Raw genomic sequence first — 48,941 nt, forward strand, 5'->3', positions numbered from 1 at the left:
AAACCGAGGTTTTTGCGAATTGCCTCTGTATCGTCTGAACGATATTTTTTCCCGCTTTTAGCAACAATCGCGGTTTAGAAAGTATGCAATATGGTTATGCGAGAGTGTCAACTTTTGACCAGAATTTAGAATTACAACTGGAGGCGCTCAGGCGTTCAGGATGTGACCGGATTTTTGAAGATAAAATATCCGGTGCTAAATCAAAACGACCTGGACTTGATAAGCTACTGAAGGTGTTACGGCCGGGCGATACGGTTATTGTCTGGAAGCTGGACCGAATGGGGCGTTCTCTGATTCATCTTGTTGATTTACTTAACCATTTTTTATCAAACGACATTGAGTTTATTTCGATTACGGAAGGGATAAAAATTAGCACTTCAATTGGCCGCTTTGCCTACACGATGCTGAGTGCAGTCGCAGAGATGGAGCGGGAAAATATGATTGAAAGAACGCGTGCAGGATTGGCGGTGGCAAGGGCTAACGGCAGGATAGGAGGACGCCGCTCAAAACTGGCACCAGAGCAATGGGAACAGATCGGAAGGCTTATTGCGAATGGTGTTTCACGTAAGCGGATAGCGATTATCTTCGATGTTACCTTATCCACGCTTTACCGCAGGTTTCCGGCTGGGAATCATTGACTGGAGTTAGGCCAGTAGTATGATGCTCGCAAAACGAGATCCAATTTAGATCCTTTTACTGGTGGATTATCGTTCGATTAGTGAGAGACTTCGTGCATGACCGAAAGTGTTGTGGTAGAGTTCTCTTAAAACCACGTAACGTGGTTACGATTGTGGGTGTCTGGTTGGAAAACGACCAGATATGGAAACAAAAAGCCCGCAGATAAATCTGCGGGCTTCTTGCGACATCCACGGAAAAACCAACAAACATATCCATGGGCGCCTCGACAACTCCCATTATACGTTGGTTTTCCGTGGACGCAAGAGCGAACATATGGATAGACCAATGCCGTCTCTACGTTCAGCTTACGTTTGTAATTTGTCGCCGGAGTTCCAGCCTCCAAAGCACCATACGCACAAGCTGCCGCTGGTGTTATCTGATGCTTTACAGCGCATTAATGGTCGTGATCTTACGTGTGAGGTTGCGTTCTACGTTAATCAACCGTCAGAGCGGAAACGCCGGATAAACGAGCATCGTCGTCGGGCAATTAATGCTGTGATTGCTGCGATTTTGCACCATGTAAACATCATTTCTAAGCGGGTTCTGGCCAGTGCTGAGGCGTTGGCTGATTTTTGCGGCCTGTCTACCGTATCCGAAGCTGGGAACAAGTCTATAACGCGCTGTACAAGGGCGTTGTCGCAACTGAAAGAGTTAGGTTTTATTGATTATGAACGTCGCTGGGATCGGGTGAATAAACAGTATTGGCCAGCGAAAATCGAGATTCGTGATCAACTGCTGGAAACAGTTGGTATTACTGAACAAGCATGGAGACGTGCGGTTAGCCAGAAACTTAATTACTTCAATGCGAAGAATAGCGAACGGCTTAAAAAAGCGATAACGGAGGCTGATTATAAGCGTATTGTTATTCAGGAGCAGATGGAGAATGTATGGCGTCAGAGGAAGACGGCCAGAGAGATAAAGGCAAAACAGAAAGCAGCGGAGAGAGCTGCGCGTCTTGTTCAGGAAAAGGGAGAGGCCGAACTTCGTCACCAAATCACTAGAGAGGTTAGCCAGGAATTTGCTGATGGCATGTATCCTGGTGCTGACCTTGCATATTTACGCTCCCTCGTTGATCAGCGTTATAACAGGCTAAGAAAGACCTGGACATCACTCCAACATTAACCCACCTGAATGATGAATCCGGTTTTACCGGAGGATTATCCACGTCGCAATAAAATAGCTGTTCAAAAAACAAGCTAAATTAATTTTCTCTAAACCTGAACACAGCGAAAATATCGTCTTTACAGGCATCAGCTAATCAAGTTATTCACAGTTTTGATATGTATATGCAAATGGTTTTTTATAATAGATGCACTAAACAAATAAATGCAAAATCACTTTCTTTTATTAAAACTTTCTTTATTTAACTTACGCAGGCTTTGCCTGTGAATATGTTCGCCCTTGCAGCGAGCTAAAGCTCGCGCCGGTTCGAGTCGCTACGCTCAAATATACCTCCTCCGGCACTTGCCGGAGGCATGGAGCAGCCTGATCATCCTTTTCGAAACGGCGCGTTTCGAACTATACAAAATCAATTTATATAAGGCCGAAATAAGGCCTACGGCCGGGCTTTGCAGGAGGAAGGGGCGAGCCTTATCAATAAACGTCGATAAATACGCACACAGTAGCCATCAGAACGCGATAAAACGTAAGAAACATCATTTCCTATTAGACATAGAAAACTTGTCTTATACGCAATGTAGTAAATTTCTATTGCCACATAGGAAAAGATTTCCTACCATCGTAGATATAATAAATGGAGATGGTTATGGATAAAGATACTGTTTTAAAAATGTTGAATCCGGCTTGTTTAAAAAAAGCGGATGAATGGGAATCTCCTACATGTGGAGAAGTTCGGGCAGTCATTGGCCTGACCGGAATGAGCGGCTCGCAGTTGGCCAAAAAACTAGGCTTAAAAGATAGTCGCAATGTTCGCAACTGGCAGATGTTAAAGGAGTCCACATCCAGATCCAGCATTCCGTATGCAGCCTGGGCGCTGCTGTGTTACTTCGCTGGGTTAGGGTTAATCTTCATTGATAACAAAACAGATGTTTGAAACATGCAAATATGAGGTTTGTTATGGAACTTGTACGCAAAACACGCAAAGAGTTCTTGGACCTGTATCGCATGGGAGCTTTCACTTGTGTTGTGGCTACCCAGGACGAAGTGACAAAAAGCTGGCGGCTTTTTGCTCTCAATAAAAAAGGGATTGCCGTTTTCATTGAAAAAGCCCGTGGTGGTATCCGCGAATGGGCGGGATTGAATTATGTGGCTGATTTTTGCGCAGCTATGGGGATTCGTCGCTGGGAAGTCCATATGCCAGGAGTAAAGTCACAAAAATAGGGCTTTCGCGTCGAAAATGAGGCGAAACTGAAAACGAGATTTCATTAACAAATAAGCAACATAAAAAACGGTGGAAAACGCCCAGGAAAACATGATCTTTTGAGCGGATTTTTTAGATCCGACAATGAACGGTGATCCGGTGGTGCCGATAACGTCCATTATGTTAAATAGCCCCGTTTTTCTTGAAATTATAACTCACAGGTTATATAGTTAGTGATATAAACTACAGGTTATAGGATTGAGCATGTGGACGGTACTTTTTAGCCAGCGATTTGACGACTGGCTAAATGAGCAAGAAGACGCTCTTCAGGAAAAGGTTTTGGCTGATTTGAAAAAGCTACAGGTTTACGGACCTGAGTTACCCAGGCCATATGCCGATACCGTAAAAGGTTCTCGGTACAAAAATATGAAAGAGCTTCGCGTTCAGTTTTCTGGCCGTCCGATAAGAGCCTTTTATGCGTTCGATCCGATTCGCCGGGCCATCGTTCTTTGTGCAGGAGACAAAAGTAACGATAAGCGGTTTTATGAAAAACTGGTGCGTATAGCTGAGGATGAGTTTGCAGCACATCTGAACACACTGGAGAGCAAGTAATGAGAACATTAGATGAGGCGATTGCCAGCCGTTCACCGGAAAGCCAGGCGCGAATTAAAGAAATGGCAGATGAGATGATTCTTGAGGTCGGCTTGCAGATGATGCGTGAAGAACTCCAGTTATCACAAAAACAGGTTGCTGAGGCGATGGGTATAAGCCAGCCAGCAGTAACAAAGCTGGAGCAGCGCGGAAATGATTTAAAGCTGGCGACATTAAAGCGTTACGTTGAAGCTATGGGAGGCAAATTAAGCCTGGATGTTGAGCTTCCCACAGGAAAACGAATAGCGTTTAACATCTGATCAGAACGAATGATAAGCCCCTGTTGCAAAGGGGCTTTTTTGTGCTTATAGAATTATATAATTATAGATTTATATAAAAAGTGCTTTACAGGTGGGAAAAAATTTCCTATGGTTATACCCGAAACCGAGCGATACCCGCCCTGGTTAAACCGGAGATAACCCGATGAGCATGATTAAAATCCGCAAAAACGCTTTCCTTAAAATTCAAACTATCCTGGCTGGTTCTGTTGGCGTGATTTGCCGTTCTTCCTCAAGCCGCATCGATGACTGCTACGATGATGAGTATCGTGTGTCCTCATGCGATGAGGCTTTAACCTGGCTGAAGGAGAATCAGGAACGTGCCCAGGTATATCTGGAAACAGAGAACGGCAATCAGATGCTGCGTATTAGCGGTCGTTATGGATTTGAAACTACATTCATGGCCTATTTTAATCAGGCTTACTTTGACAAGGAGTTGGCCTGGTACACTGATCGCATGAGCAAAAGCGAGCCAGCCCCGATTACACCGCCGAACAATAAACCATTTTTATTCCTCGTTAAGTAAACACAATGTGCAAAGTGTCATTTTGACACTTTGCGAGTGTTAATATTGTGCGAGGAGGGTGCTATGACGGGTTATGAATTGAAATTATGGCGTCGTGGGATGAACTGGACGCAGGAGCGAGCCGCCGAAGAATTTGGGATATCGTTGGCTACATATAAGCGATATGAGAAGGGGGAGCCGCCGAGGGTCATTGAGATGGCCATTCGCGTTCTGTCGTTTGACGATATGGTGAAGGATCTTTCACACCTTGATAAAGACGCGATTCTGTTAAGGCTGCAAACCCTTGTATGGGAAAAGGTTAAAGTGTCGTCAGAATTGGAACAAGGGATCAAATGATCCTTTACGGATCGTTTTATGGTGGTGTAATGTAAGCGCCAGAAAGACAAAAACCGCCTTGCCGGGCGGTTTTCAGTCTGAAATTTAAATCTTGCTTGGTCGGCTGGATTTAAAAAGACACCTCTTGATTGGGGCGGCTTTCTTGCGTCTAAAGATAATCAAATCTTTTTGCGCCTGCAACCCCTTTTTTACTGGTGCCCATTTCAGACTCACGCTCGCGTCGTTGTCTTTGCCACTTCGTTGGGTTCGGTGTTTTTGGGCGAAGTGGTGCGCGGGTATGCGTACAAGGGGAAAGTGTGCTGACGCAAGCCAGGAACAGCGATCTAAACTAAGTCGAGTCTGAGAAAGGCAGGAGTGCGACAACTCGCCTGTGCTCTATGAGCAGAAGAAGGTATATCAGACGACCAATGGCATGATTGTGGGCCACAGGGCGCACACGGCGGCGAAGCATTGGAAACGATGTGGAGCTATCTGGTGGCATGAGTTCCGGTACTCGATCTCGAGCTTTTTTTGATGCTTTTGAGAAGGGGCCGGAACTCCGGTAAAGGGCACCCTGTATGGGGGGAGGGGGGGTTGTGTCTAAAGGAAGATCTAATACGATATTGCTTTACCCTTATATCTAAAAGGAGATTTCTATGGGGATGCTGGTGGCGTTTATTATTAGCCTGATTTTGTGTTTCTTCGTAGTTCGTGGCGCATATCGGAAACAATGTGCCTCGTCTTCTGGTAGTAAGTTCAAGGTTGTTTTAGTGAGTGGCTTTCTCGGGATTGCTACTTTTGTAGTTGTTAATACTTTTGCGGCTGTGACCTTGATCCCCGAAGACTCCAGCGCTACGGCTACTACCGGAGCTGCTTTTGATGGTGTGACCGTAGATAAGTTTAAGCAGTTATATAATGATGACCTTGAAGGCATCGCTACATCAGGAAAAGCCACCTCCACTATAAGAATTAAGTCTGTTAAACAAGGTAACAACACCGTTGAATTTGCCATCAACTCATCTGTTAACGGTCGAGCTAGAGTTGATAAGGATGGGAAGATTTCAGAGTTATTATGGCGAGTATCTAAGCCTAGCTCTGATTCCTTGCTTTCTATGGCCGTAGCTGTTGAAGTCTTGGATGCATCAAGTGATAGAGACACAGTGATCGCGCAGTTAGAGCAGATTGTTAAATCTGATACGCAGAAAGCTGAGTTTAAGACTAAGAGAGGCGAGTATTACGTTTCTCGTGACAAATCAGGGCACGTGTCGCTATTGATTACACCGAAATATTAAGAATTGAAGAAGCGCCCAAATCGGGCGCTTTGTTTTATGGTTTTGCACCTGCGGCCAGTTTATCCGCAGATATTTTTATCAGTTCCTGTAGTGTCCTGGCTGGCAGGTTTGCATCCAGAACGCTGAGTATGCTGTTGTGATCAGCCTGGTCGACTACTTTGCCTGTCGGTGGTAGTAGCTTGAGCTGAGGATTCAGGTTTTCGTCAAAGCTGATAAGTGCTCTGGCGTTTCTGAGCAGATCAAGAAGTAAGGCTGATATCACATCATCTTTAGTCATTGTTGGTAGATTTAGTGCCGCTTTAGTTTTCTCCGTCGCCTTGTCAAACTCTTTGATTAGTGTCTTGCGGTAGTTTGGTTCTGTTAATAGCCGATGATGTTCTGTTGCCGTTCGGATAATCTTTGTTTCCTGATACAGTCGGTTGTATAGCATTCGCTCGTATTCTGCCTTTAACACGCTGCTGATAGCGTTAAAGGCTTCAATGTAGGCCAGCTTGATATCCTTCACGCCTGGACCGTCGATACTTTCCATGAGCAAGGTAAATCCGTCTTTTGTCATGCGATAGATTGTTATTTCGCGGTCGCTTCCTTCCAGCGGTCGTTGCTCTTTAAAGAAATGACGCGCCGCAGCCGTGCGAGGAATGCGTAATGCATCGATGGCCATTACGATGGAATTGTTTGTGGTGCTGAATGCTTGGGCAACATCGGCTGAGGTTGTGAGTGGCTCGTTGTTGCACACCTTAATGTAATACATCGGTTTGGCATTGAGTGTATCGACAACCTCACGAGCATTGTTTGGCGAGACGGTTACGGTCGCGGCCGTTTGCGCGTTCTGGTTGAAGTAGCAGTCTTCCAGCCGTTCGAATACATCCCACGCCTGATCGGTTTCGAGCATTTTAGCGTGACGTGCAGCCCCGCGTTCGGTCCAGAGGATGAGTTTTCTAACGTTATTCGCGATGGTTTGAAAATCTCTTAAAGAGATTTTCAAACTTTGGAGATCTGTACCTTTTACAACTATGAAATGTTTTCCTTCTGTAAACCGGGACTTATTACGGTGGTGATTTCTGTGAAGACATTCGACGCTACAGCCATATAGTTTGGCAAGCAGCTCCGTGGTGATAACGGGGAGCTGGTTATGCAGGATAGGCTGTAGGGTGTTAACGGTCGGAAGCGTTTTCATTTTGCACCTCCCATAACTACTTTGGTTACGAGGGAGATTTTTGCGTCAGAAACAGCGTTATCGTTGCTGGCGATGCGCATAGCTTCGCGCTCGATGATTTCAGCCAGGCGGAATTTATCGGCGTATGAGGCTTTCTTGAGAAGGATCTTTACGAGGTTGACGTAATAGTCATGGGGTAGGTTTGTCATTGTGATGATTCCCTTAAAGGTTAAGGATACTCACCACCGTCAGGTTCCAATCATTGGGTGGTGAGACGTGCAGGGTTGGAACTACCGGACACAATGACGAACCGGCGAGTCTTACGACTCCCCCGCACGCCCCACCATAATTTGGGTGTAGCAGTGCTTTACGCATAAAAAAACCGCTAACGCGGTATGCGCCATTGTGTCTACGGGGTTCCAATCCCGACCGTAGATTTTGCTACGGCTCGGAAAGTGTCCACCAATGGCGCATTCATGTCAATACGGCGGGATTTTAACAGAGGCAACCACATAGCGTGGGTTTGAATGCAGGGCTTTTAATTTTCTTGATATGCTAAGAACGGGAATGTATAGTTCCTGTAAGGAACAAATCAGTCCTAAATTGTGATGTTTTGTTAAAGTTGGGAACAAGAAAAAAATTTATTATGGGGATAAAAAATGATTGAACCGTCAAAAAACTCATGTTTTTCAACCATTCACCTAATGATCATAAAAGAACTTAGGCTAGAAAGAGGTGTGCATCAAGGGATGCTAGCTCAAGCTGCTGGTAAAACACCGAACGCATGGACAAAGATAGAGAACGGGCAGTCTGTATTAACAGTTGACGCACTTTTTGGTGCTTTCACAGCCCTTAATATTACTCCAGTGAATTTCATGTCATTGGTAGAAAATCTTATTTCCGAATTTAACCGTTATGGTTACCACTTCCATCCAGGAACCATTCCTCTGGAAGAAGATAGTCTTTTGCCTCTGATGCTGCGTTACTTTAATAGCAAGGGGTTTGAAGCATTGAGAAATAGGCCATTCGAAAGAATTAGCATAAGCTCAATGGGGTTCTCATTTGGGGGGGGCATCCCTGTTACTCCAACTGCTGTAATGTATTGTTGCGATGAAGCATATAGAAATTGGGTCGATAACGGCGCTGATATGGATAATCGAGATTATCTGAAGCCATTAACAGGTCTTGGACGGTTTTAATGAGTGAAGAAACAAAAAAACCGCCCTATTGAGGACGGTTCTTTCGTGCTGATCGGATTCGCAGTCCTTTCAGCATAACGTCGTTGTATAAATACAACCACGCAAGCACAAACAGCGTTCTTATTCTTACCTAACTGAATAAAATTGTCCAAATAAATTTGGTTTATTAGAGCACAAAAGCAAGTGATATTTTGTAATATGCGGTTAAGTCAATGAAAAACAATATTTTTTTATCCCTTCATTATGAAGGGGCGGCGGCGTAACATTACGCGGGGCCTTTTCGCCGATTCGCACCCGGGCACCGACTTTCAGGAAAGGATTATCCAACCGCCGTACCACGCAGGCACAAACAGCGTGCTTGCTCTCGCGTCATTTTCGTCGGTGGAGATGCCGTGGAACGGCCTGCGAGGGCCAATACAATGAGGAAATACGTATGTATTTTGATCGTTGTTACTGGAGCTTTGTTTACGCCACATGGGGAGGGTTGGAAGATTACTGATAACGCTCTGAATGTGACGATAAACATTAGCAGCAAGTAGCGATTAGGCCCCTTCGGGGGCCTTTTTTATGGTTGAATTTAAACGCTGGAGCGCATTAAGCCTTTCAGAACTGCTTCACGTACCCATTCTGGCCTGGTGGATAGCAGGGCAAATAAGCGACCAGCTTGCAGCCGTTTGAGGTCGGTTAGACGAGTTTTCAGTAACCGTGTATATTGTTGCTCGGACATAACAAATTCCCCTTGTTGTGTCGCGACGGCCAACAGTTGGCGCTGGAGGCCGTCACCTTCTCTTACTTCTGGTTGTATTGAGCCTTGAGTAACTCAAAAGATTTTGTCAGCACTTCTTTCAATGACATATCCATTGAGCTGGCGAATGTTTTGTACTCACGTTTAAATTCAGGGTCGACGTTAAACGCCATTTGTGCTCCACCTGATTTGGTTCTGGTCGGCGTTTCAGTCGGGTCGAAAACCTGCGGTTGTTCGATTGATGGCGGTACGCCTTTGCTGTTCTTCTTTGGTGGTTTTGATGGTGCGGCCATGTGTATCCCCTCTTATATAAATCTATAAAACTATAATTATATATTACGCGGCAGTAGTCAGAGCCTCAAGCTGGTTGATAATCCCCTGAATAACGTCGTCTGCCTTTTTGCGTGGCGCAACGTATGAACACTCAATGAGGCTTAAGCCCTTATCCTGAGCTTTGCTCAGAGCTGGCTTGTGGGGAATGTACTTATCGACAACAAAGTATGGCGTATTAGCCAGGTACTCTTGGGCTTCGATGTAGTCAGCTTCGTTTTCAGCCGCGCCGGAAAACACCATGCAAATTTTCTTGATTGGTACACCCTTTTTAACGATGCCGTGAGCTGTGTTAACGGTGGTTTCCAGGTCATCGGTAGAGAATCTGGTTGGCAAAATAACCATATCCAGAAATTCAGAGAGCTTCGGTACTGATTCAGATGCGTAGGCACCGCCATCGACGATAACCAGGTCGTATACTTCTGATTCGATGATTTTCTGGACTTGTGATGGTGTGCCGCACGGCTGCGCCGCGATTGCTGGTTCGATATTGTTGGCCATTCTGCGTTGTACCCAACGCGTTACCGTTCCGTTAAGCACATCCATATCGATCAGGCATACATTCCAGCCAGCCTTTGCATAAGCAACTGCTAAAGCACGAGCAATGGTTGATTTGGTTACGCCGCCTTTTCCGTTGAAAATACCTACAGATATAGTCATTTGTCGAGACTCCATATGTTTGATTATATAATTCTATAAATCTATATTTATAGAATGAGGTAAGCATAACCAACTTTTTGGCGGATGAAAAGTGTTTTATATAATTATATAAATCTATAATCATATAAGCGGGCGTTAGCCCGCTTGCAGTCAGAGGTCAGCTATCGTTGATATCAGTTGATTTGCTAGCTGTCGCTGTTTACGTGAGAGGGTTAGAGCAGCTTCTGAGCGGTCGCTAAGAGGGGTGTTTTCATCGAGAATCATGAGGCATACAGAAATAATAGCCCTGTTATATGCCATCAATGGCTGGCACAGCTTCGATACCGCTGGCACATCGTATTGTAAGGCCGTTTTGAGGCAGACTTTTTGTTCTGATGCCAGATGAAGGATAGATTCTATCCAGTCGATATCTTTCTCATTATCAATGATTTGGCATAACATACACTCAATCGCTATGTTCAACGCTTGGATTTCGATTCCAGCAGTGATCAGAGTTTCGTTTTTATTGGCTGTATGTAATTCCATGCGTAGCCTCTTTTATACTTTTACATGTTGTCAAAACCACAAAATGTGGTTTTTTTGAGCGTAGAAATGCACGGCTTTCGCCGTGCTGTGTATCATAACCAGTTGACAACACTAACTACGCGGCCAAGAACTTTATAACGCTTAAATTCCTCGTTATTCAGATGCTTAGTGTTCATTTCAGCATCCCTTTCGGTTGACAGCATAACAGCATTGTCACCCGGTATGACTCTACAGTGCCTCAAAACAACCAGGCCATTTCTGTCTTCAAGGGCATAGATCCCCTCATGAATCTCTGTATCGTCTGTATTAATCAGGACTTGGGAGCCTGGGGATATTGTTGGTGACATTAACTCATCGTTGCTCTGGAGAACTGACAGAGACGATGGGTTGATGTTCTTGCTTCGTAGAATCTCCTGTTCTATCGCCAGCACTGGCTTTTCTCCGGCGTGCGATGCTATGTCATTTTTTATAGCTACAAGCCCAGGAATAACAGGAGCGTTAGTATTCTGGGGTGGGAACGGGTTATCTGTTAAGCACGCGATATAAGGCGCTGATGCTTTCAGGGCGTGCGCGATTTTCTTGATGGCAGGTATAGATGGTTGTCTTAATCCGGCCTCATAGTTCTGCAAGGTGCTTAAGCCTATTCCAGTGACTTGCTGGAGATCTCCGGCAGTCATGCCGGATTGTTTCCGTAGAGTCTGAATGCGCAGACCTATTTCTTTCTTGATGTTCTCGTCGTTGCTTTTCATGTCTCATCAATCGTGAATGGTGGGTTATTTATACATTACCACATTTAGTGGTTTTCACATGGTAAGACGAGAGGTGGACCACAAATAGAAGGTTATTTTTTGTTTCGCCCATTGAAAAACTCACGATATGTGGTTTTAATACCACATATCGTGGTTTTAACTGGAGTTCGTTAAATGACCTTTCAGGAGTGGGTTGACGAAAATGGAGGCCAAATTGGTGTTGCCAGAAAGTTTGGCTTTACGTCATCACTGATTGGTGCCTGGTATCGCTTCGAGAGATTCCCTCGTGCGGATAACCTGACGCTGCTGGTGGCGTATTCGGAAGGCCGGATTAACGTCCAGCAATGGGCGGCAGATTTTGCCGAACGTCAGCGCCAGCGTAGCGATGGCACATCGGTTCGGCAGAACAAGATCAAAGGGAATCTCCCTGTTAACTGCTTATCAAGGCTGAAAGCGGTTTTCTCTGAGCTGGGGATGCCTGCGGAGCGTTGCAATCTACGCGGTCCGCGATTCATTGCTCGCTGGAAACACTCACACGTAACCGTTTCAGAGGTTCGTGATGCGATTACCGTGCTGGAGCTTAAGAATAAAGATTCCAGCGATATCGAGCTGATTCATAAGGAGATTAGCAACGCCCGGCGTTCAGCACTTGGGAGGCTTGAGGAATGATGATTCTGGCCTTCTTTGGTGATAATCACCAGATTCAATCGCAGGTGGTGCACTACCTTGATCAAACGATTAAAGGATTTGTTATCGATCATATTGATAACGATAGCAAACATCTATCTGTAGATCAGAAAATTGGACGTGTGCAGCGACTGGTTGCCAGCCGTAACAGACGTGACACCGTAACAGTAGTCACGGGGATAACGGAGGTCATGGAGTACCAGATGTTGCTGCATCGTGGAGCTGTTTTCTGCGTTCTTCCTGGCATTCTGCCAGCAATTCTTGCTCGTGGTTTTGTCTCTATTGATGAGTCGTTTTTATATGTAACCCCAAGCCGTTCCCTTCTGGATACGGAGGCGAAGCGTCGCATTTATATGATGCCGGACGAGGCATTTTCTGAATGTTACCGCCGTGAAATGAGGTTGGGTAAACGAGAAGTGTCTGTTGTTCGTGATGGCAGGTTTTTAAGAAGCCGCACGGTGAAAAGCACCAGAAATGACGGGGGCCATCAATGAGTAGTTATGTTCGCGGTGCTGCGATGCATTGCCAGAATCCCCAATTCTGGCGCTTTCTGACCAGTAAAACAGGGAAGAACGTTTCAAACAGTTCTGAGGCCTCTGTGATTCTGCGTGAGTTTTGCGGGATCTCATCCCGTAAAGAGCTGGCAAAGAACTACGCGGCCAGAAGCATGTATGTCCAGTTAATCAACGAGTTCAACCTCTTTATCAATGGTAAGGGGCGCTGATGAACGGACGTACACCAACGAAGAAAGAGAAACTTTATATACAAGCGGTGCTCACTCACGTGGGTTGCATAGCTTGCATTATTGATGGCCGTGAAATTGAGAATCCAGAACTGTGGACGGAGCTGCATCACGATCCTGATTACGGCAGCGTTGATGAGAATTGCCACTTCCATAGCTTTGGGTTGTGCGCACCACATCATCGCGGTGTTGTGCCTGGTGGTGGGCGCGTGCCTCCGCATATTGCCGTTCGTCACCCTCCCCTGAGTAATTGTGCTCGCTTTGTTGAGCGTTATGGCACAGATGAATTTTTGTGTGCGCAGACGTGGGAGCTGTTGCCGCAGTCAGTTAAAGACGAAATTGGGTTTGATCTTAGTCTTGGTGAAGTACCAGGGGATACCAAATGAGATATACCGGCTTTCGCAAACCAGCGACCAGGAAAAGCAAATACGGCAATAAAAAAACTGTTGTCGATGACATCGCTTTTGATAGCAAAAAAGAGGCTGATTACTACTGCGAACTGAAGCTACTGAGAAAAGCTGGCCGCGTTGTGACGTTTCTTATGCAGGTGCCTTTTCATCTGCCTGGTGGTGTCGTTTATAAACTTGATTTCATGGTGTTTTATGACGATGGGACGATTGATTGTGTCGACACTAAAGGTGTGCGAACAGACGTCTACATCATGAAGAAAAAGCAGGTAGAGGCGCTTTATCCCGTCACGATACGGGAGATCTGAACAGTGAGACGCGATCTGGATAGCTTGTTTGAGCTATGGGCGCTGTGGGTGCGCAATGGCTGCAACGCCCGTAGCGGTTTCGCGTCGATGTTAGAAATGATGATGGTTACGCGCTGCCAGTTTACCGGAGGGGGCGGCGCACCAAATGACTCACTGGAAACCAGTATCGAGGGAGCGGTGACGGCCCTCACGGTAGTTGATGAGACTGCGGCGCTGGTTGTCCGAATTGAATACGGGGCGTGGGAGATTCGGGGCCTCGACATAAATGCACCGCATATTGATAAAGCCCACGCCCTTTCTCTTAGTCTCAGACAGTATCGCCGGAAGCTGGCAAAAGCCAGGACGTATGTTGTCGACTACTTGAAAAAGAGAAGAGAGTGAAAGTGTCATTTTGAGCTGTTTTGGTGATTTGTAGGCACCGGGAATATCGGAAATCTATAAATATATAATTATAGATTTATATAAAAAGTGCTTTACAGGTGGGAAAAAATTTCCTAAGGTTATACCCGAAACCGAGCGATACCCGCCCTGGTTAAACCGGAGAAATCTGATGAATAAACAAGTAATTATTTCTGACTGGATCAACAACCCTAACAGCCTGTTGAGCACTGATACTGGCTATAGATTACGTCATGTTAATGGCCGTATGGTCAAAAGCGATGAGCACGAAACCTTTTTCGTTGTTGAAGACGATGGACGTCTTTATGAGGATGGTCACTCTTATGAATCCCAAACAGGTTGTATCCCTGCGGAGTTGGTAGACGTAACAGAAAAGCTGCGCAAAGCATGGCTTGAACAGCAGCAGCGCGGAGATGATTACGTAAATACCTATCAGGAACGCCAGAACGCGCGTCTTGCCCGATATATTGCTCGTGCAGAAAAAGCTAGAAAAGAAGGTGCGGTGGCGCATAAGCGAGCGCATGAACTGTTGGATGTGATCCCGTTAGGCCAGCCGATTTTAGTTGACCATTATAGCGCGAAAGGCCATCGCCGCCGTTTGTCTAAAGCTGATGCGTTATTCAGAAAATCGTTTGTTGAGTGTGAAAGCAGAGCATCGTACTACGAAAGCAAAGCCGCAGGTGTCGGCCGTAATGGAGTTTCGTCTGATGATCCTGATGCGCTATTTAAGTTGCTTCGTAAGCTGCAAGGCTGCATGAAGTCACACATCAAAATGAAGGCCGCAAATAAGGCTATTCGCAAATACAAAAAAGACCAATTACAGCAGCTTTCCGCATTAATTGACCTTGAGTTTACTGAAAGCGAAGCCAAAGAGTTACTCGCCGGAGATTTCTGTGGGCACATTGGCTTTCCTTCATACTCACTGAGTAACAATAACGCCGAAATCAAACGCCTACAGAGCCGTATTAAAGAGCTTGAATCGGTCAAGTCTGTAACAGGATCACAGCGCGAAGAATACGACGGCTTTTCTATGGAGGTAGATCCAGAGGATAACCGCATCCTGTTTTATTTCCCTGGCAAACCAGAGGCAAACATTCGTTCGCTGCTTAAATCACGCGCCTTTAAGTGGAGTCCAACCCGTAATGCATGGGTTCGCAAGATTACTCCAAACGCCCTGGCTGATGCCCGATATCTGAAAGAATCGCTATTGAAAGCCTGACAGTAAGCCTACGGCGGGATGTCTCCCGCCGTATATAGAATTATATATTTATATAAATGTATAAGGACGCCTCGACAATGAAACGCAAAATTATTAACCCCCAAGATGTGATTAATTTCCTGACCGATCACCCATGTTCAAAAGTGGACGTAATCGCGGAGCACATTGGTGTGTCGCAGAACTCTATGCGTTGCAGACTGAGAAGCATGGTTGCCGAAGGACAGATAACAACCAGGAAAATAAATGGTTGCCTGTACTACTCCGCTAAACCGGAATTGCCATTTGGCATGAATCCTAACTCCATGTTGTTTAACACCTTATTAGCCAAAGTTAAGCCGTTGAGAGGGGCTGTGGCATGAGCATCAAAACCCATACCGGAATAATCATCACCATTGATGGTGAGAAAAAAGTGAAGTTACGCGAAACGCCGACAACCTGGTGTGTTGGTCCGAAAGAAACATATCGCAAGGAAGATGGGCGCCGTTGTGGGTCGCCACTTTCCAGCCGTCGCCTCCTTTTGAGCACGATAAAACCTATCGGGCAGGTTGAGCAACCAACGACTCCGGTAACGAAGATTTCAGACAAGAGTCTGGCAAACCTGATCGCCGATGCGGACAAGGTGCTGGAGCGAAACACCCCCGTTGCAGATGAGGAATGGTGGCAGGATTTCCGAGCCGCAATGCTAGAGCTTCAGGAACGTCGTCGGGAGGAGTTGAAGTGAGTGGATCAAATTGTCGAATTAATGGCAATCGAATAGAGCCGTGTGCTGCATTGGCAAAGTCTCTTGAGCACGATGCTGAATGCTCAGTAAGAAAAGGCTTACTGCTATACAAAATCTGGAATGAGAGTTTAACCCGTGGACCTGATTTGGTGATGTTGCGTTCCGGTGAGTTTTCTAAATCACCTATTCGAGTCTCATTTTGCCCGTTTTGTGGTGAAAGTCTGAAAACGTGGGAGGGAGAGTGAAAGAGCGCGGCATGATTTTTAACGATGAGATGGTCCGGGCCATCCTCGAAGGAAGGAAAACGCAGACTCGCCGACCTGTAAAAAATGTCAGGGCCGATAACTGCCTGGTTATCCGTAAACCGACAAAGAAACGCAATGGTGTCTATACCCACGTTATGGATGCACCGGAACATGGTTTATGCCCGTTCGGTAACGTTGGTGATCGCATATGGGTACGTGAGACATTCAACGCTTTTTGGCTGGATGACGATGTTATTCAGGAAATCAAAGATGGTGTCTCTCTGGCTTCTGAGCTGTGTGATTACAAGGCTGATTACTCAGATAGTAGCAAACCATCTGAGGGCTGGACCCCGTCAATTCTCATGCCGAGATGGGCATCGCGAATTTTGCTGGAAATTACCGACGTGCGTGTGGAGCGGCTGCATGACATGAGCGAGGCAGATGCCAAAGCGGAAGGCGCATCTCCGGCAACGTACAAGATTACGCCGCCGGAAGCTGTTTATCGTGTTGGTTTTGGTGATATCTGGCGCGGTATTTACGGGCAAGAGAACTGGCTATCTAACCCGTGGGTATGGGTAATTGAGTTTAAACGTATTCAGGGGGCAACCAGTGAGTAATTCCGCACGGCTACAGCTTGGTTTTTCACCGCTATCAAAAACCATCGTGTTGGCCAAAATGCGCGATTTAGGTGACGGAACAAAACGCCGTGTAGGCAATGATCGCGGTCGTGATGTAACCAACGAGGCCGCACAACTCGTTTGGCATCTTGTCATGGCAGAAGGCGGTGAAATCAATTGGGAGCTGGATGATGGTTCTCGCATGGTGTTAAGGGCAGAAAAGCAGGGGGCAAACGATGAAAAACCGTAAAGCAAAGATGCTTATTTCCCGTGTATACAGACGTTGCTATCCCAGCCAGTGGTTGAGAGTTAGCAATCGCCGTGTGGTGTTGTACTTATATTCTGGAATTGCCAGAGAGGGAGTCAAAGATAAGCGTAGCGCGGCGCAAAACCGCTGGAAAAACTACTTGCGCACTAAAGGAGAGTGAGGTGCCTACACTATTCAGGAAGCTACACAATAAAATTAACCCACATAAGGAAACAGATATGGCAACTATTACCAGAGAAAGCGCAGAGATTAAATCATTCATCACTGGCTTTCTGAGCGATGCGGCGCACGATAAACAATCTTCAAACAGTCTGCTTGCTAATGTGTTTCGTATCGCGCTGGCATCGCTGGAAGCAGAGCCGATAGCGTGGGAATGCGGTGAAAACATAATCCTGTTTAACCCTGACACAGTTGAAGCATACGCAAAACGTGCGGAGATATCACCTAAACCACTATATGCCGCGCCGCCAGTTCCGGAAATGCAGGCTGATGTCGCGCAAGCAATTGAAAATCTCAAGCAGAAGTTAGTGGAATGCAATCGCTATAACTACTGCGCAGATGCAGTTAAGGGCGTAGAGGATGCCTGCCACGCCGCCATGCTTTAGGGGAAAGGGAAGTGATATGGCTACTTTTACCAAAGAGCAATTGATTGCCCATATTCGTGAACGTAAGGAAGCGCGCCAGAGAATGTTGGATACGGTAACTATTAACCCCGGATTTCGTGAATATCTTGAAAGAGAGCTTGCTACAGATGAAATTGCACTGGCATCCCTGGCATCTGCACCTGTTGCATGGCTAGTTGGAGGGCGTTTGTTCACAACTGAGATAGCTGCGGGGATGTATGCTAGTGAGGTGAGGAAAGCAGTTAAGCCGCTATTCTTTTCTGCACTACTGTGAGTATTGTTTTTTTATTGATCGATTGACCACATTTTGAAGGTTTTTTTATGGGAAAACCTTGTTTTAGGTGGTAACTGGGTGTAGTGTTTCATTTAACGTAGTAAAACTGCGTTAAGCGATTACCGCGTAATTTGTTGCTTTATGAAGCCCTGCCTTTTCGGCGGGGCTTTTTTTTAACGAGGATTTCAATGTCAGCAGAACCAATTTCCGGTACGGCCGTTGCTGCTGGTGGCCTGATGGGTGCCAGCGTTTTTGGTATTGCAACTGGTATTGATTACGGCGTTGTATTCGGGGCATTTGCTGGCGCTGTTTTCTATGTTGCTACAGCGGTGAATATTAGCCGTCTCAAGCTGATTGGCTATTTCTTTACATCGTTCATTGTTGGAGTGATTGGAGCGCCGTTAGTTGGCTCATTTCTTGCCAAATGGACCAGCTACAACGATCGACCTCTTGATGCGCTTGGTGCGGTTATTGTGGCTGCATTGACCATTAAAATCCTCACGTTCGTAAACAGCCAGGATCTCGGTAGCATCTTTGGAATGCTTTCCCGCTTACGTGGAGGGGGTTCAAATGGTAAGCAGTGACCCGTCAGCACTGATTAATGCGGTGCTTTGCACAGTAATAGTAATGGCGCTGATGCTTTATCGACGGAAAGACTCCAGGCATCGTCCAGTTGTTTCCTTTCTGGCTTATATCTACGTCATTGTATACGCCAATGTTCCCTTCCGTTATGTGTTCGGTCTTTATCAAGAATCCCACTGGCTGGTGGTTATTGGAAATCTGATTATCTGCATCGTTGTTCTGTATTTCAGGGGCAATCTGGCGCGGATAGTTGACGCATTAGGGTTTAATCATGACCAAAGATGAGATTTTTAACAGCATTCTTGGAAAAGAGGGCGGCTATGTGGATCACCCTGACGACAAGGGAGGCCCAACAAAGTGGGGCATTACTCAGAACACTGCCCGTGCTCATGGATACCGTGGCGATATGCGCGATTTAACTCGCGAACAGGCTCTGGAAATCCTTGAGGCTGATTACTGGTACGGCCCACGTTTTGACCAGATAGCAACTCTGTCGCCGGATATTGCCGCAGAACTGTGCGACACGGGCGTCAACATGGGGCCAACCGTGGCGTCGAAAATGCTTCAACGCTGGCTGAATGCGTTCAATCTGCGCGGGAAGTTGTATCCCGATATGAATGTGGATGGAAGAATCGGCCCACGTACCATTAATGCCCTACGTGCTTATCTTGCATACCGTGGCAAGGAGGGAGAGCTGGTGATGCTGAGGTCCCTTAACTGTACGCAGGGTTATGGATATCTTGAGCGCACAGAGAATCGTGAGGCCAATGAATCGTTTACCTATGGCTGGATGAAAGAGCGAGTGGTGGTATGACTGGTTTGAAGGCCGTTTTGTCATTTATTGGCACAATTATATTGGTTGCATTCGGCGCGTTTGGTTTTGGTCGTATGAAGGGGCGAGAAAAGGCCGAAGATGAAGCTGAAAAGCAGCGCATTAATGAGAATGCAGCCGCCGTAAAAGCCACTGCGGAGCGGCGTATAGAAGTGACAAAAGAGGTGGGCAATGTACAGCAGAGTGTTAACCATATGGCTGATGACGATGTTGATCGCGAGCTGCGGGAGTCGTGGAAGCGTCCCGGTGGTGGTTGATACCGCCTGTGATTGGGTAAAGCCCATCTACCTGACTGATCACGACATCGATGTTATGGACCGCCAGACAAAGAAAGATATTCTGGCTCATAACAGGGCATGGGAAATCAACTGCCAAAAGTAATATATATTTCTATAAATATATAGTTACAACATTCTATACGCTTTTCTCATGAGCGCACGCATCAACCATGTTTGTCTGATATGCCGCCGCGCCCAAAAATCCTGAATTTATTGGCTGGGATTTTCGTGCGCGGCGCCACACCAGACAAACAAATCAAATATGGCCCCTTAGCTCAGTGGTTAGAGCAGGCGACTCATAATCGCACGGTCACTGGTTCAAGTCCGGTAGGGGCCACCAATTCACTCTCACACATAAAGATAAGCGCGGTGGAGTTACTTCTTCGTGCTTATCTTTATGCGTGCCTGGTGCACATTTCGGGAAGCCGTTGGTTAGTGAGTACAGGCAGGGCCTGTTATCCGCAAAGGGGTAAAAGCTGGAGCGGCACGGAACTGTAGCCGTGTTACCAAAACAGCGTTGTCGGGCGATATCCGGCACACAACAGGCAAGGGCACTAACCAGACTGATTAATGCCCTTTTCGTTGTGTTTGCTGTAGAGCTGGCCAGCGTTATGACTGCCGGAGATAAGCGCCGGAGACACAACTAACATGGAGGCAATTGTATTGTTTAATCTGATTTATGCAGATCCCCCCTGGGAATACAAAGACAAGTGTAAGGATGGGAATCGTGGCGCTGGTTTTAAGTATCCAACGATGAAAGCTGAGGAGATTGCTCGTATTCCTGTCTGGCAGCTTGCTAATCCTGAATCGTGTTTGTTGGCTATGTGGTGGGTTCCGACTCAGCCAGAAGAAGCGTTGCTGGTGGTGAAAGCATGGGGATTCAGGCTTATGACCATGAAGGGCTTCACATGGAACAAATGTGGTAGCCGACAGCCAGACAAGCTGGTGATGGGGATGGGACATATGACTCGTGCAAACAGTGAAGATTGCTTGTTTGCGGTAAAAGGCAAATTACCGACACGTCTTGATGCGGGGATCATTCAGTCGTTTACATCGCCTCGTCTGGAGCATTCTCGGAAGCCTGATGTGGTCCGTGACAAACTGGTAAAGCTGTTAGGCGATGTTCCTCGTATTGAGCTGTTTGCTCGCGGTGATTTACCTGCTGGCTGGCATGGCTGGGGCAACCAGTGCAACGGAGGTATCCAGTTGCATGATGCTCTCTGGCAAGTGTCATAGAATTATATAATTATAGATTTATATAAAAAGTGCTTTACAGGTGGGAAAAATTTTCCTAAGGTTATACCCGAAACCGAGCGATACCCGCCCTGGTTAAACCGGAGATAACCCGATGAAAGAACAAGACCGTAAAGTAATGCGTATTTCCTTCAAACGTGCGACTGAGCAGCAACGCAAAGAGTTCCTGGCTGATGATGTAGCGGCCGTTTATGACCTCATGAAAGAGGTTGTGGAATCAGGGAACTACACGGCGGCAAAGATGCTTAAACTGCAATTCTTGCTGGGCGACCTGAAATACAAATCCGAAGTTGTCGCCGGACGACGCGAGCATTAAACCGTAACGATAACGAACAACGAGCCTCGGCAATTGCCGGGGCTTTTTTACATCCAGACAAAGGAGAACATGGGATGCCTTCGACAAGCACCAAAAAAGAAATGGCGGTTAGTGATGTGCTTTACGCGCTTTCGACTATATGTGACGGAGCAATGATGAGGATGAAAGTCCTCCATGAAGCATACGGAAAAAGTCACGATGAGGCAGCTAAAGAATGCCTGAATGAGATTGTGGACTTCATTGATAGCCATCGGTCGCTGATAGCTCTCGATAACCAGCCGCAAGCTGAAGAATGCCAGGAGCGCGAGTATAAAACGATATACGGGAATAAGTTCTCCTGTCTAAGCGAGTTGGCTGCAAAGGTGGCCGACATTCTGGAGAACAACGGCGGTCGAATGCGTCAGGTTAGCTATCGGTCTGAATATGAAGCTCTAATCATGTTAGTTGATCAGTTAGTTGATACCGGAGCTTTACAGCTCAACTGCGTAAGGCTATCTGGTCATCCGATAAAAATGAATGGAAGGATATAACCGTGGACTTGCCGAGTGATTTGTTCTGGTTTCCGCTTCCAATAAGAGATTTGTTGGTATTTCTGGCTGGCGCTTACGTCTGGAGAAAAGTGAAAGACACCTCGTTATCTTTGAGGTTTGTCTTAGCTATATCGGTAGGAACCGCGCTGGGTACGGCGTATCTCTTGATATTACTGGAGGTATTCATTGAAAAATGGATAGTTTCATGAATGGTCTTGGCATTTTTCTGATGGTTGTGGCCGTGTGTTTTTGTATCTCGCTGGTGGTTATTGCTGGTGTCCTGTGGCGCATCTTAGTGGCGCAGAGAGCTTTTCGGTGTAAGCGGGAGCAATTGCGGTCAGGGTGCGTTTCATTCAAGTCAATGAGATAGATGTAGGGTTATTTATATGATGCATTTAAAAAATATTAGTGCGCCGCTTATTGATCCCCGTGGCAAACATCCAGATGTGCTACCGCTTTTTACTGAAGACGGAAGAGATTGGTATGAGGAACAGAAGAAATTTCAGCCTCATACTTTAAAGATTGCGTATGACAATAACGGCATTATCCGCAGTGTATCGAAGGATGTATCGTTGCTTTGCCCGGATGGGATGAGTGTTATTGAGTTACCTGATACTGATGAGTATCGAAAAGTAGATAACACAGGTGATTGGCTCGTCAAAGATGTTCAAATTGTGAAGCGTGAAGGTACAGAGCACCGAGAAAACTCACTGATATCTATTGGTGCCGAGGCTGTTCCGTTTAAGTTTGAATTATCCCAACTGGTAACAATGCGTATCAGTGACGAATGGGGAGAAGTTCAAGCCCGTGCTCAGTATGCAAATGGCGAAAACCAGTATCTGATTCACTATCAGGCGGCTGATGGCCGTGCTACTACAGAGTGGTTCTGTGAGTCGATGCTGATTGCGATGGAGGATAAACGTCATCCTGGCTGTCCTGTTTTTGCTTGTATTGATCTGCCAGAAGGCGCGGTACTTGAAGACGACAAAGAAGAATGGTCGCCTGATGGCGAACTTGTCATTACCGGAATCGTGGATGGTAAGCCGAGATACTCTCGCATTGAGGTAAATAACGGCCACATCTGTTTGATACCAGAGTAACGCATTACAGCAGCTCTTGTGCTTATCAGGGGCTGCGATAATGCGCAAACCAAAGCTGCCTCATTAACTCCAGCTCATTGTGGAGTTAATGCTGGTGGCTTTTTTATTACTGGAAGGTGGGCGACCGCCGTCAGTTGCGACCTGACGACAGTCATTCATACCCACAGGGTGCCGTGGATACAAACCGAGGCCCACTTGCTTGCACAAGCGAGGGGATTTTAGCGGATAAACGGCATGACAAAACATCTTAATGTGGTTTCTTTACCACTTTCTGTGTTGATTGGTTATGAAAAGAACGCTCGCACACACTCCGTGGAGCAGGTAGATCAGATTGTTGCCAGCATACAGGAGTACGGATGGACTAATCCGATCCTGATAGACGAAAACAACGTTGTAATTGCTGGTCATGGTCGAATTGCTGCGGCCACTCAGTTGGGGATGGATGATGTTCCCTGCATTGTTCTGGAAGGGCTAACGGAGAATCAGAAGAAGGCATATCGTCTGGCCGACAACCGTATTCCGCTGAATGCTGGTTGGGATGAAGAGTTGTTAAGCGCGGAGCTTGCAGATCTTGCGGCCGATGATTTTGCTCTGGACTCAATTGGTTTTACTCAGCGCGAACTGGATAACTTATTGAGTGCGGCGGTCTACGATGACACAGAGGGTATGGATATCCCATTTGAGAAGGATGAGGCCAAATCAGGCGTAAAAGTTCAGTACCTGTCATTTGGAGGTCATAAAATCCCGGCAACGGATGAGGAAGCGGATCGTTTTGACTGCGCGGTGTCTCGTTATGTTGATGATAATGGCAGCTATATCGGATTTGTATCCGCATTGCTGGCTGGGGAGGTGTGCTGATGCTTCACCTGAATTACGACATAACGCACCTACGCGGCGCGGAATATAACCCGCGTTTTATCGGTGAGGATGATCTTGCGAGGCTGGCTGAAAGCGTCAGGGAGCTGGGGCTTGTGAAGCCATTGATAGTGCGCGGCGATTTGCTGGTGGCGGGACACCAAAGGACGAAGGCGCTACGTAAGTTGGGAATAACGCGTGCTGCGGTGTATGTGTTGCCCTGTGAAACGACGGTATACGACGAAGTTCGGTTTAACCAACTGCATAACGGAACGGATTTTGATAGCGGAGATGAGCGTTGCAGGGTGTCCGGTCTGGAAGATAAGCATGGTTTTGTTCAGGTATCGGCAAGCCAGATCTCAGGCAATATGCGCGCGAAAATGGCATATGTTCGAAAGAACATAGCGGAACTGGTTATCAAGTATGGTCCGTGGGGTGGTTGTGTTGCTACTCAGTCTGGCGAGGTTATTCACTGTGCTCAGTATGCATTAGCAGCGAAGATGACGCGCACACCGCTAACGGTGTTTGTGATCCCTGATGTTGAGAAGGAAAAATACCAAAGTTATCTGAATAAAACTTATGGTGTATTTGAGTATTCTCATCTGGAGAAAACAACATACATCCAGACGTATGCGCAGCTTATGCGGTTGCGTAATGGTGGCAGCCTGAAATCAAACCTGTATGAGTCGTTGATCCTCCCGATCATTGCCAAGACGCCAAGAGGAATTGATTTTGGTTCGGGGCAGGGAGACTACGCGCGAATGCTCAGGGCAAAGGGGTATAACCTGCATGATCTTGAGCTTTTCCGCCGTAAGGGCGCAGGAAACACTCTGGATAGGGCTGCAACAAACCGAATGATTGATACGCTGGTGGACGACTTAAAAACGCGAGGGCGTTACGACTACGTGATTTGCGATAGCGTTTTGAACTCGGTCGATAGTGTCGAGGCTGAATGGTCCGTTCTGACGGTTCTGAAAGGCCTGTGTAAAGCTGGTGGGTCAATATTCTTTTCTGGCCGTAGCCGTGGAGAGCTGGAGAGTGTGCTTAAACGAACGCAAGCTGCTAGCTCTATAAGTCGGCTTTATTTTATTGACCATAACGGTTTTTCTGCTTTGTACCGGAAGGGACACTGGTTTTATCAGAAGTTTCATTCTGATGAGGAAGTGAAGCAATTGTGCCGTGAGCATAGCTTCAGAATAAAGCGGTCGGTATTTAACGGTAAGAGCTGGTATTTGCACGTTATTAACGATGATTCTCTTCGCTGGGAGAGTCTGGAGAAAGCTGTTCGTTTTGAGTTTGAGTTGCCGTTGCCTGGTGGTTCAACAATCGGACGATCTGATGATGTGTTGGCGGCTTTCCGGCCGTTGATTAAGTAGTGTGTAGGAGGCGCTGGTGGCTGACAGAATTGAGATAAAGATGGATTTTTCTTCTCAGGATATTCAACGACAACTCCAGCGCCTTGAAGAACGCGAATTGCCATTCGCAATGGCGCTTGCGGCAACCAGAACGGCAAAGGCTTCTCAGGCTGCGATTAAGAATGAAATTAATCGGGTATTTGACAGGCCCACGCCGTGGATTCAGAACTCTACTTACGTTTTGGCCGCAAAGAAGAGTGATCCTACAGCCATTGTGTATGCTCGTGAATGGGGAGGAACGCCAGCCCCTGTAACGTTGACTCCGCAAATCGAAGGTGGCCAACGACAGTACAAACGCTCAGAAGGGGCGCTAAGGGCTGGTGGATATTTGCCTAACGGCTGGCAGCTTGCTCCTGGTCCCGGCGCAAAGCTGGACAAATACGGGAATATTTCGCGGGGGCAATTACAGCAGGTCTTATCTGGCCTAAGAGTTCAGCGAGATGCGCATCAAAATCGCCGTCAGGGCAAGCCTACGGAGTTTTTTGTTGTTCGACCTGGTACAAGTAACCCGCTTCAACCAGGCGTCTGGCAGCGCGTTGGGCGGCGTCCTACGTTGATCCTTACGTTTATCCAGCAACCTAACTATTCGCAGCGTCTTGATTGGCATGGCGTGGCGCTACGTGCTGGTGAGGATGCGTTTGCTGATGAAGTCACAAAGGCTATTGATGACATTCTTTCTAAGACGTTCTCTCGTTAATCATCGTGTGGTTGATGGTGTTGTTATGCAGGGTGTATTCACTGTGTGCTGTAGCGTCGCTCGCTGGCTGTCTGTGGGTGAGCACGAGCATCGTTTCATCGTCCGGCAGAATTGGGTCCTTCTGGCCAAAAGCGTTGGATGCGGGTCATTCGAACCCCGATGTTCGGCTAGCTAAACGTGAAAAAAGTTAGGTTAAAAGTTGCGGTAAAAGAAATTTACTCATCTCATTGAAAAATATTGGGAAAACGTGATTTTTTGCTGTGCTTGCGATGGTAAAAAGAAAGTAGAAAATTTTCTTTTAGATCATCAAGATACGCGCAGATCTTTAACTAATGTAAGGCTGTTTTGATAAAAATCGTTATAAATCATGCAAATACATCCAATCTTTTAACCAAAACACCATATCAAGATCCTTTTTACTTATAAAAACTTAATAAAATCAGATGATTATGCTGGTTTGTGTGATTTTTTATGAGTAAAAAGATCGTCATTTTTCTCTTTTAGTATCAATAAGTTAAACAGTTTTCTTTAACCTGTTGTGTTATGGCGGTTAAAAAATGGCTCTAAAAATCGAATATTTACCAGTCGGTAAGCTGCTCAGATACGCCAAAAATTCACGGACTCATTCAGATGAGCAAGTTGAACAGTTGGTGAACAGTATCCGTGAGTTCGGTTTCACTAATCCTGTGCTGATCGATGAAAAGAATGAACTGATTGCGGGGCATGGGCGGCTTGCAGCAGCCGAAATTCTGGAAATGGATAAAGTTCCAGCGATTCGGTTGAGTAACCTTTCTGAAAAACAGAAGAAGGCTTACAGGATTGCAGATAACAAGCTGGCCTTAAATGCTGGCTGGGATATGCAGCTTCTGGCCGAAGAAGTCAAAGCGTTAATGGATGATGATTTTGATATTGATCTGCTTGGGTTTAATGATGCAGAGCTTGACGAAATGTTAAGCGATGAACAGCCGCAGGAAGAAGACGATAATTCTTCCCCTGTTGTTCAAATTAAGTACCTGGCTATTGATAAAGAACGTATTCCCGCGACGGATATGGAAATTGCATTGTTGCTGGATGTTTATCGTCAGTACCACGACGCGCATGAAACTCATGAGGGATTTGTTCAGTATCTTGCTAATGGTTGCAAGTAATGGCCATCGTCAGTAAGTCAGAGTTTGCCCGCCGGAAAGGTATTTCTCCGGCAATGGTTACGAAGCTCTGTCGTTCCGGTCGCATTCCAGTGCTGAAAAGCGGCAAGCTGGATTTTGATAAAGCTAGTGCGGCTTATGAAGCGAGCCGACAGGTTGGTCGTGAGGTATCTGCTGAAAATGGAAAAAGAGGGCATGGGATATCTTCGGAACAACCAGAGTTACCCGCTGATGATGCCGGATTAGCTGGTGGTACTTCCGGTGTTGCGGTGCAATTCAACAAGGCTAAGACCGCAGAAAAAATTTATCAGGCAAAGCTGAAACGCCTTGAATTTGAAGAAAAGGAAGGCTCTCTCATCGCTAAAGATGCGGTCAGGGATGATGCATTTCTGGCAGCTAATGAATTGCGTAGCCGCTTATTTAGTATTGCTCCAAGAGCAGCTCCCCGTTGTGAAGGCAAAACAGCCAGGGAGATCGAACGCATTATTGAAGACGAGATTAATTTTGCGCTTCAGGCGCTCCAGGAATCCCGATTTATTAAGCAGGAAGAATAAACCTCATGGGCGAAACAGTATGGAGCACCGCTTTTTTCCGTGCGCTTCGCCCTAAATCACGGCTAACTGTTTCCGAATGGGCTGATAAGTATCGTCATGTAGCGCCGGGAACGTCTCCAGAGCCAGGGCCGTGGCGTACAAGCCGAGTGCCATATTTGCGTGAACCAATGGATGTTATTGGTGACGCTGATACAGAAACAGTAGTGATGCAATGTAGCTCGCAAATTGGTAAATCCGAATTACAGCTAAATGTTATGGGTTACTTTGCAGATCAGGAGCCATCTCCTCAGTTGATGATTTATCCAACGGTAGAGGCGGCTGAGGCTTTTTCAAAAGAGCGTATTGATCCGACGTTCAAATATTCCCCTGGTTTGAAACACAAGCTGCATGAAGGGAAAGAGGGGCGCGGTGCAGCCAAAAAGTCCAGCACGACTATACGTATGAAGCATTACGCTGGTGGATATATAGCACTTGTTGGTGCTAATTCCCCAGCAGGTCTTGCATCCAGGCCAATTCGAATATTGTTAGCTGATGAGATTGATCGTTACGGTGTGACGCAGGAGGGCGACCCACTAAAACTAGGTATTCAGCGTACTACCAACTTTCATAATCGTAAGAAAGTTTTTGTTTCTACTCCTGTTTTGGAGGAAACGAGCAAAATCCACAAGTGGTTTAAGCTCTCCGATCAGCGTTACTACCATGTTCCTTGCCCATGTTGTGGCACCATGCAGGTGATGAAATGGTCGCAAGTCAGATGGGATAAGAGCGATTCAGGTGAGGCGTTACCGGAAACGGCCAGATATGAGTGCTGTGAGTGCGGCGGGATTATGCGCGGATCTGGTAAACCAGACGTTGATTGGTTGGCGAAGGGGGTATGGATAGCTGAACATACTGGAGTTAAAGGTATTGTTGGTTTTCATATTAACAGTCTTTACTCCCCGTGGGTTGCATTGTCAGAGCTGGTTGAAGAATTTACGGAAGCAACCAGAAACCGCGATAAAAATGGATTAATGGAGTTTATTAACCTTAAGCTGGGTGAGCCATGGAAAGAGGATGCTAAAGACGATATCGATCCTGAATACTTGTTGCAACGCAGAATAAGGTTTGAAGAGTTTTTACCAGATGATGTTTTATTGTTAAGTGCTGGTGTTGACGTACAGGACACGTATTTAGTTTGTGAATTGGTCGGTTGGGGAAAAGGTAAGGAGTCATGGGGGATAGAATATAAAATATTCCCAGGTGATCCCGCACAAGATGTTGTCTGGAAACAACTTGATGAATACTTACTCCGTAGCTGGTCATTCCGTGACGGTCGAAAATTACAGATTTCTTCCGTTTGTATTGACTCTGGTGGGCATTTTACGACAGAGGTATATCGCTTTACTAAGCCGAGAGAATCAAGGCGAATATACTCTATCAGGGGGCGTGGTGGGGTAGGTTTACCATTTATAGGAAAGCCAAGTAATAATAACCGTGTGGGTGCTATGTTGTTTAATTTGGGGGTTGATGATGGTAAAGGGACCATCATGGCAAGAATTAAACTACATGATCCTGGTCCTGGTTATATGCATTTCCCATTAGATTCTGACAGAGGATATGATACCGAATACTTTAAAGGATTATTATCAGAGAAAAAAATATTTGAATATAAAAATGGGCAGACAAAAGAAAAGTGGGTGAAAGTCTACGAGCGTAACGAGCCTCTTGATTGCCGTAACTATGCAACTGCCGCGATGGAAATTCTGAACCCTAATTTTAACTGGCTTGCCGAACAGGAAATGCGAGGTAATGTGTATGTGCAGAACTCGTCAGGTATACGTAGAAGACGCCGTAGAGTTATAAGTAAAGGCGTAACCATATAGAGGAAATATAAATGAACAATGAAGCATTTTCTCTGACTGAAGCCAGAGAGATGTTATCTGTCTGGCGGGAAGCATATCGCGCTATTGCTATTGGCGGTCAGTCATATAAATTTGGTACGCGGCAGTTAACTCGTGCGGATTTATCAGAAGTCAGAAAAGAGATGGATTACTGGCGTAATGAAGTAGAAAGATTATCAGCAGGTATACGCCGAGGCCCACGAATTAAACGAGTGGTGATAAGAGATTTATGAATATTCTTGATCGAGTTATTGCGCCGTTTTCACCTCAGAGGGCATTAAATCGAGCTTTGGCAAGAAAACGGTTAGAAGCACTTGAAGGTATTAATAACCTTGGATATTCACGTCATGGTGCAAGCACTCATAAAAAATCATTAAGGGGTTGGTTTAGTAAAGCTGGTTCTCCTGATGATGATATTGTTAAAAATATAGATAAATTGCGTGAGCGTTCTCGTGATCTCTTCATGGGAAACCCGCTATCGGTTGGCGCAATAAAAACTATCAGGACAAACGTTGTTGGTTCCGGTTTAAAACTAAATGCGAACATTGATGCCGATTTCTTGGGGATGACGCAGGAAGAAGCGCGAGCATGGGAAAAGCATGTTGAGCGTGAGTTTAGATTATGGGCTGATTCTCCAAATTGTGATGCATCAAGAATGTGTACTTTTGGACAATTGCAATCATTGGTCCAAATATCTGCGTTAACATCTGGCGATATATTTGCTGCGCTACCAGTTATTAAGCGTAAGGGTGTTATATATGATTTGTGCGTCTATTTAATTGAAGGTGATCGTGTTTGCAATCCAGAGGATCGTTTTATACCAAATCTTTACGGTGGCGTAGAGGTTGGTGAATTTAGCGAGCCTGTGGCGTACTGGGTTGCAAAACATCACCCAGCCGGGACTTCTGGTTTTGTAACCCGCAAGTGGGAACGTATTCCCGCATATGGGAGTAAAACAGGAAGAAGAAATATTCTGCATGTCATGCAGGATTTTGAAAGGCCTGGGCAACGCCGTGGCGTTCCTGTCCTTGCTCCTGTTATTGAAGCATTGAAGCAGTTAGGACGATACACCGATGCTGAATTGGTTGCTGCGGTTGTGTCAGGGATGTTTACTGTCTTTATTAAAACAGACGCTCCTGATGGACCAGTCGGTGAATCGGGTATCCCTCAGTACGAGCAGATCGATAACCATGATGATAACACCCAAGAAATGGGGAATGGCTCCATAGTAAGTTTGGGTGAAGGTGAGTCGATAGATACAGCAAATCCCGGGCGACCAAATACGGCATTTGATGGTTTTGTTGTCGCCATATGCCGTCAAATTGGGGCTGCTTTAGAACTCCCTTACGAACTCTTGGTAAAGCATTTTACAGCAAGTTATAGCGCAAGCAGGGCCGCATTACTTGAAGCCTGGAAAATGTTCCGTATGCGACGTGACTGGATGGTTCAGTCATTTTGCCAACCGATCTATGAGGAATGGTTGGCCGAAGCCGTTGCTAAAGGTCGTGTTATTGCCCCTGGTTTTTTTTATGGGCCTGAATATCGCGCTGCATGGAGTGGCGCTCAATGGTATGGCCCATCACAAGGCCAATTAGATCCCCTTAAAGAAGTCAAAGCTGCAAAACTGCGTGTTGAGGAAACATTCTCTACCCGTGAAAAGGAAGCGGCTGAAATGTCAGGTCTTAACTGGGAAGAAACCGCACAAATTTGTGGCAGAGAAGAGAATGCTCGCCGTGAGTTGGGGCTGATTACGCCTCCTGTTTCTGAGGTAAATGAACAAAATATGGAGACAGATGATGCCTAATTGGTGGGAAATAAAAAATAGCACGGGTGAAGATGACTCTCCGGCTGAACTTTTAATCTACGGATATATTGGCGAATTTGATGAGGTTTCTTCTTCTGACATAGTTAATAAATTAAAGGATATATCATCAAATGCTATCAACGTAAAAATTAATAGTTATGGTGGTTCTGTTTTTACTGCTCAAGCTATTCTTTCTTCATTAAAACGTCATAAGGCTAATATTACTGTTTATATTGATGGTATTGCTGCATCGGCTGCAACCATTATTGCAATGGCAGGTGATAAAGTTGTTATCCCATCTAATGCTATGATGATGATCCATAATCCGTGGACATTTGCTGCTGGTGATGCGGATGAACTACGTGATATTGCTGAGATGATGGATAAGATACGAGATAGTATTTTATCTGCATATAAGGAGAAAACAGGGCTTTCTGAGGATAAATTAATTGAACTAATGGATCAGGAAACATGGCTAAATGCAGAAGAGGCTGTAGAGCTTGGATTTGCTGACGAAGTTGAAAAACCAATGCGCTTATCCGCTTCTATAAAGGAAGGGATGCTTTCGCTCAATGGAATAACTTTTGAAGCATCAAGGTTTTCAAAATTACCTGATTCGCTCGCAAAGCTGCCGCAAAATAAAAATGAATTATCTACTGAATCAAATGAACAAAATGAGGACGATGTTGTGACTCTTGATGAATTAAAAAATAAACATCCAGAATTATACAATCAGGTTTTTAATGCTGGTAAAGACGATGGCGTTAAATCAGAACGCGAGCGCATTGAAACAATCGAGAATAGCGTAATTCCAGGTCATGACGACCTGGTTAAGAATGCAAAATTCAAAACGGGAATTTCTGCGGCTGAACTTGCTTTGGAAATTATGAATGCAGAGCGAGCGCGTAACAAAAACTTTCTTAATCAACGGCAAGAAGACGCAAATGAGGTGAATGATTCAGTTGATGTTAATCAACCAGAAAACAACGGCGATAAACAAGCTGAAGTAGTAAAAAATGTTATTGGGTCAGTATTTAAAAACCGCGATAAAAATTAAGGTGGGTTTATGCGAGAGTCTTTTTCATTTGAACCAGATAATCTGATTATTTCTGGTGGTATGCCAGCAATTACAACAAGTATTAAACTTGCCAGCGGTAAAGTAAATCGAGGTGAGTTGCTTGCTTTTGTCAGTATTGATCAGACAACAAATGTTGTCACTGTGGCACCAATAAATCTCTCTGGTGAGGGGGTGGCAAAAGAACCGTATTGTATCGCTCAACATAGTATTGATGCGACTGATTCAGCGCAAGTTGGAACAGCATGGCTGACCGGAATGTTCAATGCACATGCGGTTATCCTTCCTGAATCAGCAAAAGTTGCCGATGTATATCTGGCTTGCCGGAAGGTTGGAATATTCCTTAATACCGCACAACAAAATCCATATGCATAATATAAAGAGGTAATATTTTATGGTTGATATTTTTGAGCGACGTACAATGCTTGAGCCTGTTATTCAGAATTTCAAGGCTCGTCGTTTTCTTCTTCGTACCTTTTTTCCTGGTGTTCAGACCTTTAATACAAAGAAAGTTGATCTGGATTTTGTTCGCGGTGGTCGTACTATGGCTCCGTTTGTTGGTAAACGTTTTGGCTCAAAAACCGTTGAGCGACGCGGCTTTGTAACGAGAACTCTGGAGCCACCACTTGTTGCACCTGATTTGGTAACAACAGCAGAGCAGCTTTTAAACAGGCTTCCGGGTGAGAATATTTACAACGCAAAATCGCCAGCAGAACGAGCCGCCGAGCAATTAGGTAAAGATTTGCTTGAGCTTGATGAAATGGTTAACCGCCGTGAAGAATGGATGTGTGCACAGGTCTTGTTTACGGGACAGGTTGATATTGTTGGTGAAGGAGTAGATGACACAGTTTATTTTTGGCCTGAAGAGGAAGGTGATAAACCATACCTTGAACTGACAGGTGATGATTTATGGAGTGCCGCAAAATCAGATCCGTTGGTCAATATCCGCAACTGGAAGCGCCGGGTATCACTAACATCAGGTTTTACACCTCGTACTGCTGTAATGGGTGCAAAAGTTGTTGATGCATTCGTTAAAAATGAAGCAGTAACTAAATATCTTGATAATCGTCGAAAAGAGTTTGGGTATATTAAGCCAGAGGACTTAGAAGAAGGAGTTACTCATTATGGTAATATTGAGGGGCTCGATTTTTATGGTTACGACGAACTTATTCTTAGTGATAAAACAGGAAAACCAGAACCATTAGTGCCGGAGGATAAGATTCTCCTTGGCTCTCCGGGGCGGGGAACTATGTTGTATGGTGCTGTAGAGCTTGTAGATGAAGCTGAAAAGACTCTGACGATTGTTGAGTCACCACGAGTTCCAGATACTTGGGTATCTCGTAAGCCGGGAGGTCGTTATGTTGCCATGAAGTCGTCTCCACTGCCTAATCCTGGCGTGGCTGACGCCTATCTGGTGGCTAAGGTGGTTTAAATGGCCAGACTGGTTAAAAACATCGATACGATAAGCCACGGCTCGCTAAAAGCGGGCCGTTTGCTTAATGGGCTAATGGATAACTCCAGAATTGCCGAACTGATTGCGTCAGGACATGCTATTGCCACCGAAGAGGATGGTGATTTGGCATCGGCTGGGGGCTATGGTGCTGCTAAGTTAGCTTTTGAGCACGGATACGCATCTGCTGTTAATGATGCTGTGGACGCGGGGTTGATTACGCGAACGGAGGCGGGTAGCTGTGTATTCGAGGTTGAGTTTGAGGATGATGGCGGCAATGAGGAAATGGTTGCTGATGATTCATCTGAATCTGTAGCTACTTCTGATACCAGTAATGCGAAAAAATCAACGCAAAAAAAAGGTAATAAGAAGTAATGAACTCCTTCAAAGAGGTTATAGCGCAAGATATTTCTGCAATATTCCTCAATGAAAAAGAGTTTGCCGATACATATAACATAGACGGCAAGGATATCCTTGCCGTTATTGATACAGACCTTATTCATGAGCGTAATAAACGCTCATATGCTGAGTTTGCAGAGGGAATAAATCAGGGACAAATAATATTATTTGTTTCAAGAAAAGATTTTCCTGTTCTCCCTGTCAAAGACCAGTCAATGAAAATCAACGGTAAAAATTATATTGTTGATGAAGTATCAGATAATGTTGGTGTATTGGAAATAACTCTCACTGTTAATACTAACAGAGGAATGCCGATTTGATTAATCTTTTGATAGATGCAATAAAAAATCGGTTGGAACATGAGGTTTTCCATGATTTATTAGTGCAGGGGCCTCCTTATGATGAAACAGACAGCGATATTAAATTGTTTGTTCCAACAATATTTAAAGGGTACTTGCCTCCTAAATCACAACCATCTCCAGATAAACCGCCAGAATTTCCTCATGTGATTATCAGACCCACGGAAGGAGGAATGCAGCCTGAAACGGATGAAGTTAAGGTTAAGTTTCTTCTAGGTGGTTTTTGTGAGGACCATACTGGATATGAATGGGTAATGGCTCTTCTTGAAAGGATGATGTTTCATTTTCAGGAGAAGCCTTTACTTGAAGAGAAATTTCTCTTTCAGGGTGATATCAGATGGCGAATGTTTGATGATCAACCATATCCATATTGGATAACGGAAGCAACTGGAACGTGGCTAGTATTAAAGCCTCAGAATATTCAGTCTCAGGAGTTTATCTAAATGGCTAATAAGAAAAGTAGTAAAGAAGATATAGAAAAGAAGGAAGATGTTGCTCAAACATTTGTATATATAGGACCAACAATCCCTCAACTCTCAATTTTGAAGCATAAACTATTTAAGAATGGTTTATCTCCAGAGTGTGAAAAATTAATATCACATATTCCTGGTGCAAAGTGTTTGTTTGTGGCAACCAGTGATTTTGCAGATGCAGAAAAAAGACTTTCTGATAAAACCAGTGTCGAGTATGTAATGTACTCTAGAGTTTCTTCTTCTATCATGGAGATTAAATAATGGGATATCGCCACGGTATTTATATATCTGAGCTGGCTACATCTATAACTCCTCCAGTACAAGTTAGTGCTGGGTTGATTGTCGCATTTGGTACAGCTCCTGTTAATCAGTTAGAAGATCCAGCCTCAGCGGTAAATAAACCTATCATTGCTTATACATACGCAGAGGCCGTATCTAAAATAGGATATAGCACAAACTTCGAGAAATATACTTTAAGCGAAGTAATTAAAGTCGCATTTGGAATATATGGTGTTGCGCCAATTGTATTTATTAATGTGCTTGATCCAGCAAAGCATAAGAAAGACGTAACTGATGAGGTAGTAAAACTTTCTGGCGGGAAAGGTACGCTCTCTAACGATGGTGTCTTATATAAATCTGTTGTTGTGAAAAAAGCAGATGGTGATTCGGCAGGATTAACGGTTGATACCGATTATGTGCTGGCGCTGGATGATAATGGCTATACGGTCATTACCGCTATTAGCGGAGGAAAAATTACCGAAAAAGACGCTACTCTTAAGGTTAGTTATACGCATCTTGATCCCGGTGCCGTAACTAAAAATGACATTATCGGTGGTGTGGATTCCAACACTAAAGCCAATACAGGGCTTGAGTTACTGTCTGATGTGTATCCCCGCTTCAAGTTGGTTCCTGGACAAGTGATTGCGCCTGGATTTAGTTCTGATAGTGAAGTTGGTCAGCTAATGGCGGCTAAAGCCGCGTTGATTAGTGAATTGTTCAAAGCAGAAGCCATAACTGATGCACCGACCGATAAATCTACTATCAGTGATTACTCGGCTGTTCCTGAATGGAAACAGAACAATAATCACATGGCCGCTAACCAGACAGTGTGCTGGCCGATGGTGAAACTTGGTGACAATATTTACCATCACTCAACCCATTTAGCGGCCGCAACATGCTTGCTGGATAGTCAGTATGGTGATATTCCATCACGTTCTCCGTCAAATATAAAACTACAGATGGACGGTGCTGTACGTAAAGATGGCAGTGAAGTATGGCTTAACATTAGCCAGGCAAACTACTTAAATGGACAGGGGATTGTAACAAGCCTTAATTTTGATGGTTGGAAATCATGGGGAAACCGTAATGCTATTTATCCAACATCTACAGACCCCAAAGACGCATTTCGTGTTTGCCGACGTATGTTTAACTGGGTGGGTAATACGTTAATTCTTTCGCATTGGTCAAAAATAGACAATCCTGCAAACCGTCGATTAATTGAATCGATTGTTACAAGTGCGAATATTTGGCTTAACGGCCTCACAGGTAATCAGGATATTGCAGGTGGTGTTGTTACCTTTGATCAGTCTGAAAACACGATTACGTCATTGATGGACGGGATTGTTAAATTCCATGTAAAAATGACACCATTCTCACCTGCCAGAGATATAGAGTTCGTCATGGAATATAATCCTGATTATCTGCTGAACTTGTTTTCTGAATAAATAATAGGAGGTTGCTTTGAGCAATCAAATTCCTGAGAGACTTATTAACTTTACAGTATACGGTGAGGGAAACCGTATTATCGGTGTTGCTGACGCAAAGCTGCCATCAATTGAGATGATGACAGAAACTGTTAGTGGTGCAGGTATCGCTGGAGAGCTTGAGAGCGGAACGCTGGGGCATTTCAAACCAATGACTGTCTCTCTTAAATGGCGAACTCTGACCTCTGCTGGTACAAAATTATTTCTATCCTCATCGCATCAGGTAGATTTTCGCGGTAGCCAGCAGGTTTATGATGCAGGAACAGGAAAATATAAAACGGTTCCTATTCGGGCTTCAATGAAGCTAAACCCTAAAAAACTGGATTTAGGTTCGCTACAGGTGGCAAAGGCTACTGATTCAGAGAATGAATTTGAAGTTCTCTATATCAAATTATTTATTGATGGAAAAGAAGTCTTGGAAATTGATAAGTTGAACTTTATTTGTATCTTTGATGGTGAAGATATATTAAAAAGCGTTCGTGATGATTTAGGTTTATAAGGTGACAAAATGGAAACCGTTAAATTAAGTAAAGAATATCGTTTTGAAGACTTTGAGCCGGTGACTGAACTCAACCTTGATTTAGACAACCTAAAAGGCAGTGATATTTTAGAGGTATCGGACTTACTGCAATCTCAAGGGCATGTTTCAGTTCAAACATCACTTGATAATAAAGTCCATGCAGCCTTGGCTGCTCGCTGTATTGGCCGTCCAATAGAGTATCTGAATGGATTGCCAGCGAAAGACTTTGTTAAAGTTTGTCAAAAGGTACAGAATTTTTTGCTCTCGTAGGTTTTGATGAGCAAAAACCTATTGATAAGCAAATAATGAGGGCCGCGAGTTCTCTATCTCAATCATCTCAATCAACACCTATATCCTACTGGCTTTCGCTTCGGTTGAGGCGAATCGTCGCATGGATTGATGTGTTTAATGAGGATTAATACTAATGGCCAGCAATAAGAACTTTAAGCTGGCTTTTGAAATTGGCGGCAAAGTTGCCGCCTCTCTCCCCAAAAGTTTTACTACAGCTAATCAGGCTGTTGCTAAATTAAATGCCGAGCTTGCTGGATTAACGAAAGAACATGGGGAAATTCAAAAGCTACAATCTGTAAAAGTAAAGGTTGGACAGACTGCCCTCGAATATCATAAAGCTGCCGCTCGCGTTGAAGAGTTACAGAAGCAAATAAAAAACACGGCCAATCCAACCAGAGCGATGCTTCGTGACTTTGAGAAGGCAAAAACACATTCATCGAATTTACGAGCATCACTACGTTCTCAGCGTGAAGAACTGGCCGCTTTAAAGTCTGCCTATCAGGGAGCTGATACATCTGCCAGAGCTTTGGCCTCAAGAGAGAAAGAGCTTAAAGCCAGCATTGATCGTAATCGTGAGGCTCAGGTCCGTAGCGTTGAGCAGGTTAACCGCTACAGAACGGCTTTGGCTTTAGCCAGAGCAAATGTTCAGCAAGTGAAAAAACAGCAGGAGGAACTTAACCGGGCATTAGAAAAACAACGTATTGATAAAATTAACAGCTATAAAAATGCGTTGGCTGAAGCACGGAAAAATGTTCTTGCAGTAAAACGTGCTCAGGAGGAGTTAAACCGCGCGTTGGAAAGGCAGCGTGAATTGAAGCGAGAGCATCTTGGTGAGGCAAAGAGTCAACTTGTAAGGTCAGGATTACAAACTGGTGCTGTAGCGGCTGGTGCATTTGCTGCTGCTAACAATGCAGCAAATTTCAATCGTGAAAACAAAATGATTGGTCTTACGGCAGATATGAAGCCGGAAGAAGTTCAGGCGATGGGGCAGGCGATGCTTGTTACCGGAACGGCCACCAACCAGTTTGCATCTGATATTCAGGCCGCTCAGGGTTTTCTCGTCGCTGCTGGGCAGGATTATAAAGAGGCTCAGGCGAATCTACTAACTATTGGGCGAACAGCTACAGCTACTGGCTCTGATATCCTCGATGTCTCGAAAGCATCATTTACATTAAGTGACTCATTGAAGATTGATCCATCTCAAATGAAGTCTGCAATGGGGATTCTGGTTCAGGCAGGGAAAGAGGGAAACTTTGAATTTAAAGATATGGCCAAAAATCTTCCTGTGCTTGGTGCTCAGTTCCAGGCATTAAAAATGGGAGGTAAAGAAGCCGCCGCGACGATGGGGGCAGCTTTGCAGATAGCTCGCAAAGGTGCTGCAACTTCGGATGAGGCTGCTAATAATATGAACAACTTTTTGGCGAAAATACTTTCCCCTGAAACACTAAAAAAAGCAAAGAAAAATTTCGGTGTAGATTTATATAAAATTGTCACAACAGCGCAGAAAAAAGGGAAGAATCCATTCGAAGCTGCAATGCATTCTGTCATGAAAATGACTAAGAACGGAGATCAGAAGTTACTTGGTGAGCTATTTGGCGATATGCAGGTTCAGAACTTTGTTCGTCCGATGATTCAAAACTGGAAGGAATACCAGAGAATCAAAGCAACATCTCTTGGTGCTGGAAGTGCTGTTATTGACCGCGATTTTGCCAACATAACGAAAGACAATGCGGAGCGATTGAAACAATTACGTATTCAGGCTAGCAATGCATCATTAAGTTTTGGTCAGGCCTTGCAACCTGCTTTGAATGCCGCGCTTAGTGTTTTGGTTCCGCTGATTACAAAAATTAGTGAATTTGTAGCTAACAACCCCAATTTTGTGTCTCAGATTGTGATGGCGGCAGGTGCGTTTCTAACCATGAAAAGTGTGGTTATAGCGTGTAGGGTAGCTATGCTGGCTTTATCTGTAGCGACAAAGCTAACACCCTTCGGGTGGATTCAGATGGCTATATCTGCGCTGGTTGCCGCAGGAATATTGCTCTATCAGAACTGGGATAAGATCAGAGATTATGCTGTCAGAGTTTGGCCTTCTGTTAAGGAATATACAGTTAAATCGTTTGAAGCTATAAAAAACTTTATCTTAAACTTTGATCTCAATGGATGGATTATATCTATGTTTGGTAAAGCATGGGATTATCTTTCCAACATAAACTGGAGTTCGGCAGGAGTAAGAATTTATAGTACATTAATTAGTGCTTTTAAATGGATGTCTCCGCTTCCGTTCTTAATTAAAGCATTTAAACTTACAACAAATTACCTTTCTGGTATTAACTGGAGCGAAACAGGAAAGAAAATCATAGATACACTGGTATCTGTTTTTATGCGTTTTTCACCAGTTGGACTCTTTATAAGAGCATTCCAATCTGTAACGGCTTATTTGTCTGGAATAAACTGGAGTGAGTCAGGCGCAAAAATAATTGAGACGTTAATCACTGGGATAAAATCAAAAGCAAATGCTTTAATTAATGAAGTGAAAGGCGTTTTTTCTTCTGTACGTGAGTATTTACCGTTCTCTGACGCGAAAAAAGGTCCATTCTCACAGCTAACAAAGTCAGGTGGTGCAATAATGACTACTCTGGCATCAGGCGTTAGCAGGAATAACAGCCTACAGAATGCAATAGCAACCAAGTTCGGGCAATCAAATTTATCACCTCACGGGATATCTGCCGCCGGGACTTCTGGACCTCGCCAGAACGTTAATGCTGTGACTGGTGGAATAACCTATTCACCTGTAATCAATCTTCCGGCTGGTTCACCAAAGGAAACTGAGGCGGCAGCTAAAAGAGCATTAGATGCGGGATATTCTGATTTTGAGAAGAAATTGAGTGCTCATATGTTCCAACAACGGAGATTAAGTTTTGGATGATTATAGAACGGTTCAAGGGGACTCATGGGATAGTATCGCGTTAAAGTTGTATGGTAATGAGTACCTGTCTTATCTTCTTATTGATGCTAATACTGAGCACCGCTTTACGGTGCTTTTTTCTGCGGGAATTATTCTTAAAGTTCCTGATGCTCCGGTTATGCCAATATCAGTAAACAATTTGCCTCCGTGGAGACGCAATAGTGTTACGTAAAACGCTTTTTGATGTTATATATCAGAATGTAAATATTACCGCTCATATGTCACCTGATGTTTTGTCAATGTCTTATACAGATAATGAAGATGGTCAGGTCGATGATATTTCTATTATATTAAAAAATGATGATGGGAAATGGTCTGGAGACTGGACACCTAAAAAGGGTGATTTTATTGATTTGAGCTTTAAGCCTATAAATCAAATCGTCCTTGAGTGCGGGAAATTCCAGGTAGATGGCATAACTTGCTCTGGACCACCTTCTGTTGTTGAGGTGACTGCTGTTTCTGTTCCTGTTTCATCAGGCATTAGACGTGATTTAAAAAGTAATGCATGGGAAAAAACAACTCTTAAAGATATAGCAACCTCTATAGCTAAATTAGCTAACCTTGAACTGTTGTTTCTTATTGATGGTGATAGTAATCCATATTATGCGCGTGAAGATCAAATGGAGGAAAGCGATTTAAAATTTCTCCATCGACTATGCCAGGATGAAGGGTTGTCGTTAAAGGTCACTGATAGCCAATTAATAATATTTGCTCAAGAGATGTTTGAGCAAAAAGATCCTATCGCTACGCTTACGTTAGGTATTGATGAGATAATCAGATATAGCTTTAGCACACAATCTACAGATTTGTATAAAAGTTGCACGTGCAAATATCGCGTACCTAAAAAAAGAAAGTCGCTTTCGTATACTTGGGTAGATCCATCCGTAGAAGAAGGGTCGAATCTTAAGATAAGAAAACTGGTAGCTAATTTAGATGAAGCAAAACGTAAGGCAAAGGCTGCTTTGCGGCTTAAAAATAGATATCAAAATACAGGATCTTTAGTATTGGTTGGAGACACCAGATTGGTAGCTGGTGTAACTATAAATCTGGACGGATTCGGTTCATTTTCTGGAAAATATCTTATATCGAAAGCTGTGCATTCAATTGGGGCTAGTGGTTATACCACCTCGATTGATGTCCGAAGAGTAATTAATGGGTATTAATTATGAATGATTTAGAAACATTATTACGTCAGACTATAAGAGTTGGCGTTGTTTCTGATATTGATGATGGTGATGTTACAGCAAGAGTTACTTTCGATGATCAGGATAACGTCACTTCGGCAAAGTTATCAGTTATTGTGAAAAATACGGATAAGAATGCTGATTACTGGATGCCAGATATTGGTGAGCAAGTTTTGTGTATCTTTCATCCCGCAGGGCCGCAACAAGGTTTTATTATTGGTAGTTTTTATGATGAAACACAGAAGCCGCCATCTAATACTGTTAATAAACGCGTCATTAGATTTAATAACGGAACTCGTATTGAGGTAGACAGAGAATCTAATTTACTCCTTGTTGATGCTGTCGGAGATGTAACCGTTAAGGCTACAGGAACCGTAACTATTGATGCTCCAGAAACCATCATTACCGGAAATGCTACAGTTGAAGGATTACTAACCTTCAAAGGTGGAATGAAAGGATCTTCTGCTGGAGGTGTTGCAGCTACAATTTCTGGGGATGTTAAGGTTGTTGGTGGTGATATAGATGTTGATGGGATTAAATCTAAAGGCCACCATCACACGGCTCAGGGGGAATACGCTCCGACAACGGAGGCTCAGGCATGATTGTGGGTATGCTTGGTACAATGCCTTTTGTTGCCTCATCAATAGTGGTGAATACGTTCAACAATTTTAAAAGGACGTCAAAGCGTCGTGTAGCGCGCCATGATGTTATTGGGCTTAAACCTGTTCTGGAGGATATAGGTCCAGATCTGGATGAAGTTAGTTTTAATATGCGGTTGGATACAACACTTGGCATTGTTCCATTGGCTGCGCTTTCATTACTTAGGACAATGCAATCAATTCAGGAAGTAAATCCTGTTGTAATTGGTATTCAGTATTTTGGTAATTTTATAATTACAGATATAGAGGAATCATGGACTTATTTCGGTCCAACTGGGAATCCACGAGTGATTATCGTCGGCATTAAATTACAGGAAGTCGGACAGACCTCTCTGAAAGAAGCATTAGTTGATATTGCTGGCAATATAGAGTCAAAAACTAGAAGTGCGTTAGGTAAATTATTATGAATAATACGTTTACCATATCATCACCTTCTTACTCGATTGATTGGTCGCCCAAAACAGTTGTAGAAGAAGTTTTGCAAAATGTCTCTACTATTATTAATACTCAGATTGGCACTGTACCATATGCCAGAAAATTAGGAGTTAATTCAAGTCTTGTTGATAGCCCTAGCCCAATTTTTATTGCTACAGCAACACGAGAAATAATTCAAAAAATTAGTGAGTTTGAGCCTAGAGCGATTATCCATTCTGTTACTTTTGAAAGAACGGACGTTTCTGATGGTTTTATTAGGCCAAAACTTGTGATAGGAGTTAGAGAATGACGTTGCCGCGCGGTGGTTTGCCAGATATTACTTTCGCAGATTCTAACCCGACTGATATAACAACTCGTTCAATCAGGGCTTTTGAGAGTATAACAGGTGAAACATTAGCACCTGCTGATCCACGTAGATTATTCATCTTGTCATTGTGTGAGATTATTATACAGCAAAGAAAAGCTATCGATTTTTCTGCAAAACAAAACCTTCTTACATATGGTGGGGGTGAATATCTCGACCATATAGGCTATCTGACGGATACGCCTAGGCTGGAAGCTCAATCTGCCTTGACTACATTTGAGTTTAATCTGTCAACAAAATTATCGGGGATATATACAATACCTGCTGGCACTCAAATTTCAACTGGAAATAGTGTTATTTTCCAAACAGATGTTTTGTTGGAAATACCAGCTGGGAAAACAGTTGGTACAGCCTCAGGATATGCTGTTATACCTGGCTTATCGGGGAATGGATTTTTACCTGGGCAAATAAACGAGTTGGTGACTCCGTTGCCGTATGTTTCCAGCGTAAGGAATCTAACAACATCTAATTCTGGTGCTGATACAGAGTCAGATGATAATTATGCTGAAAGAATAAAACTGTCGCCGGAAAAACTGTCTACAGCAGGGCCGGAGGATTCTTATAAATATTGGACAAGAACAGCCAATCAGAATATAAAAGATGTGAATGTATATACACCATCGCCCGGAACTGTAGAAATCCGTTCTTTGTTAGAGAACGGGGATATACCTTCTGATGAACTATTAGAGCAGATAAATAGCGTTCTCTCTGCAACTAATATTCGACCATTCACAGATAAAGTTCTTGTTAAGAAACCAGAGAGCATTGAATACGATATAATAATTAAATACTGGATTAACTCATCGGACAAAAACAGAACAACTTTAATTCAAAGTGAGGTTGAGAAAGCTATTGATGAGTATAAACAATGGCAACGTTCGGTTATGGGAAGAGATATAAATCCAGATGAAATTATTCAACGTTTAAAAAATGCTGGGGCTAAAAGATTAGAAATATCAAGTCCTGTATTTACTGTGGTTGGAGAGACGCAGGTCGCCAGAGAGAGAAATATAAATTGCCAGTATGCGGGGTTAGAGGATGGCTGATATCTTTAATGTTAGCTTGTTGGATGTTTTACCTCCTAACTTAGCTAGAGATCCCAACGTGATAGCTATGTCGAAAGCTATCGATGATGAACTACAAGCAATTAACAATTTAATATATAAGACAGAAATATATAGCGTTGTTGATAACCTGGACTCAGTTGTTCTCGATCATTTAGCTTGGCAATGGAATGCTGATACATGGAGGGATAGTTGGCCTGTATCGTTAAAGCGTTCTGTTTTTAAATCAATAATACGAACAAAGCGAATAAAGGGTACAAGGGCAGCGGTTGAAGATGTAGTAAATAGCTTGGGTGGAGAGGTAAACATAACAGAATGGTTTGAAACATCACCACCTGGCGAACCATATACAGCCTCAATTGTTGCTTCGATTAACTCTTTTGATGGTGCCGTTCCTTCGAAAGAGATGTTGGAAGATACGTTAAGAAGTATCAAGAGCGCAAAGTCGGCAAGAACATTATTTACATTTTCGCAAGCAGCCAATGTTTCTGGTGGTGTCGGTATTGTTGGTGCTTGTCAGCCTGTGTCTTATGTACGATTAATTGGCGAGTGCTAATTCGCAATTTGCTAATTCAAGGAATTAAGCGTGAGTAAATTATTATTTACGATGACTGACGCCGGGCGTCAGGAGCTGGTTAATGCCAACAAAACAGGAACAAATAAAGTTGAGATTGTTTCTGTTGGTTTAGGTAGTAGATATTATGTCACGTCAACTTCACAAACAAATATAACAAACGAAATAAAACGACTTACCACAATAGGTGGCAAAGTTGTTTCCCCTGATACAATTCATGTAACAGCGAAGGATGATAGTAAAGATGAGTATGTTGTCCATACAATAGGATTGTATACGAATAAGGGTACGTTGTTTGCTGTATACTCACAAGAACAAGCAATAATAAATAAAGCATCATCTACTATCGCTTTAATATCAAGTGATATAGCAATTAAAACTCTTGATACTAAAAATATTACATTTGGTGATATTGAGTTTATTAATCCTCCCGCGACCGAAACTGTTGTTGGGGTGGCAAGATTTGCTAATGAACAAGAAATTGATGCAGGTACAGATGATTCCCTTGCTGTTTCAGCAAAGCGGCTTAAGCAAGCCATTGTGAAACATGAGCAATCACGTAATCATCCTGATGCAACTTTAACCTCAAAAGGCTTTGTTCAACTTAGCAGCGCCACCAATAGCACGTCTGAAACGCTTGCTGCGACGCCTAAGGCTGTTAAGGCAGCATATGACCTGGCTAACGCCAAATACACCGCACAGGACGCTACCACAGCGCGAAAAGGGATTGTTCAGCTCAGTAGTGCCACCAACAGCACGTCTGAAACGCTGGCAGCAACACCAAAGGCTGTTAAGGCAGCGTATGATCTTGCGGCCGGAAAGGCTCCGTCCAATCACACGCATTCGTGGGAGCAGATAACAAATGTGCCTGTAGCTTCACTGACTGTAAGGGGAATAACTCAGCTCAGTAGTGCCACCAACAGCACGTCTGAAACACTGGCCGCGACATCGAAAGCTGTAAAGGTGGTAATGGATGAAACGAACAAGAAAGCGCCCCTGAACAGTCCGGCGCTGACCGGAACACCAACAACACCAACTGCGCCAAAAGGTACTAACAATACTCAGATCGCAAGCACGGCTTATGTTATGGCTGCGATCGCTGCCCTCGTGGACTCATCGCCTGACGCACTGAATACGCTGAACGAGCTGGCTGCGGCGTTGGGCAACGACCCGAATTTTGCGACCACCATGACTAACGCGCTTGCGGGTAAGCAACCGAAAGATGCCACCCTGACGGCGCTGGCCGGGCTTGCTACTGCGGCAGACAGGTTTCCGTATTTTACGGGGAATGATGTCGCCAGCCTGGCAACTCTGACAAAAGTCGGGCGGGATATTCTTGCGAAATCGACCGTTGCCGCCGTTATCGAATACCTCGGTTTACGAGAACTCGGCACAAGCGGGGAAAAAATACCGTTACTCAGTACGGCGAATACCTGGACCAATCGACAAACATTCAGTGGTGGCCTTTCTGGGGAACTGTCCGGCAATGCCGCTACTGCAACAAAGCTGAAAACAGCACGAAAAATTGCTGGAGTTGGTTTTGATGGTTCTAGCGATATTTCAATTAGTGCCAAAAATGTCAATGCATTTGCACTCCGACAAACAGGTAATACTGTTAATGGTGATACATCCGTTGGATGGAATTGGGATAGTGGTGCATATAACGCCCTAATTGGTGGTGCATCTGCATTAATTCTTCACTTTAATATAAATGCTGGTAGCTGTCCTGCCGTACAATTCCGTGTGAATTATAAAAATGGTGGCATTTCCTACAGGTCGGCTCGTGATGGTTATGGGTTTGAATTAGGTTGGTCAGATTTCTATACCACGACACGAAAACCTTCAGCGGGAGATGTTGGTGCATATACTCAGGCAGAATGTAACTCAAGGTTTATTACAGGTATTCGCCTTGGCGGTCTGTCATCTGTTCAGACATGGAATGGTCCCGGCTGGTCTGACAGGTCAGGTTACGTTGTTACGGGTTCAGTTAACGGAAACCGTGATGAATTAATTGATACAACACAGGCAAGGCCAATTCAGTATTGCATTAATGGGACGTGGTATAACGCGGGGAGTATTTAACGATGATGCACTTAAAAAACATTACTGCTGGCAACCCTAAAACAAAAGAGCAATACCAGCTAACGAAACAATTTAACATCAAATGGCTTTATACAGAGGATGGAAAAAACTGGTATGAGGAACAAAATAACTTTCAGCCTGATACGTTGAAAATGGTCTATGACCACAACGGCGTTATTATTTGTATTGAAAAGGATGTTTCAGCAATTAATCCAGAAGGCGCAAGCGTCGTTGAATTACCTGATATTACAGCAAATCGCCGGGCTGATATTTCGGGTAAATGGATGTTCAAAGATGGCGTAGTGATAAAGCGAACTTACACCGAGGAAGAGCAGAGGCAACAAGCGGAAAATGAAAAGCAAAGCCTGTTGCAACTTGTCAGGGATAAAACCCAGCTATGGGACTCACAGCTACGGCTGGGCATCATTTCCGACGAGAATAAACAAAAATTAACCGAGTGGATGCTCTACGCGCAGAAAGTCGAATCCACAGACACCTCCAGCCTGCCAGTAACGTTTCCCGAACAACCAGAATGAGAGAAGGCCCGCTATCGGGCCTTAATTTTTACTCTGGTTTTTGTGGCCATTCTGGCTTTGCCGTATCCACGCGGCTGACCAGAACGCTGTAGCGTTCCCATGACTCCAGTCGTGTACGCTCCTCATCTGTTGCCATATTCAATCTGACAGCGCGTTCCAGTGGCTGGATAACTGATTCAGCTTCGGAAAGTAACGCGGACTTTTGTGATTCAGCCTGTTGTTGCTGTTCGTCTTCCGTATAAATCCGTTTAACCACAGCTCCATCCTTAAACATCCACTTCCTTGAATCATCGGCACGACGATTAGCTGTTATATCGGGAACCTCAACGACGCTAAAACCTTCAGGATTAAGCGTGGAGGCATCTTTAGTGATGGCGACAATAATATTATTTTCGTCGTAAACAATCTTTATTGTGTCTTCCTGAAAATTACTTACTTCCTCATACCAGTTTTTATCATCTTCGGACCATAACCATATAACATCAAAATTCTTTGTTAGCTGATATTGTTCTTTTGTTTTTGGATTTCCTGATCTGATATTTTTTAAATGCTGCATAATTTATACCTGTGCAACGTTATACCATGTACCATTGATGTATTTCTGAATTGGTCTGAAAATAGCTTCATCATCGCCATCAACTTCACCAATAATTCTTAATCCGGTAAGTGCGTGTCCGGCAATCTCATAACGCCCGCCGCGTGACATTAATTGAACAACTCGCGTACCAAGCCGGACATCTCCCACATAGCGAGAGTCAAAATTGCTGTAATTGGATGGGATAACCTGTCCGTGCACATTCAGACCGTGCCCCATAGTAACAAGACCAGTATTAAGCGCGATATAGAATGGACGAAGACCATTCCAGCTACCGTACTGGTCACCACTGGCAGTAAATAACAGATACAAGCTGCCACCATCCTGTCGCAGAATTGCACCATAATTTCCTGCAATCATCCTTAAAGCATTCTGTGATGTGGTTATCAGTTCCCCAGTCATGGTATCGCCAGCACGATTCCAGTCGCGACGCCAGCCAGGCGCGTAGGTGTCACCATGATTAATATAAGTAAATTGCGCTTTTGCTGTACCGTTCGTTGCAGTTGTTGGAGTAGTGACGCGAATAGTCATTGCGCTCTTGGTGCCCATCACTTCAACCACCGAGCCAGCAAGTTGAATATTCCCGCAACCTGTATCTGTAATAATTTTATTATTGGCATAAGACCATGAACCTTTGCACATCCAGTATGGGTGATTAAATGCCCCCTGAGACTCCAGCCACGCAATAAACTGTGCTGTCGTCCAGTTGCTGCTATCTCCTCCAATATTGATACTTCCGCTGGCCGCTTTCGCTGCACCAATATTTTTTGTGAAGGTATCTTTTCCTGGAATATCCGCACCGTTCTGGTTTTTCTGCAATGCGCCAGAAGCCTTGTTTATCGTTTCCTGCAAACCGAGGTTTTTGCGAATTGCCTCTGTATCGTCTGAACGATATTTTTTCCCGCTTTTAGCAACAATCGCGGTTTAGAAAGTATGCAATATGGTTATGCGAGAGTGTCAACTTTTGACCAGAATTT

At 44.4% G+C, this 48,941-nt stretch carries 67 protein-coding genes, 1 tRNA gene and 2 pseudogenes; 62 read left to right on the forward strand and 8 right to left on the reverse strand.

The window, feature by feature from the left end; genetic code table 11:
• Window positions 1-83 precede the first annotated feature (83 nt).
• From A9587_RS20405 to A9587_RS20445, 9 genes are all read left to right on the forward strand, one after another.
• Window positions 84-638: a recombinase family protein gene (locus tag A9587_RS20405; protein ID WP_105265905.1), complete on the forward strand. Its 555-nt coding sequence runs from the start codon at window positions 84-86 to the stop codon at window positions 636-638.
• Between the two features lie 181 nt (window positions 639-819).
• Window positions 820-1,800 (forward strand): plasmid replication initiator RepA, encoded by a 981-nt coding sequence (gene repA / locus A9587_RS20410; RefSeq protein WP_236942295.1) that lies wholly within the window; start codon window positions 820-822, stop codon window positions 1,798-1,800.
• A 643-nt stretch (window positions 1,801-2,443) separates the two neighbouring features.
• Window positions 2,444-2,731 carry a hypothetical protein gene (locus tag A9587_RS20415; RefSeq protein ID WP_000356589.1) on the forward strand — a complete coding sequence of 96 codons (288 nt, stop codon included), beginning with the start codon at window positions 2,444-2,446 and terminating at the stop codon, window positions 2,729-2,731.
• A 23-nt stretch (window positions 2,732-2,754) separates the two neighbouring features.
• Entirely contained in the window at window positions 2,755-3,018 is a 264-nt protein-coding gene (locus tag A9587_RS20420) for a hypothetical protein (protein WP_000424604.1), read from the forward strand.
• A 244-nt stretch (window positions 3,019-3,262) separates the two neighbouring features.
• On the forward strand, window positions 3,263-3,610 hold the full coding sequence (locus A9587_RS20425) for a type II toxin-antitoxin system RelE/ParE family toxin (protein WP_000269912.1): 348 nt from the start codon (window positions 3,263-3,265) through the stop codon (window positions 3,608-3,610).
• The gene (locus tag A9587_RS20430) at window positions 3,610-3,909 is read left to right on the forward strand and encodes a helix-turn-helix domain-containing protein (protein WP_001259435.1); all 300 of its coding nucleotides are present in this window, start codon (window positions 3,610-3,612) and stop codon (window positions 3,907-3,909) included. The genes A9587_RS20425 and A9587_RS20430 overlap by 1 nt, the downstream gene beginning before the upstream one ends.
• Window positions 3,910-4,072: 163 nt before the next feature.
• Window positions 4,073-4,453 carry a hypothetical protein gene (locus A9587_RS20435; RefSeq protein WP_000061761.1) on the forward strand — a complete coding sequence of 127 codons (381 nt, stop codon included), beginning with the start codon at window positions 4,073-4,075 and terminating at the stop codon, window positions 4,451-4,453.
• Between the two features lie 63 nt (window positions 4,454-4,516).
• Complete coding sequence (locus A9587_RS20440) at window positions 4,517-4,789, forward strand: helix-turn-helix domain-containing protein (protein WP_000148348.1); 273 nt, start codon at window positions 4,517-4,519, stop codon at window positions 4,787-4,789.
• 635 nt (window positions 4,790-5,424) lie between these two features.
• Window positions 5,425-6,060, forward strand: coding sequence for a hypothetical protein (locus A9587_RS20445; RefSeq protein WP_105281945.1), 636 nt, complete (start codon window positions 5,425-5,427; stop codon window positions 6,058-6,060).
• 34 nt (window positions 6,061-6,094) lie between these two features.
• Here the strand turns inward: A9587_RS20445 and A9587_RS20450 are convergent, their stop codons facing one another.
• Window positions 6,095-7,237, reverse strand: a complete 1,143-nt coding sequence (locus A9587_RS20450; RefSeq protein ID WP_105281946.1) for an ORF6N domain-containing protein — start codon at window positions 7,235-7,237, stop codon at window positions 6,095-6,097.
• Window positions 7,234-7,425 carry a hypothetical protein gene (locus tag A9587_RS20455; protein ID WP_000183351.1) on the reverse strand — a complete coding sequence of 64 codons (192 nt, stop codon included), beginning with the start codon at window positions 7,423-7,425 and terminating at the stop codon, window positions 7,234-7,236. The genes A9587_RS20450 and A9587_RS20455 overlap by 4 nt, the downstream gene beginning before the upstream one ends.
• A 450-nt stretch (window positions 7,426-7,875) precedes the next feature.
• Here A9587_RS20455 and A9587_RS20460 point away from each other — a divergent pair, with 450 nt between their 5' ends.
• Entirely contained in the window at window positions 7,876-8,415 is a 540-nt protein-coding gene (locus A9587_RS20460; protein ID WP_236942429.1) for a helix-turn-helix domain-containing protein, read from the forward strand.
• A 789-nt stretch (window positions 8,416-9,204) separates the two neighbouring features.
• On the opposite strand, the gene A9587_RS20465 is transcribed toward A9587_RS20460, so the two are convergent.
• The 4 genes from A9587_RS20465 to A9587_RS20480 all read right to left on the reverse strand — a co-directional run bounded on the left by A9587_RS20465 (window position 9,205) and on the right by A9587_RS20480 (window position 11,424).
• Window positions 9,205-9,453: a hypothetical protein gene (locus A9587_RS20465; RefSeq protein WP_000730008.1), complete on the reverse strand. Its 249-nt coding sequence runs from the start codon at window positions 9,451-9,453 to the stop codon at window positions 9,205-9,207.
• Between the two features lie 43 nt (window positions 9,454-9,496).
• Window positions 9,497-10,150, reverse strand: a complete 654-nt coding sequence (locus A9587_RS20470; protein ID WP_000156167.1) for a ParA family protein — start codon at window positions 10,148-10,150, stop codon at window positions 9,497-9,499.
• A gap of 150 nt (window positions 10,151-10,300) precedes the next feature.
• On the reverse strand, window positions 10,301-10,675 hold the full coding sequence (locus A9587_RS20475; protein ID WP_000418974.1) for a hypothetical protein: 375 nt from the start codon (window positions 10,673-10,675) through the stop codon (window positions 10,301-10,303).
• Window positions 10,676-10,767: 92 nt separating this feature from the next.
• The gene (locus tag A9587_RS20480; protein WP_000839976.1) at window positions 10,768-11,424 is read right to left on the reverse strand and encodes an XRE family transcriptional regulator; all 657 of its coding nucleotides are present in this window, start codon (window positions 11,422-11,424) and stop codon (window positions 10,768-10,770) included.
• A 174-nt stretch (window positions 11,425-11,598) separates the two neighbouring features.
• Between A9587_RS20480 and A9587_RS20485 the strand changes: the two genes are divergently transcribed.
• The 52 genes and pseudogenes from A9587_RS20485 to A9587_RS20745 all read left to right on the forward strand — a co-directional run bounded on the left by A9587_RS20485 (window position 11,599) and on the right by A9587_RS20745 (window position 47,369).
• On the forward strand, window positions 11,599-12,093 hold the full coding sequence (locus tag A9587_RS20485; protein WP_001523091.1) for a hypothetical protein: 495 nt from the start codon (window positions 11,599-11,601) through the stop codon (window positions 12,091-12,093).
• On the forward strand, window positions 12,090-12,605 hold the full coding sequence (locus A9587_RS20490) for a hypothetical protein (RefSeq protein ID WP_105265947.1): 516 nt from the start codon (window positions 12,090-12,092) through the stop codon (window positions 12,603-12,605). Before A9587_RS20485 ends, A9587_RS20490 begins: the two co-directional genes overlap by 4 nt.
• Window positions 12,602-12,835 (forward strand): hypothetical protein, encoded by a 234-nt coding sequence (locus tag A9587_RS20495; RefSeq protein WP_000100624.1) that lies wholly within the window; start codon window positions 12,602-12,604, stop codon window positions 12,833-12,835. The genes A9587_RS20490 and A9587_RS20495 overlap by 4 nt, the downstream gene beginning before the upstream one ends.
• Entirely contained in the window at window positions 12,835-13,239 is a 405-nt protein-coding gene (locus tag A9587_RS20500; protein ID WP_001014473.1) for a Ref family recombination enhancement nuclease, read from the forward strand. Before A9587_RS20495 ends, A9587_RS20500 begins: the two co-directional genes overlap by 1 nt.
• Window positions 13,236-13,568, forward strand: coding sequence for a DUF1064 domain-containing protein (locus A9587_RS20505; protein WP_001270825.1), 333 nt, complete (start codon window positions 13,236-13,238; stop codon window positions 13,566-13,568). The genes A9587_RS20500 and A9587_RS20505 overlap by 4 nt, the downstream gene beginning before the upstream one ends.
• A gap of 3 nt (window positions 13,569-13,571) precedes the next feature.
• Window positions 13,572-13,949 carry a hypothetical protein gene (locus tag A9587_RS20510; protein ID WP_033816868.1) on the forward strand — a complete coding sequence of 126 codons (378 nt, stop codon included), beginning with the start codon at window positions 13,572-13,574 and terminating at the stop codon, window positions 13,947-13,949.
• A 169-nt stretch (window positions 13,950-14,118) separates the two neighbouring features.
• Window positions 14,119-15,186: a DUF3560 domain-containing protein gene (locus tag A9587_RS20515; RefSeq protein ID WP_105265924.1), complete on the forward strand. Its 1,068-nt coding sequence runs from the start codon at window positions 14,119-14,121 to the stop codon at window positions 15,184-15,186.
• 77 nt (window positions 15,187-15,263) lie between these two features.
• On the forward strand, window positions 15,264-15,545 hold the full coding sequence (locus A9587_RS20520; protein WP_000823235.1) for a hypothetical protein: 282 nt from the start codon (window positions 15,264-15,266) through the stop codon (window positions 15,543-15,545).
• The gene (locus A9587_RS20525; protein WP_000023819.1) at window positions 15,542-15,907 is read left to right on the forward strand and encodes a hypothetical protein; all 366 of its coding nucleotides are present in this window, start codon (window positions 15,542-15,544) and stop codon (window positions 15,905-15,907) included. Before A9587_RS20520 ends, A9587_RS20525 begins: the two co-directional genes overlap by 4 nt.
• Entirely contained in the window at window positions 15,904-16,152 is a 249-nt protein-coding gene (locus tag A9587_RS25230) for a hypothetical protein (protein WP_071533725.1), read from the forward strand. The genes A9587_RS20525 and A9587_RS25230 overlap by 4 nt, the downstream gene beginning before the upstream one ends.
• Window positions 16,149-16,769: a hypothetical protein gene (locus A9587_RS20535; protein WP_105265923.1), complete on the forward strand. Its 621-nt coding sequence runs from the start codon at window positions 16,149-16,151 to the stop codon at window positions 16,767-16,769. Before A9587_RS25230 ends, A9587_RS20535 begins: the two co-directional genes overlap by 4 nt.
• Entirely contained in the window at window positions 16,762-17,019 is a 258-nt protein-coding gene (locus A9587_RS20540; protein ID WP_001521427.1) for a DUF7446 family protein, read from the forward strand. The genes A9587_RS20535 and A9587_RS20540 overlap by 8 nt, the downstream gene beginning before the upstream one ends.
• A complete protein-coding gene (locus tag A9587_RS25570) occupies window positions 17,006-17,197 on the forward strand; it encodes a hypothetical protein (RefSeq protein ID WP_105265922.1) in 192 nt (63 codons plus the stop codon). Before A9587_RS20540 ends, A9587_RS25570 begins: the two co-directional genes overlap by 14 nt.
• Window positions 17,198-17,255: 58 nt before the next feature.
• Entirely contained in the window at window positions 17,256-17,642 is a 387-nt protein-coding gene (locus A9587_RS20550) for a hypothetical protein (protein WP_105265921.1), read from the forward strand.
• 16 nt (window positions 17,643-17,658) lie between these two features.
• On the forward strand, window positions 17,659-17,934 hold the full coding sequence (locus tag A9587_RS20555) for a hypothetical protein (protein WP_001705009.1): 276 nt from the start codon (window positions 17,659-17,661) through the stop codon (window positions 17,932-17,934).
• Window positions 17,935-18,122: 188 nt separating this feature from the next.
• Window positions 18,123-18,518, forward strand: coding sequence for a phage holin family protein (locus tag A9587_RS20560; RefSeq protein ID WP_001271967.1), 396 nt, complete (start codon window positions 18,123-18,125; stop codon window positions 18,516-18,518).
• Complete coding sequence (locus A9587_RS20565) at window positions 18,505-18,801, forward strand: phage holin family protein (protein WP_105265919.1); 297 nt, start codon at window positions 18,505-18,507, stop codon at window positions 18,799-18,801. Before A9587_RS20560 ends, A9587_RS20565 begins: the two co-directional genes overlap by 14 nt.
• On the forward strand, window positions 18,785-19,330 hold the full coding sequence (locus A9587_RS20570; RefSeq protein WP_172954476.1) for a glycoside hydrolase family 108 protein: 546 nt from the start codon (window positions 18,785-18,787) through the stop codon (window positions 19,328-19,330). The genes A9587_RS20565 and A9587_RS20570 overlap by 17 nt, the downstream gene beginning before the upstream one ends.
• The gene (locus A9587_RS20575; RefSeq protein ID WP_000147212.1) at window positions 19,327-19,605 is read left to right on the forward strand and encodes a hypothetical protein; all 279 of its coding nucleotides are present in this window, start codon (window positions 19,327-19,329) and stop codon (window positions 19,603-19,605) included. Before A9587_RS20570 ends, A9587_RS20575 begins: the two co-directional genes overlap by 4 nt.
• A gap of 285 nt (window positions 19,606-19,890) precedes the next feature.
• Window positions 19,891-19,966, forward strand: a tRNA-Ile gene (locus tag A9587_RS20580).
• 308 nt (window positions 19,967-20,274) lie between these two features.
• Complete coding sequence (locus tag A9587_RS20585; RefSeq protein WP_105281947.1) at window positions 20,275-20,862, forward strand: MT-A70 family methyltransferase; 588 nt, start codon at window positions 20,275-20,277, stop codon at window positions 20,860-20,862.
• A 112-nt stretch (window positions 20,863-20,974) separates the two neighbouring features.
• Complete coding sequence (locus A9587_RS20590) at window positions 20,975-21,196, forward strand: hypothetical protein (protein WP_236942297.1); 222 nt, start codon at window positions 20,975-20,977, stop codon at window positions 21,194-21,196.
• Window positions 21,197-21,270: 74 nt separating this feature from the next.
• Window positions 21,271-21,726 carry a hypothetical protein gene (locus A9587_RS20595; protein ID WP_105265916.1) on the forward strand — a complete coding sequence of 152 codons (456 nt, stop codon included), beginning with the start codon at window positions 21,271-21,273 and terminating at the stop codon, window positions 21,724-21,726.
• A gap of 389 nt (window positions 21,727-22,115) precedes the next feature.
• Window positions 22,116-22,412: pseudogene (locus A9587_RS25235) on the forward strand (tail fiber assembly protein); the annotation flags it as partial.
• A complete protein-coding gene (locus A9587_RS25240; protein ID WP_442899309.1) occupies window positions 22,401-22,826 on the forward strand; it encodes a hypothetical protein in 426 nt (141 codons plus the stop codon). The pseudogene A9587_RS25235 and the gene A9587_RS25240, both read left to right, overlap by 12 nt.
• Window positions 22,827-23,060: 234 nt before the next feature.
• Window positions 23,061-23,684: a ParB/Srx family N-terminal domain-containing protein gene (locus tag A9587_RS20610; protein ID WP_000160645.1), complete on the forward strand. Its 624-nt coding sequence runs from the start codon at window positions 23,061-23,063 to the stop codon at window positions 23,682-23,684.
• Window positions 23,684-25,057 (forward strand): methyltransferase domain-containing protein, encoded by a 1,374-nt coding sequence (locus tag A9587_RS20615; RefSeq protein WP_074561944.1) that lies wholly within the window; start codon window positions 23,684-23,686, stop codon window positions 25,055-25,057. The genes A9587_RS20610 and A9587_RS20615 overlap by 1 nt, the downstream gene beginning before the upstream one ends.
• 16 nt (window positions 25,058-25,073) lie before the next feature.
• A complete protein-coding gene (locus A9587_RS20620; RefSeq protein ID WP_000775053.1) occupies window positions 25,074-25,793 on the forward strand; it encodes a hypothetical protein in 720 nt (239 codons plus the stop codon).
• Between the two features lie 557 nt (window positions 25,794-26,350).
• Window positions 26,351-26,941 carry a ParB/Srx family N-terminal domain-containing protein gene (locus A9587_RS20625; protein ID WP_001185428.1) on the forward strand — a complete coding sequence of 197 codons (591 nt, stop codon included), beginning with the start codon at window positions 26,351-26,353 and terminating at the stop codon, window positions 26,939-26,941.
• Complete coding sequence (locus A9587_RS20630) at window positions 26,941-27,492, forward strand: hypothetical protein (protein ID WP_001019009.1); 552 nt, start codon at window positions 26,941-26,943, stop codon at window positions 27,490-27,492. The genes A9587_RS20625 and A9587_RS20630 overlap by 1 nt, the downstream gene beginning before the upstream one ends.
• 5 nt (window positions 27,493-27,497) lie before the next feature.
• The gene (locus A9587_RS20635) at window positions 27,498-29,354 is read left to right on the forward strand and encodes a phage terminase large subunit family protein (protein WP_001406385.1); all 1,857 of its coding nucleotides are present in this window, start codon (window positions 27,498-27,500) and stop codon (window positions 29,352-29,354) included.
• A gap of 11 nt (window positions 29,355-29,365) precedes the next feature.
• Window positions 29,366-29,605, forward strand: coding sequence for a DUF6148 family protein (locus A9587_RS20640; protein WP_001058287.1), 240 nt, complete (start codon window positions 29,366-29,368; stop codon window positions 29,603-29,605).
• Complete coding sequence (locus tag A9587_RS20645) at window positions 29,602-31,176, forward strand: phage portal protein (RefSeq protein ID WP_001022885.1); 1,575 nt, start codon at window positions 29,602-29,604, stop codon at window positions 31,174-31,176. The genes A9587_RS20640 and A9587_RS20645 overlap by 4 nt, the downstream gene beginning before the upstream one ends.
• Complete coding sequence (locus A9587_RS20650) at window positions 31,169-32,233, forward strand: head maturation protease, ClpP-related (protein ID WP_172954475.1); 1,065 nt, start codon at window positions 31,169-31,171, stop codon at window positions 32,231-32,233. Before A9587_RS20645 ends, A9587_RS20650 begins: the two co-directional genes overlap by 8 nt.
• A 9-nt stretch (window positions 32,234-32,242) precedes the next feature.
• The gene (locus A9587_RS20655) at window positions 32,243-32,626 is read left to right on the forward strand and encodes a hypothetical protein (RefSeq protein ID WP_105265912.1); all 384 of its coding nucleotides are present in this window, start codon (window positions 32,243-32,245) and stop codon (window positions 32,624-32,626) included.
• A 19-nt stretch (window positions 32,627-32,645) separates the two neighbouring features.
• Window positions 32,646-33,683, forward strand: coding sequence for a major capsid protein (locus A9587_RS20660; RefSeq protein WP_105265911.1), 1,038 nt, complete (start codon window positions 32,646-32,648; stop codon window positions 33,681-33,683).
• Complete coding sequence (locus A9587_RS20665; RefSeq protein WP_172954474.1) at window positions 33,684-34,076, forward strand: hypothetical protein; 393 nt, start codon at window positions 33,684-33,686, stop codon at window positions 34,074-34,076. It abuts the gene before it with no gap.
• Window positions 34,076-34,420 carry a hypothetical protein gene (locus A9587_RS20670; RefSeq protein WP_001083980.1) on the forward strand — a complete coding sequence of 115 codons (345 nt, stop codon included), beginning with the start codon at window positions 34,076-34,078 and terminating at the stop codon, window positions 34,418-34,420. Before A9587_RS20665 ends, A9587_RS20670 begins: the two co-directional genes overlap by 1 nt.
• Window positions 34,417-34,902 carry a hypothetical protein gene (locus A9587_RS20675; protein ID WP_000609134.1) on the forward strand — a complete coding sequence of 162 codons (486 nt, stop codon included), beginning with the start codon at window positions 34,417-34,419 and terminating at the stop codon, window positions 34,900-34,902. Before A9587_RS20670 ends, A9587_RS20675 begins: the two co-directional genes overlap by 4 nt.
• Window positions 34,903-35,193 (forward strand): hypothetical protein, encoded by a 291-nt coding sequence (locus A9587_RS20680; protein ID WP_001284546.1) that lies wholly within the window; start codon window positions 34,903-34,905, stop codon window positions 35,191-35,193.
• Window positions 35,193-36,656, forward strand: coding sequence for a phage tail sheath family protein (locus tag A9587_RS20685; RefSeq protein ID WP_105265910.1), 1,464 nt, complete (start codon window positions 35,193-35,195; stop codon window positions 36,654-36,656). Before A9587_RS20680 ends, A9587_RS20685 begins: the two co-directional genes overlap by 1 nt.
• Window positions 36,657-36,672: 16 nt before the next feature.
• Window positions 36,673-37,194 (forward strand): phage major tail tube protein, encoded by a 522-nt coding sequence (locus tag A9587_RS20690; RefSeq protein ID WP_000070729.1) that lies wholly within the window; start codon window positions 36,673-36,675, stop codon window positions 37,192-37,194.
• 9 nt (window positions 37,195-37,203) lie between these two features.
• Complete coding sequence (locus A9587_RS20695; RefSeq protein ID WP_000450805.1) at window positions 37,204-37,485, forward strand: phage tail assembly protein; 282 nt, start codon at window positions 37,204-37,206, stop codon at window positions 37,483-37,485.
• A gap of 154 nt (window positions 37,486-37,639) precedes the next feature.
• Window positions 37,640-40,432: a phage tail tape measure protein gene (locus tag A9587_RS20700; RefSeq protein WP_042038376.1), complete on the forward strand. Its 2,793-nt coding sequence runs from the start codon at window positions 37,640-37,642 to the stop codon at window positions 40,430-40,432.
• Window positions 40,433-40,632: 200 nt separating this feature from the next.
• The gene (locus A9587_RS20710) at window positions 40,633-41,634 is read left to right on the forward strand and encodes a phage late control D family protein (RefSeq protein WP_000944893.1); all 1,002 of its coding nucleotides are present in this window, start codon (window positions 40,633-40,635) and stop codon (window positions 41,632-41,634) included.
• A gap of 2 nt (window positions 41,635-41,636) precedes the next feature.
• Window positions 41,637-42,257 carry a phage baseplate assembly protein V gene (locus A9587_RS20715; protein ID WP_105265909.1) on the forward strand — a complete coding sequence of 207 codons (621 nt, stop codon included), beginning with the start codon at window positions 41,637-41,639 and terminating at the stop codon, window positions 42,255-42,257.
• Window positions 42,254-42,721, forward strand: a complete 468-nt coding sequence (locus tag A9587_RS20720) for a phage tail protein (protein ID WP_000635200.1) — start codon at window positions 42,254-42,256, stop codon at window positions 42,719-42,721. The genes A9587_RS20715 and A9587_RS20720 overlap by 4 nt, the downstream gene beginning before the upstream one ends.
• Window positions 42,718-43,038, forward strand: a complete 321-nt coding sequence (locus A9587_RS20725) for a hypothetical protein (protein ID WP_001406393.1) — start codon at window positions 42,718-42,720, stop codon at window positions 43,036-43,038. Before A9587_RS20720 ends, A9587_RS20725 begins: the two co-directional genes overlap by 4 nt.
• A complete protein-coding gene (locus A9587_RS20730) occupies window positions 43,035-44,159 on the forward strand; it encodes a baseplate assembly protein (RefSeq protein ID WP_105265908.1) in 1,125 nt (374 codons plus the stop codon). The genes A9587_RS20725 and A9587_RS20730 overlap by 4 nt, the downstream gene beginning before the upstream one ends.
• Window positions 44,152-44,733: a phage tail protein I gene (locus tag A9587_RS20735; RefSeq protein WP_000763347.1), complete on the forward strand. Its 582-nt coding sequence runs from the start codon at window positions 44,152-44,154 to the stop codon at window positions 44,731-44,733. Before A9587_RS20730 ends, A9587_RS20735 begins: the two co-directional genes overlap by 8 nt.
• Before the next feature lie 30 nt (window positions 44,734-44,763).
• Window positions 44,764-46,833, forward strand: a complete 2,070-nt coding sequence (locus tag A9587_RS20740; protein ID WP_236942296.1) for a tail fiber protein — start codon at window positions 44,764-44,766, stop codon at window positions 46,831-46,833.
• 2 nt (window positions 46,834-46,835) lie between these two features.
• Window positions 46,836-47,369 (forward strand): tail fiber assembly protein, encoded by a 534-nt coding sequence (locus tag A9587_RS20745; protein WP_105265907.1) that lies wholly within the window; start codon window positions 46,836-46,838, stop codon window positions 47,367-47,369.
• Between the two features lie 28 nt (window positions 47,370-47,397).
• On the opposite strand, the gene A9587_RS20750 is transcribed toward A9587_RS20745, so the two are convergent.
• Both A9587_RS20750 and A9587_RS20755 read right to left on the reverse strand, forming a co-directional pair.
• On the reverse strand, window positions 47,398-47,925 hold the full coding sequence (locus tag A9587_RS20750) for a tail fiber assembly protein (RefSeq protein WP_105265906.1): 528 nt from the start codon (window positions 47,923-47,925) through the stop codon (window positions 47,398-47,400).
• Between the two features lie 3 nt (window positions 47,926-47,928).
• Window positions 47,929-48,828: pseudogene (locus A9587_RS20755) on the reverse strand (tail fiber protein); the annotation flags it as partial.
• Window positions 48,829-48,941: the final 113 nt, after the last annotated feature.

Source organism: Escherichia sp. MOD1-EC6162, assembly GCF_002965125.1.
In the GTDB taxonomy this organism is placed as follows: Bacteria; Pseudomonadota; Gammaproteobacteria; order Enterobacterales; family Enterobacteriaceae; genus Escherichia; species Escherichia marmotae.

Coding starts and splice junctions, on each gene's coding strand:
- A9587_RS20415 (WP_000356589.1), top strand. CDS start 2,444: ATGGATAAAGATACTGTTTTAAAAATGTTGAATCCGGCTTGTTTAAAA.
- A9587_RS20480 (WP_000839976.1), bottom strand. CDS start 11,424: ATGAAAAGCAACGACGAGAACATCAAGAAAGAAATAGGTCTGCGCATT.
- A9587_RS20560 (WP_001271967.1), top strand. CDS start 18,123: ATGTCAGCAGAACCAATTTCCGGTACGGCCGTTGCTGCTGGTGGCCTG.
- A9587_RS20750 (WP_105265906.1), bottom strand. CDS start 47,925: ATGCAGCATTTAAAAAATATCAGATCAGGAAATCCAAAAACAAAAGAA.
- A9587_RS20475 (WP_000418974.1), bottom strand. CDS start 10,675: ATGGAATTACATACAGCCAATAAAAACGAAACTCTGATCACTGCTGGA.
- A9587_RS20445 (WP_105281945.1), top strand. CDS start 5,425: ATGGGGATGCTGGTGGCGTTTATTATTAGCCTGATTTTGTGTTTCTTC.
- A9587_RS20460 (WP_236942429.1), top strand. CDS start 7,876: ATGATTGAACCGTCAAAAAACTCATGTTTTTCAACCATTCACCTAATG.
- A9587_RS20650 (WP_172954475.1), top strand. CDS start 31,169: ATGCCTAATTGGTGGGAAATAAAAAATAGCACGGGTGAAGATGACTCT.
- A9587_RS20440 (WP_000148348.1), top strand. CDS start 4,517: ATGACGGGTTATGAATTGAAATTATGGCGTCGTGGGATGAACTGGACG.
- A9587_RS20500 (WP_001014473.1), top strand. CDS start 12,835: ATGAACGGACGTACACCAACGAAGAAAGAGAAACTTTATATACAAGCG.
- A9587_RS20450 (WP_105281946.1), bottom strand. CDS start 7,237: ATGAAAACGCTTCCGACCGTTAACACCCTACAGCCTATCCTGCATAAC.
- A9587_RS20455 (WP_000183351.1), bottom strand. CDS start 7,425: ATGACAAACCTACCCCATGACTATTACGTCAACCTCGTAAAGATCCTT.
- A9587_RS20625 (WP_001185428.1), top strand. CDS start 26,351: ATGGCTCTAAAAATCGAATATTTACCAGTCGGTAAGCTGCTCAGATAC.
- A9587_RS20505 (WP_001270825.1), top strand. CDS start 13,236: ATGAGATATACCGGCTTTCGCAAACCAGCGACCAGGAAAAGCAAATAC.
- A9587_RS20430 (WP_001259435.1), top strand. CDS start 3,610: ATGAGAACATTAGATGAGGCGATTGCCAGCCGTTCACCGGAAAGCCAG.
- A9587_RS20595 (WP_105265916.1), top strand. CDS start 21,271: ATGCCTTCGACAAGCACCAAAAAAGAAATGGCGGTTAGTGATGTGCTT.
- A9587_RS20435 (WP_000061761.1), top strand. CDS start 4,073: ATGAGCATGATTAAAATCCGCAAAAACGCTTTCCTTAAAATTCAAACT.
- A9587_RS20565 (WP_105265919.1), top strand. CDS start 18,505: ATGGTAAGCAGTGACCCGTCAGCACTGATTAATGCGGTGCTTTGCACA.
- A9587_RS20660 (WP_105265911.1), top strand. CDS start 32,646: ATGGTTGATATTTTTGAGCGACGTACAATGCTTGAGCCTGTTATTCAG.
- A9587_RS20670 (WP_001083980.1), top strand. CDS start 34,076: ATGAACTCCTTCAAAGAGGTTATAGCGCAAGATATTTCTGCAATATTC.
- A9587_RS20555 (WP_001705009.1), top strand. CDS start 17,659: ATGGCTACTTTTACCAAAGAGCAATTGATTGCCCATATTCGTGAACGT.
- A9587_RS20425 (WP_000269912.1), top strand. CDS start 3,263: ATGTGGACGGTACTTTTTAGCCAGCGATTTGACGACTGGCTAAATGAG.
- A9587_RS20420 (WP_000424604.1), top strand. CDS start 2,755: ATGGAACTTGTACGCAAAACACGCAAAGAGTTCTTGGACCTGTATCGC.
- A9587_RS20610 (WP_000160645.1), top strand. CDS start 23,061: ATGACAAAACATCTTAATGTGGTTTCTTTACCACTTTCTGTGTTGATT.
- A9587_RS20575 (WP_000147212.1), top strand. CDS start 19,327: ATGACTGGTTTGAAGGCCGTTTTGTCATTTATTGGCACAATTATATTG.
- A9587_RS20405 (WP_105265905.1), top strand. CDS start 84: ATGCAATATGGTTATGCGAGAGTGTCAACTTTTGACCAGAATTTAGAA.
- A9587_RS20635 (WP_001406385.1), top strand. CDS start 27,498: ATGGGCGAAACAGTATGGAGCACCGCTTTTTTCCGTGCGCTTCGCCCT.
- A9587_RS20715 (WP_105265909.1), top strand. CDS start 41,637: ATGAATGATTTAGAAACATTATTACGTCAGACTATAAGAGTTGGCGTT.
- A9587_RS20680 (WP_001284546.1), top strand. CDS start 34,903: ATGGCTAATAAGAAAAGTAGTAAAGAAGATATAGAAAAGAAGGAAGAT.
- A9587_RS20685 (WP_105265910.1), top strand. CDS start 35,193: ATGGGATATCGCCACGGTATTTATATATCTGAGCTGGCTACATCTATA.
- A9587_RS20550 (WP_105265921.1), top strand. CDS start 17,256: ATGGCAACTATTACCAGAGAAAGCGCAGAGATTAAATCATTCATCACT.
- A9587_RS20630 (WP_001019009.1), top strand. CDS start 26,941: ATGGCCATCGTCAGTAAGTCAGAGTTTGCCCGCCGGAAAGGTATTTCT.
- repA (WP_236942295.1), top strand. CDS start 820: ATGGAAACAAAAAGCCCGCAGATAAATCTGCGGGCTTCTTGCGACATC.
- A9587_RS20695 (WP_000450805.1), top strand. CDS start 37,204: ATGGAAACCGTTAAATTAAGTAAAGAATATCGTTTTGAAGACTTTGAG.
- A9587_RS20640 (WP_001058287.1), top strand. CDS start 29,366: ATGAACAATGAAGCATTTTCTCTGACTGAAGCCAGAGAGATGTTATCT.
- A9587_RS20655 (WP_105265912.1), top strand. CDS start 32,243: ATGCGAGAGTCTTTTTCATTTGAACCAGATAATCTGATTATTTCTGGT.
- A9587_RS20470 (WP_000156167.1), bottom strand. CDS start 10,150: ATGACTATATCTGTAGGTATTTTCAACGGAAAAGGCGGCGTAACCAAA.
- A9587_RS20745 (WP_105265907.1), top strand. CDS start 46,836: ATGATGCACTTAAAAAACATTACTGCTGGCAACCCTAAAACAAAAGAG.
- A9587_RS20490 (WP_105265947.1), top strand. CDS start 12,090: ATGATGATTCTGGCCTTCTTTGGTGATAATCACCAGATTCAATCGCAG.
- A9587_RS20735 (WP_000763347.1), top strand. CDS start 44,152: ATGGCTGATATCTTTAATGTTAGCTTGTTGGATGTTTTACCTCCTAAC.
- A9587_RS20515 (WP_105265924.1), top strand. CDS start 14,119: ATGAATAAACAAGTAATTATTTCTGACTGGATCAACAACCCTAACAGC.
- A9587_RS25570 (WP_105265922.1), top strand. CDS start 17,006: ATGAAAAACCGTAAAGCAAAGATGCTTATTTCCCGTGTATACAGACGT.
- A9587_RS20520 (WP_000823235.1), top strand. CDS start 15,264: ATGAAACGCAAAATTATTAACCCCCAAGATGTGATTAATTTCCTGACC.
- A9587_RS20485 (WP_001523091.1), top strand. CDS start 11,599: ATGACCTTTCAGGAGTGGGTTGACGAAAATGGAGGCCAAATTGGTGTT.
- A9587_RS20730 (WP_105265908.1), top strand. CDS start 43,035: ATGACGTTGCCGCGCGGTGGTTTGCCAGATATTACTTTCGCAGATTCT.
- A9587_RS20725 (WP_001406393.1), top strand. CDS start 42,718: ATGAATAATACGTTTACCATATCATCACCTTCTTACTCGATTGATTGG.
- A9587_RS20615 (WP_074561944.1), top strand. CDS start 23,684: ATGCTTCACCTGAATTACGACATAACGCACCTACGCGGCGCGGAATAT.
- A9587_RS20585 (WP_105281947.1), top strand. CDS start 20,275: ATGGAGGCAATTGTATTGTTTAATCTGATTTATGCAGATCCCCCCTGG.
- A9587_RS20465 (WP_000730008.1), bottom strand. CDS start 9,453: ATGGCCGCACCATCAAAACCACCAAAGAAGAACAGCAAAGGCGTACCG.
- A9587_RS20720 (WP_000635200.1), top strand. CDS start 42,254: ATGATTGTGGGTATGCTTGGTACAATGCCTTTTGTTGCCTCATCAATA.
- A9587_RS20590 (WP_236942297.1), top strand. CDS start 20,975: ATGAAAGAACAAGACCGTAAAGTAATGCGTATTTCCTTCAAACGTGCG.
- A9587_RS20645 (WP_001022885.1), top strand. CDS start 29,602: ATGAATATTCTTGATCGAGTTATTGCGCCGTTTTCACCTCAGAGGGCA.
- A9587_RS20495 (WP_000100624.1), top strand. CDS start 12,602: ATGAGTAGTTATGTTCGCGGTGCTGCGATGCATTGCCAGAATCCCCAA.
- A9587_RS20700 (WP_042038376.1), top strand. CDS start 37,640: ATGGCCAGCAATAAGAACTTTAAGCTGGCTTTTGAAATTGGCGGCAAA.
- A9587_RS20665 (WP_172954474.1), top strand. CDS start 33,684: ATGGCCAGACTGGTTAAAAACATCGATACGATAAGCCACGGCTCGCTA.
- A9587_RS20525 (WP_000023819.1), top strand. CDS start 15,542: ATGAGCATCAAAACCCATACCGGAATAATCATCACCATTGATGGTGAG.